Source organism: Algorimicrobium echini, assembly GCF_900115185.1.
Classification (GTDB): domain Bacteria; phylum Bacteroidota; class Bacteroidia; order Flavobacteriales; family Flavobacteriaceae; genus Algorimicrobium; species Algorimicrobium echini.
Genome location: NZ_FOVN01000007.1, coordinates 57,672 through 115,342 on the forward strand (window position 1 = coordinate 57,672; position 57,671 = coordinate 115,342).

The window sequence follows — 57,671 nt, forward strand, 5'->3', positions numbered from 1 at the left end:
CCGTTAATTTTAATGCAGATCAGAAATTGTTAAACTTCATTCAGAAGCGCATGGACAAGTTAGATTTATATTACGATAAAGTTATACAATCAGATGTTTATTTAAAAGTAGAAAACACGAGTGATAAGGCGAACAAAATTTTTGAAGCACGGGTAAATGTTCCAGGAGATAGTTTTGTTGTCAAAAAGCAATGCAAAACATTTGAAGAAGGTGTAGATACGGCTGTAGCCTCACTAGAACGTCAACTAAAGAAGCGAAAAGAAAAATTAAGATCACATTTATGATAAAATTTTTGAAAAAATGTTTTGAATAAAAAAATAATTCTATACATTTGCAGTCCGTTAGAAATAGCGGGCTTTTTTTTAGCTCGGAAAAGATGCTAAAAAGCCGATGTAGCTCAGCTGGCTAGAGCAGCTGATTTGTAATCAGCAGGTCGTGGGTTCGAGTCCCTCCATCGGCTCAAAAAAAAGTTTTTTTTGAAATATTGAATTAAAGTGATTGGGGAGATACTCAAGCGGCCAACGAGGGCAGACTGTAAATCTGCTGACTACGTCTTCGCAGGTTCGAATCCTGCTCTCCCCACGAAATTTTTAAATAGTAGTTGTTAGAAATTTATTTTGTAAAACTGTGTTTTAAAAGTTTATGTAAGGAGTCATTCTTACGGACCGCCAACAAAGTTGGCAATCCAACAAAACATGAAAATTTGAAATATTGAAAACCATTAACTGGTAAAGCAGTTATAAAATGCGAGAGTAGCTCAGTTGGTAGAGCGTCAGCCTTCCAAGCTGAATGTCGCCGGTTCGAACCCGGTCTCTCGCTCTAAATGAGTTGCAAGTTTAAAGTGTCGTTTTTCAAATGTTTTGGAATTAATTGACGATGCTAGAGACTGCAAGTTTTGAGTTCTTTTAGCTAGGATTTTAATCTGAAACTTTAAACCTAAAACTTTAAACCTGAAAAAACGCCGGTGTAGCTCAGGGGTAGAGCGTTTCCTTGGTAAGGAAGAGGCCACGGGTTCAATTCCCGTCATTGGCTCTTTAAAAAAATTGAATAATTAAGTACTAATATAAATAAGATTAAAATAAATTAAACATGGCAAAGGCAACTTTCGATCGTTCAAAACCACACCTTAACATAGGTACTATTGGACACGTAGATCACGGTAAAACAACTTTAACTGCTGCTATTACTAAAGTATTAGCTGATGCAGGTTTTTCAGAAGCAAGATCATTTGATCAAATTGATAACGCTCCAGAAGAGAAAGAAAGAGGTATTACAATTAACACTTCACACGTAGAATACGCGACGCAAAATCGTCACTATGCACACGTTGACTGTCCAGGTCACGCGGATTACGTAAAAAACATGGTAACAGGTGCTGCTCAAATGGATGGCGCTATATTAGTTGTTGCTGCAACAGATGGTCCTATGCCACAAACACGTGAGCACATTTTATTAGGTCGTCAGGTAGGTATTCCTCGTATTGTTGTATTCATGAATAAAGTGGATATGGTTGATGATGAAGAATTAATTGAGTTAGTTGACATGGAAGTTAGAGATTTGCTTTCTTTCTATGAGTACGATGGTGATAATGGACCTGTTATTGCTGGTTCTGCATTAGGTGCTTTAAATGGTGAGCAAAAATGGGTTGATACAGTTCTTGAATTAATGGAAGCTGTTGATAACTGGATCGAAGAGCCTACTCGTGATATGGATAAGCCTTTCTTAATGCCTATTGAAGATGTATTCTCAATTACTGGTCGTGGTACTGTTGCTACTGGTCGTATTGAAACAGGTGTTGCTAATACAGGTGACCCAGTTGAAATCATTGGTATGGGTGCTGGAAAAATAAACTCTACAATTACTGGTATTGAAATGTTCCGTCAAATTCTTGATAGAGGTGAAGCTGGTGATAATGCAGGTATCTTATTAAGAGGTATTGAGAAAACTCAAATCTCTAGAGGTATGGTAATCTGTAAGCCAGGTTCTGTAACACCACATGCTAAATTTAAAGCTGAGGTTTATATCTTGAAAAAAGAAGAAGGTGGTCGTCATACACCATTCCACAATAACTACCGTCCACAATTTTACGTTCGTACAACGGATGTAACTGGTAACATTGCTTTACCTGAAGGTGTTGAGATGGTTATGCCTGGAGATAACTTAACAATCCACGTTGAGTTAATTCAACCAATTGCAATGAATGTTGGTCTACGTTTCGCTATTCGTGAAGGAGGTAGAACAGTTGGTGCAGGTCAGGTAACTGAAATTTTAGATTAATTATTATTATCTAATAAATATAGAGTTAAGGTATTTCGTTTTTTCGGAATACCTTGACTTGTATTTACGGGTTTAGCTCAGTTGGTAGAGCACTGGTCTCCAAAACCAGGTGTCGGGAGTTCGAGTCTCTCAACCCGTGCAATTTATGAAGTATGCATTTTATGATTGCTTCTTAAAAATTAAAAACATATTAAACAATGGCTGGAATTGCAAACTATATAAAAGAATCATTTGGAGAACTGAAAAACAATGTTACTTGGCCTACATGGGCAGAAGGACAAAAGTTAACGGTTTTAGTAGCGGTGTTCTCTATCATTTTTTCACTAGCTATTTGGGGAATTGATACAGTGTTCAGCAAAGCAATAGGATTTTACTTTCATTGGATTAACGGTTAAAATAAAATTTTATGTCTGAAGGAAATGAAAAAAAGTGGTATGTCGTTAGAGCTGTAAGTGGTCAAGAAAACAAAATTAAAGCTTACATAGAAACTGAAATTGCACGATTAGGATATGAGGATTTTGTTGAGCAGGTTTTAGTTCCAACGGAAACAGTAATCCAAATACGTAACGGTAAGAAAACAAACAAAGAAAAAGTTTATTTCCCAGGTTACATCATGATAAAAGCCAACTTAACAGGAGAAATTCCTCATATTATTAAATCGGTAACAAATGTTATTGGTTTTTTAGGAGAAACAAAAGGAGGAGATCCTGTGCCGTTAAGACAGTCTGAAGTTAACAGAATGTTAGGAAAAGTTGATGAGTTATCATTAGAAGCTGATACAAATGTGGCTATCCCGTTTAATATTGGCGAAACAGTTAAAGTTATTGATGGGCCATTTAATGGATTTGATGGAACTATCGAAAAAATTAATGAAGAAAAGCGTAAGCTTGAAGTTATGGTGAAAATTTTCGGAAGAAAAACACCATTAGAGTTAAGCTATATGCAAGTAGAAAAAGTATAATAATTGTTACAAACATAACGTGTAATCTTAAGCTTCATTCAAATAAGATTGCAACAAAACTAAATTATTAAAAATGGCAAAAGAGTTAAGTAAAGTAGTTAAACTACAAGTAAGGGGAGGTGCAGCGAATCCGTCGCCACCGGTTGGACCCGCTTTAGGTGCCGCTGGAGTTAATATCATGGAGTTCTGTAAGCAGTTTAATGCTAGAACACAAGATAGACCTGGTAAAGTTTTACCAGTGGTTATTATGGTATACAAAGACAAATCATTTGACTTTGTTATCAAAACACCTCCTGCAGCTGTACAATTATTAGAAGCGGCCAAACTTAAAAAGGGTTCAGGAGAACCACACATTAAAAAAGTAGCAAAAGTTTCTTGGGATCAGGTTAGAACCATAGCTGAAGATAAAATGCAAGATTTAAATGCATTTACAATTGAAGCTGCCATGACAATGGTTGCAGGTACTGCTAGATCAATGGGTATAACTGTTAAAGGTGGTACTGCCCCTAATTAATCTAAAAAAATTGTAAAATGGCAAGATTAACAAAGAAACAAAAAGAAGCTGTAGCAAAAATCGAAAAAGGAAGAGTTTACTCTATCGATGAAGCTTCAGCGTTAATAAAAGAAATAACCAATACCAAGTTTGATGCATCTGTTGATTTGGCTATCCGTTTAGGAGTAGACCCAAGAAAAGCAAATCAAATGGTAAGAGGGGTTGTAACCCTTCCACATGGTACTGGTAAAGACGTAAAAGTTTTAGCATTAGTAACACCAGATAAAGAGGCAGAAGCTAAAGAAGCTGGTGCAGACTATGTAGGTTTAGATGAGTACCTTGATAAAATTAAAGGTGGTTGGACAAACGTAGATGTTATTGTAACAATGCCTAGTGTTATGGGTAAATTAGGTCCTCTAGGACGTGTATTAGGTCCTCGTGGTTTAATGCCTAACCCTAAAACAGGTACAGTAACAATGGACATTGGTAAAGCTGTTAGCGATGTGAAATCTGGTAAAATTGACTTTAAAGTTGATAAAACAGGAATTGTACACGCATCAATTGGAAAAGCATCTTTCAGTGCTGATAAAATTGCAGGCAATGCAAACGAATTATTACAAACAATAATGAAACTTAAGCCAACTGCTGCTAAAGGAGTTTATGTGAAAAGCATCTATATGTCTAGTACCATGAGCCCAAGTTTAGCTGTAGAAACTAAAATTGGTTAAGTAGTTTAAAACTTTTATTATGACTAGAGAAGAAAAATCACAAGTAATCGAAGAATTAACTGCGCAATTAGCCAATAATACTATTATTTATTTAGCAGATATTTCCGGATTAAATGCAGGATCGACATCAGATTTACGTCGTGCTTGTTTTAAGGCAAATATAAAATTGGCCGTAGTTAAAAATACCTTGCTTGAAAAAGCAATGGAGGCATCAGATAAAGATTTTGGTAACCTTCCTTCAACATTAAAAGGAAATACCTCTATCATGTACTCTGAAGTTGGTAATGCACCTGCCAAAGTAATTCAAAACTTCCGTAAAAAATCATCTATGCCTCTTTTAAAAGGCGCATTTATTGAGGAAGCTATTTACATTGGTGACGAAAACCTAGACGCTTTAGTAAACATTAAATCTAAAGAAGAAGTTATTGGTGATATTATTGGCTTATTACAATCTCCAGCTAAAAATGTTATTTCAGCACTTAAATCAAGTGGTGGTAAATTAGCAGGAATTATGAAAACACTATCTGAAAAAGAAGGATAGTATTAAATAGTACGCACTTAATTACAATTATATTATTATTAAAAATTTATTAAAACGATAGAAAAATGGCAGATTTAAAAGATTTCGCAGAACAATTAGTAAACTTAACAGTAAAAGAAGTTAACGAATTAGCAACTATATTAAAAGATGAGTATGGTATCGAGCCTGCAGCTGCTGCTGTAGCTATGGCTGGTCCTGCTGCTGGTGGTGGAGACGCTGCTGAAGAGCAAACTGAATTTGATGTAATCCTTAAAGCGGCTGGTGGTTCTAAATTAGCAGTTGTAAAATTAGTTAAAGAATTAACTGGTTTAGGATTAAAAGAAGCTAAAGAATTAGTTGATGGTGCTCCAAGCCCTATCAAAGAAGGTGTTTCTAAAGATGAAGCAGAAGCTCTTAAAACTCAATTAGAGGAAGCAGGAGCAGAGGTTGAGCTTAAGTAATTTAAGCACTCAAAAACATTACGGTTTAGGTCTGAAGTGAACACTTTTAGGCCTAGACCATTTTGCGTATATAATCGTTACATACGCTATTTTATTTTTTTTAATCAAAATTCCGCCCATTGATGTTAGCAAAACAAGCTGAAAGATTAAATTTCTCGTCTATTATTAATAGAACAGAATATCCTGACTTTATGGATATTCAGATAAAATCCTTCCAGGATTTTTTCCAGCTAGAAACTAAATCTGAAGAAAGAGGAGACGAAGGTTTATACAACACCTTTTTGGAAAACTTCCCAATTACAGACACACGTAATCAATTTGTTTTAGAATTTTTAGATTACTTTATTGATCCACCACGTTATACTATAGAAGAATGTATAGAACGCGGACTTACATACAGCGTACCGCTTAAGGCTAGACTTAAATTGTACTGTACAGACCCTGAACATGAGGATTTCGAGACCATTGTTCAAGATGTGTATTTAGGAACAATTCCTTACATGACACCTTCTGGTACTTTTTGTATCAATGGTGCAGAGCGTGTAGTTGTATCACAGTTACACAGGTCACCAGGTGTATTCTTTGGTCAATCATTCCATGCCAATGGAACAAAATTATATTCGGCCAGAGTTATTCCGTTTAAAGGGTCATGGATTGAATTCGCAACAGACATCAATCAAGTGATGTATGCGTATATCGATCGTAAGAAAAAATTACCTGTAACTACGTTATTCAGAGCCATTGGTTTTGAACGTGATAAAGATATTTTAGAAATTTTTGACCTTGCAGAAGAGATTAAGGTTTCTAAAGCTGGACTTAAAAAAGTATTAGGTCGTAAGCTTGCAGCACGTGTGCTTAACACATGGCATGAGGATTTTGTTGATGAAGATACTGGTGAAGTAGTATCAATTGAACGTAACGAGATAGTATTAGATCGTGATACCGTTCTAGATAAAGATAATATTGAAGAAATTCTTGAAACAAGTGTAAAAACAATTCTATTACACAAAGAAAGTGCTCAACAAGGAGATTACGCAATTATTCACAATACCTTACAAAAAGATCCAACAAACTCTGAAAAAGAGGCTGTTGAACATATATACCGTCAATTACGTAATGCTGAACCGCCAGATGAGGAAACAGCTCGAGGTATAATTGATAAATTATTCTTTTCAGATCAACGTTACTCTTTAGGAGAAGTAGGTCGTTATAGAATGAACAAAAAATTAGGTCTTGATATTGGAATGGATAAGCAAGTGCTTACTAAAGAAGATATCATTACTATCATTAAATATTTAATAGAGCTTATCAACTCTAAAGCGGAGATTGATGATATTGACCACTTATCTAATCGTCGTGTACGTACAGTAGGTGAGCAATTATCTCAACAATTTGGTGTTGGTTTAGCACGTATGGCACGTACTATCCGTGAGCGTATGAATGTGCGTGATAACGAAGTATTTACGCCTATCGATTTAATTAATGCCAAGACTTTATCGTCGGTTATTAATTCTTTCTTTGGCACCAACCAGTTATCGCAATTTATGGATCAAACCAATCCTCTTGCCGAAATTACGCACAAGCGTCGTCTATCAGCATTAGGACCAGGAGGTTTATCAAGAGAGCGTGCAGGTTTTGAGGTTCGTGACGTTCACTACACACACTATGGACGTTTATGTCCAATTGAAACACCTGAAGGACCAAACATTGGTTTAATTTCTTCACTTTCTGTATTTGCTAAAGTGAATTCTATGGGATTCATTGAAACACCATACCGTAAAGTAACAGATGGAGTTGTAGATATTAAGAGCACACCTACATATTTAAGTGCTGAAGAAGAAGAAGAAAAGTTAATTGCACAAGCAACTGTTAAGGTTGACGACAATGGTAAAATTTTACATGATAAGGTTATTGCTCGTATGGAAGGTGACTTCCCAGTTATTGAACCTACCAAAGTAGATTATACAGATGTTGCACCAAACCAAATTGCATCTATTTCGGCTTCACTTATTCCATTCTTGGAGCATGATGATGCTAACCGTGCATTAATGGGATCTAACATGATGCGTCAGGCCGTACCATTATTACGTCCGCAAGCACCAATTGTTGGAACAGGATTAGAAAGACAAGTAGCATCGGATTCTCGTGTTTTAATAAACGCAGAAGGAAGCGGTGTTGTAGAATATGTTGATGCTAACGAAATTACTATCAAATACGATAGAACAGAAGACGAAGCCAAAGTAAGCTTTGATAGTGAGACAAAAACATATCCACTTGTTAAGTTCAGAAAAACAAACCAAGGAACATCTATTAATTTAAAACCAATTGTTCAAAAAGGTGATAAAATTAAGAAAGGTCAAGTTCTTTGTGAAGGTTATGCCACGCAAAAAGGAGAATTAGCTTTAGGACGAAATATGAAAGTAGCCTTTATGCCTTGGAAAGGGTATAACTTTGAGGATGCAATTGTAATTTCTGAAGAAGTGGTTAGAAATGATGTATTTACATCCATTCATATTGATGAATATTCATTAGAAGTTCGTGATACTAAATTAGGTAACGAAGAATTGACTAATGATATTCCTAACGTTTCAGAAGAAGCGACTAAAGATTTGGATGAACATGGTATGATTCGTGTTGGAGCAGAAGTAAAACCTGGTGATATTCTTATTGGTAAAATTACACCAAAAGGAGAATCCGATCCAACACCTGAAGAAAAATTACTACGTGCTATTTTTGGAGATAAAGCAGGTGATGTTAAAGATGCATCATTAAAAGCATCTCCTTCATTAAATGGTGTTGTAATTGATAAAAAATTATTTGCTCGTGCGGTTAAAGATAAGCGCAAGAGAGCTCAAGATAAAGAAGATATTGCTGCATTAGAAGCATTATATTTTAAAAAGTTTGACGATTTACAAGATATTTTAGTTGAAAAACTTTTTAACATTGTAAGCGGTAAAACAGCTCAAGGTGTTTATAATGATTTAGGTGAAGAAGTTTTACCAAAAGGTAAAAAATATACACTTAAAATGTTAAATGCTGTAGATGATTACACGCACCTTACATCTGGGTCTTGGACAACAGATGATTACACTAATAAATTAGTAGCTGATTTAATCCATAACTACAAAATTAAAGAAAACGACTTGCAAGGTTCTTTGCGTCGTGAGAAGTTTACAATTTCTGTAGGTGATGAATTACCAGCTGGTATTATCAAACTTGCTAAAGTTTACATTGCTAAAAAACGTAAACTTAAAGTAGGTGATAAAATGGCAGGTCGTCATGGTAATAAAGGTATTGTTGCGCGTATTGTTCGTCAAGAAGATATGCCATTCCTTGAAGACGGAACACCTGTTGATATTGTTTTAAATCCACTTGGTGTACCATCTCGTATGAACATCGGTCAGATTTATGAAACAGTTCTTGGTTGGGCTGGTCAAAAATTAAACCGTACATATGCAACACCTATTTTTGATGGTGCAACCCTAGATCAAATTAATGAATTTACAGATGAAGCTGGAATTCCAAGATTTGGACATACCTATTTATACGATGGTGGAACAGGAAACCGATTTGATCAACCAGCAACCGTAGGTGTTATCTACATGCTGAAACTAGGTCATATGGTTGACGATAAAATGCACGCACGTTCTATTGGACCGTACTCATTAATTACGCAACAACCACTTGGTGGTAAAGCACAATTTGGTGGTCAGCGTTTTGGAGAAATGGAAGTTTGGGCACTAGAAGCTTATGGTGCGTCTGCAACATTAAGAGAAATATTGACAGTTAAATCTGATGATGTCATTGGACGCGCTAAAACATACGAAAGTATTGTTAAAGGAGAGCCAATGCCTGAACCTGGTTTACCAGAATCATTCAACGTACTTATGCATGAATTGAAAGGTTTAGGACTAGACATTAGATTAGAAGAGTAAAAAAATAGTTGTTAGTCAAACAGTATTCAGTTTTTTAAAACTGGATACTGACGACTAAAAACTGAAGACTTAAAAAACATGGCAAGAAAACAAGATAAGAATACAGTACAGAGGTTTAACAAAATCTCCATTGGTTTAGCATCACCAGAGTCTATTTTAGCAGAATCTCGCGGTGAAGTTCTAAAGCCAGAAACTATCAATTATCGAACTCATAAACCAGAACGTGATGGTTTATTCTGTGAGCGTATTTTTGGTCCTGTAAAGGATTACGAATGTGCCTGTGGAAAATATAAGCGTATTAGATACAAAGGTATCGTATGTGACCGTTGTGGTGTAGAAGTAACAGAAAAGAAAGTACGTCGTGATCGTGTTGGACACATTAATTTAGTAGTTCCAGTAGCGCACATTTGGTACTTCCGTTCGTTACCAAATAAAATAGGTTATTTACTTGGTTTACCATCTAAAAAATTAGATATGATTATTTACTACGAACGCTACGTAGTAATTCAACCAGGTATTGCAAAAAATGCAGAAGGAGAACCTGTTCAGAAAATGGACTTCCTTACTGAAGAAGAATACTTAAACATATTAGAAACCCTACCAAAAGAAAATCAATATTTGGACGATACAGATCCAAATAAATTCCTGGCTAAAATGGGTGCTGAATGTTTAATTGAACTTTTATCGCGTATCAATTTAGATGAATTATCATTTGAATTACGTCATAAAGCAAATACAGAAACATCTAAACAACGTAAAACAGAAGCTTTAAAGCGTTTACAAGTTGTTGAAGCTTTACGTGAATCTAACGAAAACCGTGAGAATAAGGCTGAATGGATGATTATGAAGGTTATTCCAATCATTCCACCAGAATTACGTCCATTAGTACCTTTAGATGGTGGTCGTTTTGCAACATCAGATTTAAATGATTTATACCGTCGTGTTATTATCCGTAATAACCGTTTAAAGCGTTTAGTTGAAATCAAAGCGCCAGAAGTTATTTTGCGTAACGAAAAACGTATGCTACAGGAATCTGTAGATTCATTATTCGATAATACTCGTAAATCTTCTGCTGTTAAAACAGATTCTAACAGACCATTAAAATCATTATCCGATTCATTAAAAGGTAAGCAAGGACGTTTCCGTCAAAACTTACTTGGTAAGCGTGTTGATTATTCTGCACGTTCGGTAATTGTTGTTGGACCAGAATTAAAATTATTTGAATGTGGATTGCCTAAAAATATGGCAGCAGAATTATACAAGCCTTTTGTAATTCGTAAATTAATTGAAAGAGGTATTGTTAAAACTGTAAAATCTGCGAAGAAAATTATAGATAAAAGAGAGCCAGTGGTTTGGGATATCTTGGAAAATGTTCTTAAAGGACACCCAGTATTACTAAACCGTGCGCCAACGCTTCACCGATTGGGTATTCAAGCTTTTCAACCAAAATTAATTGAAGGAAAAGCCATTCAATTGCATCCATTAGTTACTACAGCATTTAATGCCGATTTTGATGGTGACCAAATGGCTGTGCACTTACCGTTAGGCCCTGAAGCCATTTTAGAATCGCAAATGTTAATGCTAGCATCGCATAATATTTTAAATCCAGCTAATGGTTCGCCAGTAGCAGTACCTTCACAAGATATGGTACTTGGTTTATATTATATGACTAAAGAGCGTAAATCAACAGACGAAGTTAAAATTAAAGGTGAAGGCTTAACGTTTTATTCTCCAGAAGAAGTGGTGATTGCTTATAACGAAGGTCGTGTAGACTTAAATGCTGCTATTCGCGTGAGAACTTATGCTTTTAATGAAGCAGAAGAGTTAACATTACAAGTCATTAATACCACAGTAGGTCGTGTATTATTTAACGATAAAGTACCTCATGCAGCTGGTTACATTAATGAAGTATTAACTAAAAAATCACTACGAAATATTATTGGTGATATTTTAAAAGTAACAAGTGTACCAGAAACAGCTGCTTTCCTTGACGAAATTAAAACTTTAGGTTATAAATTTGCTTTCCAAGGTGGATTATCATTTAGTTTAGGTGATATTATCATTCCACCAGAAAAACAATCTATGATTGATGGTGCAAATGTTAAAGTTGATGGTATTATGGCCAACTATAATATGGGTCTTATTACCAATAACGAACGTTATAACCAAGTTATTGATATCTGGACATCTACGAATGCTGAATTGACTGAGTTGTCTATGAAGCGTATTCGTGAAGACCAACAAGGTTTCAACTCGGTATATATGATGCTTGATTCTGGAGCTCGTGGATCTAAAGAACAGATTCGTCAGCTTACAGGTATGCGTGGATTAATGGCGAAACCAAAGAAATCGACTGCAGGAGGTGGAGAAATTATTGAAAATCCAATTCTTTCTAACTTTAAAGAAGGTCTATCCATTTTAGAATACTTTATCTCTACTCACGGTGCACGTAAAGGTCTTGCCGATACGGCTCTTAAAACTGCCGATGCAGGTTACTTAACACGTCGTTTGGTAGATGTATCTCAAGATGTTATTGTTAATAGCGTTGATTGTGGTACGTTACGTGGAGTAGAAGTTACTCCATTAAAGAAAAATGATGAAGTTGTTGAAACCTTATCAGAACGTATTTTAGGTCGTATTTCATTAAATGATGTTTACAACCCATTAACAGATGAGTTATTGGTTGGTGCAAACGAGATGATTGATGAAGTTATTGCTAAAACAATCGAAAATTCTCCAGTTGATGCCGTTGAAGTTCGTTCAGCATTAACCTGTGAAGCCAAACAAGGTATCTGTGCTAAATGTTACGGTCGTAATTTAGCAACAGGTAAAATGGTTCAACGTGGTGAAGCTGTTGGTGTAGTAGCTGCGCAATCTATTGGAGAACCAGGAACACAGTTAACACTACGTACCTTCCACGTGGGTGGTATTGCAGGTAACATTTCAGAAGAAAACAAACTAATTGTTAAATTCGATGGTATAGCAGAGATTGACGAGCTTAAAACTATTAAGGGTGAAGACTCGGATGGTAACGAAGCTAATATGGTTATTTCTCGTACTTCTGAATTAAAATTAATAGATAAGAAAACAGGTATTACTCTAAGTACTAATAATATTCCTTACGGTTCCACTATTTTCGTTAAAAATGGTGACGTTCTGAAGAAAGGAGATGTTGTTTGTTCATGGGATCCTTATAACGGTGTTATTATTTCAGAATTTGCTGGTAAAGTACGTTATGAAAACATTGAGCAAGGTGTAACCTATCAAGTAGAAATTGATGAACAAACAGGTTTCCAAGAAAAAGTAATTTCTGAATCTAGAAATAAGAAGCTTATTCCTACGCTTCATATTGAAGACGCAAAAGGAAATGCTATGCGTTCTTATAACTTACCAGTTGGTGCGCACTTAATGATTGATGAAGGTGAAAAAATTAAAGTTGGTAAGATTTTAGTTAAAATCCCTCGTAAATCTGCTAAATCTGGTGATATCACAGGTGGTTTACCTCGTGTTACAGAATTATTCGAAGCACGTAACCCATCCAACCCAGCTGTAGTTAGTGCTATAGATGGTGTGGTGTCATTTGGTAAAATTAAGCGTGGTAACCGTGAAATTATTGTAGAATCGAAACTAGGTGAAGTTAAGAAGTACTTGGTTAAATTATCAAACCAGATTCTTGTTCAAGAAAATGATTTTGTTAAAGCAGGTATGCCGTTATCAGACGGTTCTGTAACACCTAATGATATTTTAAATATTAAAGGCCCTTCAGCAGTTCAACAATATTTAGTAAACGAAGTACAAGAAGTATATCGTTTGCAAGGTGTGAAAATTAATGATAAACACTTTGAGGTGGTTGTAAGACAAATGATGCGTAAAGTTAGAATCATGGATTCTGGTGATACGACATTCTTAGAAAACCAATTGGTTCATAAAGCTGACTTTATTGAGGAAAATGATGAAATTTTCGGAATGAAAGTAGTAGAAGATCCAGGTGATTCTGTAAATATTAAAGCAGGTCAAATAATATCTCCACGAGAGTTACGTGATGAAAATTCTCTGTTACGTCGTGAAGATAAGAAGCTTGTTGAAGCACGTGATGCACAACCAGCTACAGCTACGCCAATTTTACAGGGTATTACAAGAGCATCATTACAAACTAAATCGTTTATTTCTGCAGCGTCGTTCCAAGAAACAACTAAAGTTTTAAACGAAGCAGCCGTAAATGGTAAAGTAGATACACTTGAAGGTCTTAAGGAGAATGTTATTGTAGGTCATAGAATTCCAGCTGGTACTGGTATGAGATCTTATGAAAACATAATTGTAGGATCCAAGGAAGAGTTTGATGAAATGATGCAAGCTAAACAAGAAGTTAATTATAACTAATTAATAAACTGAAAATAGCGTGAAGAAATTCACGCTATTTTTTTATTACATACTATTATGAGTGATAATCCAAATCAAAAAAAACAGGGACAAATAAATATTGAAATTGATGAGAAAGTAGCCGAAGGAACTTATTCAAACCTAGCTATTATTAATCATTCTGTTTCAGAATTTGTGGTGGATTTTGTTAGTGTTATGCCTGGCACACCAAAGAGTAAAGTAAAATCCCGTATTATATTAACACCACAGCATGCCAAACGCCTGTTAAAGGCTTTGGGCGAAAATGTTTCGCGATTTGAAAATGCACATGGTGAAATCAAAGATTACGAGCAACCGCCAATTCCATTAAATTTTGGGCCTACAGGTCAGGCTTAAAACTTAAATTATAATTTAAAAAGATGATTAGGAGATAGCGGTTCTCGACATATTTTATAAGAGCAACCGCCAATTCCATTAAATTTTGGGCCTACAGGTCAGGCTTAAAACTTAAATTATAATTTAAAGATGATTAGGAGATAGCGGTTCTCGACATATTTTATAAGAGTAACCGCCAATTCCATTATACTTTAAGCGGGTCTTAAGCAATATTAAAAACAAAAAAAGCCTTATTAATTAAGGTTTTTTTGTTTTTAATAATCTTGCCAATTAACATGCTTCTTTTTTATTTAAACAAAATTGTAAGGCTCCAGAAGGACACCTTTTAACTTGAGTAATAATATTTTCATTGGAATCTGCCTCTAAATCTATCCAAGGAATAACAGATTGCCTAAATACATGAGAGAGTTCTAAAGCACAGCGCTCAGCGTTTGTGCAGATTGATGGATTGTAGGTTACAGTAATATCTTTATTACTAAAAACATGGTGTTTTGCTTTCATAGTAATCACAATTTGGGTTATGATGTCACTAAATGATTTTAGAACGTGTTTTAAAAAATAATATTATATCGATTAAAAGTATTAAAAATTCGATTAAAAGCAAATATTTTATCTACTTTTCGATAATCGGGCATTTTTTTAATCAAATTCAGATGTGTAATGGAATTTAATATTAGGATATTTCTGTTGCGTCATCTGAAGTGAGAACGGTGAGTCTGCTAAAAACACCAATTGATTTTGCTTGTCTTTCGCTAGAAAGCGTTGTTTAACACGTAAGAATTCTTTGTATTCTTCACTTTTTTTATCCTTAGCCTCAACCCAACAAGCTTTATGTACGTTCAAATTTTCATAGGTACATTTAGCGCCATACTCATGTTCTAATCTATATTGGATAACTTCATACTGTAAGGCACCAACTGTCCCAATTACTTTACGACCATTGAGTTCTAAAGTGAACAACTGCGCGACACCTTCATCCATGAGCTGATCGATTCCTTTGTACAATTGCTTGGATTTTAAAGGGTCGGCATTATTAATATATCTAAAGTGTTCTGGACTAAAACTAGGAACACCTTTGTAATTTATCTGTTCACCTTCGGTTAAAGTATCACCAATTTTAAAATTTCCAGTATCATGTAAACCCACAATATCGCCAGGATAAGATACATCTACAATTTCTTTCTTTTCAGCAAAGAAAGCATTTGGGCTTGAAAATTTTAATTTTTTATTGTTTCTTACATGTAAATATGGCTTATTACGTTCAAATTTTCCAGAAACAATTTTAATAAAAGCTAGACGGTCACGATGATTGGGATCCATGTTGGCGTGAATTTTAAAGACAAAACCAGTAAAATTCTTTTCATCGGGTTTTACCAAACGTTCTTCACTTTGTTTTGATCTAGGTTTTGGAGCTATATCCACAAAACAATCCAGTAATTCACGTACTCCAAAATTATTTAAAGCAGAACCAAAAAATACAGGCTGTTGCTGTCCACTTAAATAACTATCTCTATCAAAAGCTGGATAAATCCCTTCCACTAATTCTACTTCTTCACGAAGTGTATTAGCCGCTTTTTTGCCTATTAACTCATCAATTTCGGACGATTGTAAATCAGAAATTTCTATTGTTTCTTCAATATCTTTTCGGCTATCACCACTAAATAGGTTGATATTCTTTTCCCATAAATTATAAATACCTTTAAAATCATAACCCATTCCTATAGGGAAACTCAAAGGAACCACGCTCAATCCTAATTTCTGCTCAACTTCATCTAATAAATCAAAAGCATCTTTACCTTCGCGATCCATTTTATTAATGAAAACAATCATCGGAATGTTTCGCATCCGGCAAACTTCCACTAATTTTTCAGTTTGTTCCTCCACACCTTTAGCCACATCAATAACAACAATTACGCTATCAACTGCCGTTAGAGTTCTAAATGTATCTTCTGCAAAATCCTTGTGTCCAGGCGTATCTAGAATATTAATTTTAATACCGTCATATTCAAAAGCTAAAACCGATGTTGCTACGGAAATACCACGTTGGCGTTCAATCTCCATAAAGTCACTAGTAGCACCTTTTTTTATTTTGTTACTCTTTACGGCACCTGCCTCCTGAATAGCACCACCAAATAGTAGTAATTTTTCAGTTAGGGTTGTTTTTCCGGCATCTGGGTGCGAAATAATACCAAAAGTACGACGTCTGTTTATCTCTGATGTAAAACTCATAATCTGTTTTAAAATGGGTAGCAAAGATACTATTTATAAACGCAAAATATGATACGCATTTCTGGCTTTTTAATTTTATGATAAGTTTGTCGTATTTTTAATTTTTTGATTGGTATTTTTACGGTATGATTGAAGAACAAGTAATTTTAGTAAATGAAAACGATGAGCAAATTGGGCTTATGGGCAAAATGGAAGCTCATGAAAAGGCCTTATTACATCGTGCATTCTCGGTTTTCATATTTAATGATAAAAATGAATTAATGATTCAGCAACGTGCCATGCACAAGTATCATTCGCCTGGTTTATGGACCAATACCTGCTGTAGTCATCAACGTGCTGGCGAGAGCAACATTGAAGCTGGTAAGCGTCGTCTTCAAGAAGAAATGGGGTTTGTAACCGATTTAACAGAATCAATTTCATTTATATATAAAGCACCTTTTGATAATGGTCTAACCGAGCATGAATATGATCATATTATGATAGGCCATTTTAATGAATTGCCCAACATTAATCCTGATGAAGTTGCTGCTTGGAAATGGATGAGTTTAGATGCTGTAAAAGCTGATATGAAAACACAACCTGATTTATATACGGCTTGGTTTAAAATTATTTTCGAAAAATTCTATGAACACATAAATATTACGGGATAATGAAAGTTACTGTTAGTAGAAAGGCACATTTTAATGCGGCGCATCGCTTATACCGTAAAGACTGGTCTGACGAAAAAAATGACCAAATTTTTGGCAAGTGTAATAATCCAAATTTCCATGGACATAATTATGATATGATTGTTAGCGTTACGGGTGACATTGATCCAGAAACGGGATATGTTATAGATGTGAAAATTTTAAAGGATTTAATTAAAACTGAAATCGAAGATGCTTTCGATCATAAAAACTTAAATTTAGATGTTCCAGAATTTCAAAATTTAAACCCAACCGCTGAAAATATTGTCGTCGTAATTTTTAATAAACTACGCAAACATTTGGCTAAGACTTTAGATTTAGAGGTAACGCTATATGAAACACCTCGGAATTTTGTAACCTATTCAGGCAAATAAATGAAAAGTCCGCTATATCCTATTAAATTTACACCTATTTTGAAAGATAAAATTTGGGGAGGTGAAAAATTGAAAACAATTCTCAATAAGCCCTCAACGCTAAAAAATATTGGTGAAAGTTGGGAAATTAGCGATGTGGAAGGTGATACTTCTATTGTAGCAAATGGCAGCTTAGAGGGGCAATCCTTAAAGCATATATTAAGTACCTATCAAGCTGATTTAATTGGAAATAAAAACTACAAACAATTTGCCAATACCTTTCCATTGCTCATCAAATTTATAGATGCTAAACACGATTTATCCATTCAGTTACACCCCAATAATGCATTAGCTGCCAAACGTCACAACTCTTTTGGGAAAACCGAAATGTGGTATGTTATGCAAGCCGATCCAGATTCAAATTTAATTGTTGGATTTAATCAGCCCATGAGTTCAGAAATTTATTTGAAGCATTTAGAAAATAAAACACTACCTGAAATTTTAAATTTCGATACGGTTAAAACAGGAGACACCTATTTTATTGATGTAGGCCGTGTACATGCCATAGGAGCAGGAGTTTTGTTAGCAGAAATTCAACAAACTAGTGATATTACATATCGTGTTTACGATTGGGATCGTGTGGACAACGCCGGAAAACAACGCGAACTTCATAATGATTTGGCATTGGAGGCTTTCGATTTTAATATGCCAGATAACTTTAGAGTTAATTATTTAAAAGCAGAAAACAAAACGAACACCATGGTAAGCTGTCCTTATTTCACTACTAATTACTTAAAACTTACCAAAACCATATCGAAAACAAATACTCAAGACTCGTTCCTTGTTTACATGTGTGTTTCAGGGCAGGTTACCGTTAAATCAAATGGGTTCAGTACGCATTTACAAACTGGCGAAACGGTTTTAGTCCCAGCAATTTTAAAGACTATTGAATTAGTAACAGATCATGCCATATTATTGGAGGTTTATGTGTGATTTAAAGATTAATTCTTTTGTTTTAAAGCACCTATCTAAATGTCGGGAATACAATTAAATTACCTACTTTTGTAAAAATTTTAAAACTACTATTATGGCAAATAAAAGAGACCTAAAAAAAGACATTAATTACGTGTTAGGTGATATTATAGAAGCGGTTTATGTTTGGGAATATTCAAACACTGACAAAGACACAAAAAAGAGTGAAGCAATTATTGACGAAGCAATTGCGACTTTTGATACCTTAATTGTTAAAGTTAATGATAGGAGTGTGGAAGATAAAAAAGCACACTTTAAAGCTATTAATGCAGAACTTGAAGAAAAAGGTCGTGCGTTAATTGAAAAAATTAACAAATTAGGATAAAAAAAATAGAAAAAAATAGTTGCACATGTAATTTTCAAGATTATATTTGCAGCTTCTTTTGCCGATGTAGCTCAGCTGGCTAGAGCAGCTGATTTGTAATCAGCAGGTCGTGGGTTCGAGTCCCTCCATCGGCTCTTAAACAAAAACTCCAAACTATTTCTAGTTTGGAGTTTATTATTTAGAATTTTGTTTTACGGCGTGTGTTTTATACTAATTATACTTTTTTATTTAAAGGAATAGTAATTCCAACTGCTAGAGCGCCAGTATATTGTTGAACGGCAGGTTGAAAGTAGTAAGAGAATCCAAGATCTACATTATTATTTCGTCCCAATTCCAACCCAAATGCAAAGGGAATATGATAAATAATTCCACTTTTTTCAATATTATCATAAGCAGTAACCGTTTGAAATTTCCCAATGGATGTGCCAATGCCAATTTCAACATAAGGAGCAACCCATGGAATTGGTGCTTTTACACGTACTTTTCCGCCCAATAAAAACGCTTGAGATTCTACACGCTCATTGATAGGTTTATTGTTCAAGTCTTTATCTGTTGCGTTTGTTAAAATAAATCCTGCATACGGTCTAAATTCAACCCATGAAGCAGCTTTTAATATAAGTTCACTTTGTATGAAGAAACCGCCAGACGCACTATTTTCAATAGTGTTATAAGGAGCACTAATGCCATAACCTATTTGAGCATTAATGGATTTCTCTTTTATAAATTGAGCTTCTACAAAATTTGAGGATATAATTAGAATAGATATAATCAGTATTTTTTTCATAGTGTTAAGTTGCTAATAATCGGTTTTTAGGGGTTTGTTTGGATAATAGAAAGTTATTTAAAGTTGTACTTTGTGATGTAATTGAAATCACAATACTTATTTAACTTTAGAGTCTTTATTTGTAATTAAGAGGGCTTGATAATCATTAGGGGCATTATTTATATATTCCCAATAATTTTAGTTGAAATCAATTTTACTTGTTGTAATTGAACCGAGTCAAGTTTTTAGTTATTTAATAATTGAAAAAGGCGCTAATAGTTGAAGAATTAATTCAATTATTTTTTGTGAGTTTTACGTGTATCTAGTGGTTAAGTTTGGCTTTTGCTATTTCTCTGTTTTGGTTGTAATAATGCTGACATTTTTATTACTAATTACTCTTTCGATCCTTGATATAAGCATCCAATTCCTTACCGTATTTAGAAGCTTTGATTTCTGGTGTTAAAGCATTATTAATTGTGTCTAACCATTTTGTTTGTGCATCATAAATTTCAGTTAAGGCTACATAGGGTGCTACTTCACTGTCTTTGTTTTGTATGGCAAAATTTACGGTATATAAATACTTGCTTTTTAGAAGATTTTGATACGCTTTCATATTATCGGCAACAAGTGTTGAGTCATTTTGGCTTTTAGCATCTATTTCAGCTTTAATTAACTCCAGATTTTTATCATTATAACGATCCATCATTTTTAAATAGTTTTCAAAAATGACTTGTTGCTTGGATCCTTTTATTTCTGGATTTAATTCAAAGTTTTTTAACGTTGTATTTATCTCAGTTACACCTTTATCTGCAAAAAAGGAAATTTTGCCGTAAGCATCTTTATTGGTTTTGTTTAAATGCAGAAAAAACACTTCAGGAGATTCTAATTCCGCATGAAGCTCGAAATTGGAATTACCATTTATGGTTAATGAGTCGACCGTAATTAGGGTAGAGTCCTGGATTTTCTGTAGGTAGAGTGTGCCCTTTTTTAAATCTTTTACGGTGCCTTTAACGGTTAAATCATGTTGGTCTTTTCCACATGAGACTAGTAGAAAAAGAGCGAATACTATGAATGAATATTTCATTGTTTTATTTTGAATTTTAGGGCGCAAATATCTTATAATTATTTTTTAAATACTAACCAACCGCTGCTAATCGCATTAAAATTGTGCAACCAATTGCAGCAATGGTTCCTATAGCGTAACCAAATACGGCAAGTAAGACGCCAACTGTAGCTAATGATGGGTGAAAAGCAGATGCTACAATAGGAGCTGAGGCGGCACCACCAACATTGGCTTGACTTCCAACAGCTAAAAAGAAATAAGGTGCTCTAATAATTTTAGCTACAATAATCAGTAATACGGCATGGATACTCATCCAAATTAAACCAACAGCAATTAGTCCTGGATTATCAAAAATTGATGCCAAATCTATTTTCATACCAATAGAAGCTACTAGAATATATATAAATACAGACCCATATTTACTAGCTCCAGCACCTTCGTAATTTTTAGCTTTTGTAAAAGACAGCAAAATGGCAATTAAAGTAGCAATACTAATCATCCAGAAGAATTGCGAATCTAAAAATGTAAAGGTGTTTCGTAGTGTTTTGGATTCGATACCGCCTACCACATCAGTGAAAAATGGAGCTAAAAAATTTGCACCAATATGAGCTATACTTACTGTACCAAAAGCAATGGCTACAATAATCATGATATCTGTTAAAGTGGGATTGCGAGTCACACTTTTTGAAAACGATGTGACTTTGTCTTTTAATGCTTCAATAGCTGAATTATCAGCACGTAACCATCTATCAATAGCTTTGGAGCGCCCAATACCTATTAAAATTACAGCCATCCATATGTTAGCAACTACGATATCAACAAATACCATTTTCCCATATTCAGATTGGTTGTATTGATATATTTCTAACATAGCAGTTTGGTTGGCGCCACCACCTATCCAGCTTCCTGCAAGTGTTGATAAGCCTCTCCAAACTGCATCAGGTCCAGCACCACCAACAGTTTCAGGTGATACCAAAGAAATGAGAAGAATAGCAATAGGCCCACCAATTACAATACCCAATGTTCCTGTTAAAAACATGACTAATGCCTTCCAGCCTAAATTAAAGACGGCCTTTAAATCGATGCTTAAAGTCATTAATACCAAGGCTGCTGGTAGTAAATACCGACTTGCCATATAATATAAACTGGTACTTTCTTTGGTTATTTCGCCAGCTTCGTTTATGGTTTCCCACTCTGGAGCAATTAGCCCAGTGGTAGTTAATACAGCAGGTAACATATATGCCATAAATAAACCTGGAACTATTTTGTAGAATTTAGGCCAAAAACCTGTTTTTATGGATTCCGTATAAAAAATGAATCCGAGTGTGAGCATTAAAAGTCCAAAAACAATGGTATCATTCGTAAAAAGTGGTTCTTGCATGGTTGGTTATTTTAAGCTGCAAAATACCAAAATAAACGGGTTAAAAAAAGCAACTTTAAGAGTCGCTTTTATTTGGTGTGTTTTTTTTCGATTTAGGTAACCTATTATTTTCTTTTAAGCACTGCTTTAGCATCCATTCAATTTGGCCATTGGTACTCCGAAACTCATCAGAAGCCCATTTTTCAACGGCTTTGAGCATCTCTTCATTCATTCGTAATGCAAAAGCTTTCTTTTTGGACATGCTATTTTTTTATAAATGTTTCCAGAATGCTAATGAGTGTTTCTGATAATGGATAATCTGGAGATTTATAGGATTTCTCATTGTCTTCATCCTCATTTATGTGTTTTAACACATGATTCATATTGGGAATAATTACTAATTCAGACTTTGGGTTTGCTTGATGTAAACCTTCAGCATCACTTTCAAAAACTTGCAAATCTTTATCACCATTTAAAATTAAAATCGGAATTGAGAGTTTCTTTAGTTCTTCGGAAGGATTATAACTCATCCAAGAATTAAAAAATTTTTGATTTGGTTTAACAAAAATAGCTGCTAATTCCGAATCTACGTTTTCTATACTTCCCGTTTCTCGTAATTCTTTAAAATGTGCTTCTGCTTTTCGGCCTAATGTGTCATTTTGAATTTTTAATTGTTTGGTCATGATTACATCAATAGGTTCCGCTGGTCCAGCTAACGAAACATATTTATCTACGTAATCTGTGGTAGCCAACATAGCTACCAAAGAACCTTGACTATGGCCAATAAGTGTGATGCTTGAAAATCGATTATCATCTTTAAAATTATTGATGGCTATTTTAGCATCATCAGCAAAGCGAATAAAATCTAGATCTTTCATCATGAATCGTAAATTCAACCAATTGGCTGATCGTTTATCATATCGATAAAAAGCAATGTCCCGTTGATTTAAGCTGTCGGCTAACTGTTTGATATAGTTGGCATTTGCCAAACCTAATTGGTTTCCATTTCGGTCCACGTTTCCAGAGCCATGAATAAAAATAACTAATGGTTGCTGTTTTAGTTCTTTATTATAGGTTAAAGTGCCAGGAAGAATGATGCTATCGTTTTTTAGCATGATGTCTTCCGAAGCAATTGTTTTTTGCGCTATAATTAATTGGCTAGCACAAAGAAATATTAGCAATAAGTTGATTTTTTTCATAATTATCGGTTTTTATCACGTTCAAAAACAACACTCGTATAATTTTGAGCTATGTGGATTACACGCCAACCCTCACGACCATATTGGTTAATTAGGTCTTCAAAACTTTGCATGCGGTTGCGCCAACCTAACCGTGGCACTTCAACTTTGTATTCTTTCATAGGAATTAGAATTCTTGAGATTAACTTTTTTATGATTGAACATGCTTTTTTTAATTCAAATTGGCTTTACATGTTTAAGGTTCCAGCATTAACAATTGGTGATGCATCTTTATCACCACATAAAACAACCATTAAATTACTCACCATAGCTGCCTTACGTTCATCATCTAAATGGACAATATCTTTCTTGCTTAATTCGTCTAAAGCCATTTCAACCATACTTACAGCACCTTCCACAATTTTATGTCTAGCTGCAACGATAGCTGTAGCTTGCTGGCGTTTTAGCATGGCATTTGCAATTTCTTGCGCATAGGCTAAATAACCAATTCTAGCTTCTAATACTTCAATTCCAGCAATTGATAAACGCTCGTCTATTTCTTTTTCAAGCGCGACACTAACTTCATTCAAACTGGAGCGCAAAGTGATGTCTTCATCTAAACCTTCATCTGCAAAATTATCATACGGATACATACTGGCTAATTTTCTAACGGCAGCATCGGTTTGAACACGGACAAAATTTTCATAATTATCCACATCAAAGGCAGCTTTGTACGTATTTTGAACACGCCAAACTAAAATGGTGCTAATCATGACAGGATTTCCGAGTTTATCGTTGACTTTCAGGCGTTCGCTGTCAAAATTACTCGCTCGCAATGATATTTTTTTCTTGGTATAAAATGGATTCGTCCAATAAAATCCATTCTCTTTTATGGTGCCAACGTATTTCCCAAACAATAGTAACACTCGAGAACCATTAGGTTGTACCATAATAAAGCCAGGTGCAATAAATAATGCGATAACGACAACTGCAATGTAGGCTGGGTTTTCGGTGGTAATAGCGGTGGCAATGCTTCCAAAAAATAATACAAGGAATACAAACAACATTAAGTAGCCGTTTGCAGGTGATATAATTTTCTCTTCTTTCATGATTAGTTATTTAGTATGATATTAAAATGATATTATAAAGATATATATAAAATTATTATCCTACAAATCATTTTTGGCATGACTATTGAAATATAAATAGTGTTATTGTAACTTAACTTTAATTAGAGTGTGGTTACTTTAATTAAAAGCAATAACATTTCATATTTTTGGTTGGTTAGTAAGGAAAGCACTCTTTTTAGAGTGCTTTCTTTTTTCTTATAATAGGAAATATATTATTTTATAAAGGCTGTGAGTGCAAGTATAAGTTCAGGAGCTAAAGGACGAAAGGATTCTCCATAGGATTTTGAGTTTTCAAGATTTCCACCTTCAATAATGAATAGTACATGATTCATATTAGTGATAGTCTTTAAAGTACCGACTTTGGCAGCCTCATAGAGTTGATTTGCTTCTTCTGGAGATACTTGTAAATCTTTAGTACCATTGATAATTAAAACAGGAATATTGAGAGTTTCCATAATTTCAATTGGATTGTATTGCATCCAATCAGCTATAAAATCTTGCGTGTCTAAACTAAAAATATTAGAAAGTTCTTGCGGAAATTCGGTTGTGGTTTTTCCTGTTCTTAAAACGTTAAACACACGTTCGGCATCAGGCTTTAGTCTAGGAGCTGTTTGTTCTATTTGTTCTAAAATAACCTGGTCAATACTTTTTGCAGAGCCTCCTAGCGAAACAAGACCAGTAATATGCTCGTTGGCAGCCAACATTCCTATTAAACTACCTTGACCATGACCTATAATATATATGGCGTTGTAGTTTTCTTTTTTAACAAAATAATTTACGACGTCTTTAGCATCTTTTACATAGTCATCAAAAGTAAGTCTTGCATTTACACGACCTTTTAAAATTTGTTTAACTATTCGTTTGTCATATCTGAAAGACGTGATACCGTTTTCTGCCAAGCTAAAGGCTATTTTTTTTAAATTATTGTTTTTTTGAAAATTTTGATTTCCATTTCTATCGGTAGGGCCATAATCACCAATAATAATCGCTAAAATATTTTTACTGGCATCTTTTGGCTCTAATAGCGTGCCATCAACAAAGGGAGATACTTCAATTTCAGTTTGCGTTGTGGTTGGTTCTTGAGCTACGGTTTGAAAGGTTATGGAGAATACTAAAACAGAAATGAATAATTTCATAATAATGTTATTAAAATAGTAAAAAATGATTTCATTTAAACTATAACGTAAAATTACAATTTTTAGATATGTATTTGTGAACATTTTAAACCAAATATGATTTCAGAAAAAGTGTATTTCGTCGATTAAAAGTGATATTTAGTCGGTAAATGTTAAAATTATGTGCATTTCATCGAAAATAAATGTATTTAAACGTTAGTAATAAAAACTAATTTTATATTTGACCTGTACTAAAAGACATACTTTTTAGTTCAATGGATTAATTAATTAATATTTGCATTATGTCGTTGATACTAGAGACCCTAAATCTAACAGCATAATAATAAAGCAAATAAAAACGAAACCGAGGTTGAGGGACCTCGGTTTTTTTTGTTAGACTATTTTCCGAAACGTTAAATTAATTCGTTCGCCAACATTTTTTTTGGTTTTCGGGATTTGATGAAGCCAAAACTGCTGCATTTCTCCAGCCATAATAAGTAAACTTCCAGATTCTAATAGTAGCTTATGTCTTTCTGTTTTAATAGTCCGATGTTTATAATGAAAGTATCTAGAAGCCCCTAAACTCAAAGATGCAATTATAGGATTTTTACCTAGCTCTTTTTCATTGTCCGCATGCCAACCGTTACTATCATTTCCGTGCCGATACCTATTCAGTAAAACGGTTGTAAAGTTGGTGTTTGCTTCGTTTTCAATAGCTGTTTTAATATGTAGTAATTTGTCAGTAAAGGGTTGCGGTTGCATGATAATGTTAGAGTAAGAGTAGCTTTTTGTATTGTTTGCATATAAAGCGGTAAGTCGTGGTTGTAGATGAGTTTTTCCAAAAATAGTAATGGTATCTTGTTGCCAAGTACAATTTTCTAATAGGGAAACAAATAAATCATGAGCTTTTTGTGGAGTATAAAAATGCGGAATATAAATCAATTCAGCTTGCGGTAAATTAAAAACAGTTTTTTGGGAAGAAAATAAGTCCATCGTATATTTTTTTCTAAATTAGTGGATTGATTATGAAATACAAAGTTATAATAAGTCTTGTGGTTTTGGTAGGTCTAGCTTTTGCACAAAAGCAAACACTGCCAGAGGGTTTTGTGTACGGTAATTCTGTTATCCCAGATATAGATGTGGAATTACGCTATTATTCTACTAATAATTTTGTTGGTGATACCATAACTGGATACCATACAAATATCTTAATTGTAACCAAGCCTACTGCAGATGCTTTGAAAAAAGTTCAAGATGAATTAGCTCAACAAAATTTATGCTTACGTATTTATGATGCTTATAGACCACAGCGCGCTGTAAATCATTTTATAAGTTGGGCTAAAGATTTGGAAGATACCCGACAGAAAGCATCTTTTTATCCTAATGTAAAAAAGAAACATTTATTTCGTGATGGTTATATAGCATCTCGATCGGGACATAGTCGAGGTAGTACAGTAGATTTAACCATTATTGATGCCAATACGCTAGAGCCATTAGATATGGGTAGTCCTTATGATTTTTTTGGTGAACCATCTTGGGTTGCTTATCAGAATTTGTCTGACATTCAGAAGAAAAACCGACAATTATTACAACAGGTCATGCAAAAACATGGTTTTAGAAATTATCCACAAGAGTGGTGGCATTTTACTTTACGTGGTGAGCCGTTCCCGAAAACGTATTTTGATTTTGTGATTGAGTAGATTTTGAGATTTTACAGATACCCAAAAGCCCAATACATTAATCCAAACTGCAATGGAATCCGTAGAATTAAAATCCATTTAGGAATTCCTGCTGATGCTTCCTTGCTGAAGAGCATATAGAAATGCACCAATAAAAATGCCATTAACATGGTAATAATAGCATAAATGGCAAAGGCCTTCACGTCAGGAAAACAGATAGCTATTCCTAAAATTATTTCAGCTAATCCGCTCACATAAACCAAGGTTTTATGGCATGGCAAGTAACGAGGCATAATTCGTAAATACATTACGGGTTTTACAAAATGCAGGATACCAGCAATAACATACATAGCTGCCATAAGGTATAGGTGCCAAGGGTTATTCATCGTTATAAACTTTATACGTGAAGCCTATTCCGTAATTATTCAGACCTTTTTTTAGTAGTCCAGAATCTATATTGCCCTGTTTAAATTGGATCCAATTGTTGCCGTTTATAAACACCCGTTTAATATAGGTGTTATTAGAGTTTATCTCATCTGTAAATGGTAATAGTGGTCTGAAATTAGTTGGTATTTTTACGGTTCCTTCCGGACCCTTCAATTCTTTATATTTTTTGTTAGGGAGCAGCTTTCCAGTTTTATCAGTGTAACCCAAAACTTGAAGTGATACAAAAAATCCATCATTAGGAATGGTTATGTTGTAAGAATTAAGATCTAAATTATAAACATCACCTCCTTTTTCTGTAGCACGAAATACAATGTTTTCATAGGTTAAAACCTGTCCAGGAACACCGTTGTCATTTTTATATAGTTTAACCTTAAATAATGTTGAAAAGGGTTTTTTTTCAGCATTCTTACGGTTGCGTTTTTCCCAATCTTTAGATTCCAAGGTAATGGGAAAGTGAATAGTGCTTATTTTTGTTAGTTTTGAATCAGGATTATTAAAAAAAACGGCTATTTCAGATTCTATAGTTGGTAGCCAACATGAATAGTAATCGTCATCCAAATAGGGTTTTAAGGTTTCTTCTTTAAACTTTCTTCCTTCAGCAATTAGGATGACTTCATCTAATTCACTGACTTCTTCATCTAAAAAAATACTATTTTCCATGGTATTAGTGGCTACCTTTTTACTTTTGTAGCCTAGTGCAGAAACATACAAGGTATCTATATCAGCATATAATTTTTCGGTAAAAATAAAAAGACCTTCATCATCAGCAAATAAGCCTTGACCGTCTCCAAAGGATATGGTTGCATAAGAAATGGGTGTTTTAGATTTACTATCTTTAATAGTTATTTGCGCGATTCCCAATGAGGAGAAACATAAAAAAAATAAGATAAAATAGGGCTTAAGCATGAATATTTAATGGGTGTTAAAATTTAAAGATACAATTTATAACAATAAATGACGAACCAATATTACTTACAGCCTCTTTAGGGTTAATACCAGCGTTTTTTCTTTTTTTTGGAAGCCGCGCTTTTTCTACCTTTTTTATGTTTACTTCCAGAATCTTTAGATTTGTGAGTTATAGGTTTTGCTTTTGGATCTAATGGGTATGGATGACTTTCTTCAACAGGAATTGCTATTTGAAGTAATTGTTGAATGGTTGTAACATAGTTTTTCTCGTCTGCTCCACAAAATGAATAAGCCATTCCTGAACTGCCTGCACGACCTGTTCTACCTATTCGATGTATGTAGGTTTCTGGTATGTTTGGTAAATCGAAATTAATAACAGCATCTAGTTCACTAATGTCAATTCCGCGAGCCGCAACATCTGTGGCAATAAGAATATTAATTACGCCATTTTTAAATTTTTTTAAAGCTTCTTGCCTGTCGGTTTGGGTTTTATCACCATGAATGGTTTCAACATTATAACCGTTTTTAGTGAGTGCACTTTCTAATTTATCAACACCAAATTTTGTACGTCTAAAAATGAGAATACTCCCTTTTATGTTGTTGCGAAGTAAATGCAAACACAACTCAATTTTATGACGTTTGGGGACATAATACAATACTTGTCCAATGTTCTTGGCGGCTAAAGCTGTTGTTGAAACTTCAATACGTTCAGGCCATTTTAAAATAGTATTTGCTAATTGTTCTACTTTATAGGGCATGGTTGCAGAGAAAAGGAGAATCTGTTTTTCTTTTGGACACAGGTTGTCAATATGCTTGACATCGTCAATAAAACCCATGTCTAACATTAAATCGGCTTCATCTAAAACTAATATTTCAACTGCGCTTAAATTAATAACACCTTGTTTCTCTAAATCAATTAATCGGCCAGGTGTAGCGATTAAAATATCGACCCCTTTCATTAAGACATCCACTTGTGGTTTTTCTGAAATTCCACCAAAAATTACTGTTGTCCGCAAATTAGTATGACGACCATACGCTTTAAAATTATTGCCAATTTGTAAGGCTAATTCACGAGTAGGACTAACAATAAGTGCTTTTATGGTTTTATGGCCACGAGGTGCATCTTGCTTTTCAGACAATAATTGTAGAATTGGTAAAGCAAAAGCAGCCGTTTTTCCAGTTCCTGTTTGTGCAGACGTTATCACATCTTTTTTTGCTAAAACCTGCGGTATCGTTTGTAATTGTACAGCAGTTGGCTGTGTATATCCTTGTTCTTCAATAGCTTTTAAAAGCGGATTAATCAATTTTAAATCTTTAAACGACATCTGTTGCATATTTGAAGCAAAGATACATGAAAAGTTTGGTGTGGATTTAGATAATGTCTGTCTTTAGTTAATAAATGTCGTAATAGTTCCTGTTGTTGATAGGGGACGTACCGTGATTTGCTAGTGCGTAAGTTTATTATAAATGTAAAAATGATAACCAATACTCTTAAAATTCTAATTAAAGGGCAATAGTTTTATTCATCACTTCCTTAATTTACAAAGTGGCGTACATTTTTTGCTTAAAAAAAGGATTACATCATTGGGAATTTGTTAATTATCCAAATCATCGCGGATTATTTTGTATTTTTCCCGACGCTGTTTTTTTTGGTTTTTGGATTTATTTTTCGCATTTTCTTTTTTCTTATCTGTTTCAAACCACATATGATTTTCCGATAGTCCTGTACCTTGTTTAATCATGATACCATTGTAGGGACAGTTGTCATAACCGCAATTGTGTTTTGAATAGTCCCCAAAGTTTCGATGCTTAATTTTTTTATCCGATAGTATTTTTTCTTGATTTTCTCTAATCTCTTTCCAAGCCTGACGTTCGTCAGCAACGGTTAAATTCATACCCAAAGTAGTCAGTTCAAAGTATGTTTTTGGGTCCTTTAACTGATAAAAATTAAACGTTTTTTTGAAAATAGTATGTGCAAAATCTCTAACCTCCATACGTGTTTCCAAATCTAAATTCTCGTTTTCACAAATGGAACGATACAGTCCTAGCGTATTGAAATCTTTATATTGTTTATAATTTTCAATGATTAGAAAATACTCACTTTTATCTAATTGATTAAATTTCTTACCAATAGTCATTTTAATATTTTGAAGAAAGATTGCTTGCTAACAATATTTTTTGGTTCGGTATTAAAAATAGTGATTTTTATAGCTTTCACCATATTATTTTTAATTACAATTTAAAACAACGAGTTAATGGTTTTACGAAAAAGCTATTTTTTTTGTTCTTTTTCTTTGCATATAACTAAAAAAGAAACCAAAATGGATGATAATGATAGTATTCATTAAAAATATTGACGTTCTTTGTAAAACATTTTAGGCACAGTACGTGTAAAAGTGAAAGGTGTTTATAAATTCAACTATTTAAATAAATAAGTATGGCTTTTTTTAATAAAATTAAATGGGTTCTAGGCATTTTAATGGTTTTTGTATTGATTATTACCACGAATTTAATTGATAGAAATAACTTTCTCCGGGTTAAGGATTCGGTTACAACAATCTATGAAGACCGATTAATTGCTAACGATTTGATTTTTGAGATTTTAAGCCCAGTTCATGAGAAAGAAGTTGCCATAGCCTTATCAGACTCTTCTTTTTTTTCTAATAAAAATGCTGTTATAAATAGTAATATTCAGGGATTTATTAAACAATTTGAACAAACCAAACTGACGCGAGAAGAACAAGCCGTTTTTAGTGATTTAAAACGTAATATTTCAGATCTAAAGGTGGCAGAAACTGCTTATGTAGATTCTGGTTTTTCCAATAAAAATGAGGTTTTAAGTCAGATTTCAGCGGTAAATAAAAACTTGTATGAGTTGTCTAAAATTCAATTAAATGAAGGAAGTAGACAGATTTCCATTAGTAATAGAGCTATTGAGACGGTTGAATTATACACGCAAATTGAAATTTATTTCTTGATATTTTTAGCTATTGTAGTTCAAATAATTGTTATGTATAATCCTAAAAAGAAAGGTGTAGACGAATCTGAATAGTTGCGAATATTTGTTTGAATTTGGCCGAATTAATTTTATAGTAGTTAACCCTGTAAATTAGGCTTCACGCAAAATTTTTTTCATTTGGCGTCCCTTTGCTAATTCGTCAATTAATTTATCTAAAAACCGTACTTGTTTTGTTATTGGATTTTGAATGTCTTCAATTCTATAACCACAAATAACACCAGTTATAAGCTCTGCATTTGGGTTTAATGTGGCGTTTTGAAAAAATGTTTCAAACGTAACTTTTTTAGCAATAAGCTCTTCTAATTTATCTTTATTATATCCAGTAAGCCATTCAATTACTTCATATAGCTCTTCAAGTGTTCTTCCTTTTTTTTCAATCTTTGTCGTGTAGTGTGGAAATACAGAAGCAAATGTCATTTTAGCTATTCTTTGGTTGTGTTCTGGTGTTGTTTTCATTAAAATTTCTAGATAACTGTTTTCAAATTATTAAAATCATTCCATTTTAGCCTTTTGTTAAAGCTAATTAATATGTAGCAATATTAAGTATTAAATGGTGGATAAATAAATAAAAAGTAATTGCCAACAGACACTTATAATACCTTCAAATTTTTATTAAATAAAAAACCACTACAATAAGGTAGTGGTTTATATTTTTGAGTTCATTACTAATGAATCCTATAAGTTAAACTGCAAAATTAATCCAAATGTATTCATGTTTTTTAACTTCTGTTCGTCTGAAATAACTTGGTTGTTTCGTGTTTCTAATTGGGTGAAATCTGACTGACCTGTGTAATTGATACCAACACCAAAATGTGGTTCGATTTGGTAAACAAAGCCAAGGCCTAATTGAAATCCAAAATTCCAACCATCATAGACATCTTTTATTTTTGCTGTATTGAATGTATATTCATCTTTAAAAACGTTTTGTGCATATGGTCCTAAATGACCAATTATGCTAAACTTATCAGCAACTTCTTTGTTAAAGGTTAATAATAATGGAATTCTAACTAACATACGGTCGTGGTAAAAATTACCAACTGTATTAAAGCCGTTTCCACTTAATTGATTAAAGCCAACACCAGTTGCAATCCCAAATTTTGAATGGATGCGGTAGTTTAACAATAAATCGCCCGTATTACTATTCATGTTATAATTGGGTGCATTGTCATTATCCATAATACCATAACCAATGCCACCAAAAGCTATAATGTTAAACTTGGAGGTTTTTGTTTCCATGTTGTCTTGGGCTTGTGCACCAATTGCTGCAAAAAGCGCTAGCGCTAACAGCATTACATTTAATTTTTTCATAATTTTTCTTTTTTTAATTTTCATTGAAGATACTTAATTTATAAAAATGCACAGGTATTATTCTCTGCAATTAATTTATAATACTATTGAAAAAACTTATTAGAGTAGTTTTTTTGGGTGGCAGAGTCATTTTAAATAATCCCAAGCAGGAACGGCATTTTTTTTAATTTGAAATACGGCATATAAAACAACGATGCCAAGTAAACCTAATAATGATTGTTTAACGCTAATTCCAATATTTAAATTAATTATTAAAGCAATCATGCTTGTTGTTTGAAGTCCCCAAAAACCAATTTTTATTCCATTGAAGTAAACAAACAGCAAAAATAACATTGGCAACACCTAAAAATGCTAAAGCTATGAATGTGGAGCTTGAAAAGTTTCCGAATAGGAATTGCTAGCTAGAAAATTTAAAAGGGCTGTAAATGCATTAACTACTATCATAAAAATGAGCCAAACAGTTATGCAGCCATATTGTTACTTTGGGCAATCTGTGTTTTCGTTAGTGTTTTTCGCCTTCAATTTTTTTGGTGTTGTATTCAAAGTTTGAATACCATGTTATTTCACATACGTCAAATCCGTCAAAATATTCAAAAGGTGTTAAATTGAAAGCTTTTAAGGTAATTAAAAAACGTTCTAAACCACCAAAAGGATAGTTTCCAGTTGAAAACTCAACAATAGCAAACTGCTCATTGGTCTTTTTCAAATTATGCATATCTACTTCAAAGCCGTATTCTAAATAATTAAATACTGATAAGACATCATGAGTTCCAAATGCTTCTATTTTGTTATTATCGAACTCTACGTATTTTTCTAGATATTCTTTAGCATAATCAGGAATGAATTTGTTGTATCTATGGTGTTCAGGACTTGTGTCTAAAAACGCATTGAGTTCTTCTAAAGCTATGTCCACTTCTTCTTCTGTCATATCATCCCATTCATAATCAGGGCCTTCATCTTCTTTAAAGCCTGGCTGTCTTATGGCAATCAAATGGTTATATAGTATCTGAAAATCGGTAAATGTGCTGTCGTTTTTGATAGTAAATTTTATATATACCATGTCATTATTGGGTGTTTATATTTATAAACTCACTGATTTTAATAAACAGGCTAAAGGCTGTTTTTGATACTGTGTAGTAATTATGATTGTTTAAAGATGGTATTATTCAACCAAAATAAAAGCGGCCCATTTTTCAGGCTGATCCTGATATAAATTTTTCATGTGCAATTGTGTGTTTCTAAATGATTGTCTTACATCTTTTAGAGACAAACTTTCTTGATAAAAATAGGTCATAAATTCCTTTGTTTCTTCATCTGGTATTTCCCAAAGGCTCATAAGAAGTAAGTCAACACCAGCCATTTTAAAAGCACGTTGTAAGCCAAATACACCTTCAGCGCCATCAATGTCTCCTAATCCAGTTTCGCAAGCACTCAATACAACCAAATCTGTTTCCCGTAAATCCATATAGGCAATTTCTAGTGACGTTAAAACACCATCGGTTTGTTCTTCTTGGCCAGACTGATAAATACTATTGATACCTTCATTGCCATCCGCTAATAACAAACCTGTTCGTTTTAAAGGGTTTGTGGCTGTTTTAAAATTACGGCCAAAAGCTCCTTCTGGATTTTTGTTATAATCAAAATAAAATCCATGTGTTGCCAAATGTAGGACGGATGGTGATTTTCCTGTTAAATTTCTAAAATTTGTTTCACTGGCATTTTTCTCAGTAATTATTGTAGCGTTAGGAATAATACTTTTTATGGAAACGGCTTCTTGTTTGGTTCCAGGCAAATAACCAAATGAGTTTTTTAAATTCAACGTGTATTGGGTGTCATAATTTATACCACCATAAATGGTTGAATTTTGAAAAACGGGTTCCACTTTTGTGGTACTTAAAAGGGAAGAAGCGTTTGATAATTGATGAAGTTTAAATTTTTCTAATAATAATTTGCCATCTTCATCTTGAAGGGTTGCCATAGGGATTTTGTTTAAAACACCCGACAATGAAAAGTTTATTTCTAGGCTGTTTTCTACATAAGGTAGTAAGGGTTTCCAAAGCAAACTGTATAACTCTTTGCCTACTGAAGCATTATTAATGTTAGAGCCTTCAGACCCTCGTGTATTATAACTTAAGTTTTTAAGATTGCCCTGTTGTAAAATGGAATTAATTGACTCTTCAGTTGCAATAAAAACTATTTGTGGTTGAGACCATTTGTTTGAATAAATATAGGCCAAATAACTGTATTTGTTTTCAGTATCTTTAATTCTTGAATAATCAATGAATATGCTATTAACGCCTAATTTAAAATCATCATGGTTAATGGGTGTTATTAGTTTCTCGCTATGATTTTCAAAATAACTGGATATTAGTTCAGCATACGATTCATTGAGTTGTTTTTCATGCCCTTGTATTTCTTTTAAACTTTCCTCATCACCTTTTTTGTTTAATACGTCCATTAAGTAGAGTTGAAGGTAAGCTAATTCCGTATATACTTCTATCCTTTTTGTAACATAGTCATTTTCTAGATTTCGAAGCTGGTTGAGGATATTTCCTGAAATATTTAAAGTTAGATTTTTTGTAAGCAGAGACGCTTCTATTGCTTTTTTTGATAGGTCGTTATTTGCGTTTTTAAGTAAATAATTTACGAACTGTATTTCACTAAAAAAGTCCAAAACCGTCTGATTTATTTTAAATTCTTGAGCTGTGCTACTTTTTATTACGGCTTCACTTTCTAATTTATTAATATGAAAATCATAAGTTTCTAAATAATACGGAACAGCATCAGAAGCCCTTTCTGCTTGTACCAGCAATGTGCCATATTTGCTCCGGATTGTATTGTAATTGGTTGAAGCAGTGAGGTTGAGCTCTTTATATATTGCCATGGCTGAAGCTATCAGTTCTAAATCCTGCTCATTTTTATCTGGACCTTCTGTAAGTTCGGTCATTAAATAAAGCATACTGGCATAATCTTCGGTTTTGGTTTGCCCAAGGTTTTCCAATTGTTGTTTGTGGCTATAAAAGGCGTCGAGTCCTTTGGAATTCCCTTCTAGTGCCCATATTGCGAGGGCTCTTACTATCATTAAGTTAGCGTAATAGGTATAATTCGTATTATTTTTTTTAAAATGAGAAATGGCTTTATTACAATAGTCTAGTATTCTTTTATTGGTTTCTTCCTGATCCCGATTGGTTCTGGAATTCTCAAAAACAGCCATGGAGCGATAAAATTCTCCAACATTGTAATCCGAATTTTTTAAAGCGAGCTCTAACTTGGTTCTGTGTTTATCTATGATTTGAGTGGCAACATAATTTTCGGAATTATACAAATATAAACCTGCTAACTCAAAAATGGCAGTTATAAAATCACTTTCATAGAGGTTTTTAAGCTCGTAATATTCAATTTCAAGATTTAGTATTCGGGTGTGTTCTATGTTGTCATTCCTATTACTAGCAATCTGTTTATAGTCTCTTAAAGCTTTTAGGTAATTCGTGTTGTAGACTTTATTGGCATTAAAAAGCAATATTTCGTTTTTATAAAATGCTAAAATATCATCGGGCTTGTTCTGTAATTGTAAACTATTAATATAATTAGTCTTTACAGCAGGATAAGCTGTAAACTCTTTGTCTAAATTAGTGAGTATCATTTGCATGGCCAAATTGTAATAGGCATAAGCATATTCATTGTTTTTTTGCATTTCATGAGCAAAACCTATTTCATTAAGTATATAAACATATTCATTACTTTTTGCACCAAAATTAGTTTTATAATAGTCGTCTAAATTTAAGCCATAATATGTAGCCAAGTCATATTCTTTAGTATCTCGATAGTAATGGAATAGCTTGTCACGTATATCAAAACCATAGAGGTCTTCTAGTGAAGAATCTGTTTCCATTATTGTGTAAGCTCTAATTAAATAGGTAAGGGCTTCTTTAGGTTCATTTTCTTCAAAGCGTGTATTTGCTTCGTTAAGATTACAAATAAGATGAATATTCTTATACTCCTCATAACCTGTGTTTTTATGTGGTTTCCAATATTGAAAAAAGTATTGACCATTTTGGTTTTGGTTTGTCATAAAACTATTTAGCGCTAACTCTTTTGCGAATGGCACAATGGATATATCAGTTTTGTCTGTCTTCTCAAAAAAACCATCTAGTTTATAATAATACGTGTTTGCTAGATTTTTATTACCTGACATATAAGCTACTAAATCTACTAATGAGTCAGATACATAGGTGCTAAAGGGATGAGCGTTTCCAAAAATAGTTTGGGTTCTATTTTGAACCTCTGCTAAATAATTACTTGTGTAATTTTGAAGTTGAAGGGGTTTGGCATTAGAAATAAGTCGGTCTAATGAGTACATGTATGCTGGATGACTCCATAAATGAACTGCTGAAAAATCCTTTGCTTTTAGATAATAGATTTTAGCACTGTCTGTTTGTTGTGCTTTTAAAGCATTGTCACCTTTAATTAGTAAAGACAACCACTGTTCGTAGTTACTATTAGTATTTTGTGAATACGTGTATGCAAACGAAATACTAAAAAGAACGTATAAGTAAACTTGTTTCATGTAGCTGTGTTAAAAGCTTAAATAGAATTAATTTCAATAACTAACCGTAGCTAAAATAGTACAAAATTTTAAAACACTTGTAATCAGAACATAAATCGCCAAAAGCAACTGCTATGAGCTTGATTAGGTCTAAAATTTAATAACCTAAATAGTTAGTTCTGCAATGTATTTCAATTTCTATACCACGTTTGAATATTCCAAAATGTCGCCTGGCTGGCAATCTAAAGCTTCACAAACGGCTTCTAGTGTACTAAACCGAATGGCTTTAACTTTTCCTGTTTTGAGTTTAGAAAGATTGGCTAATGAAATATTTACAGTTTCCGATAATTCGTTAAGTGACATTTTTCGGGTTGCCATCATAACATCTAAATTTACAATTATTGCCATAGTTTATACCGTTTCTTCTAGTTCGTCTTGATATGCCACTCCTTTGGTAAAAATGATGGCTATGACATAAATAACGGCTGCCATTAAAATATAAGCCTGACTATCTGCCCAAAACTGGTTAAGTTTATCAATGTCATACCCATGATGTTGTAAATTTTTAGCCGTCTGTCTTGCTATATAGCTTATTAGTCCAATAGAAAACGTGTAGTAACTAATTTTGGTAATCTGTTTTGCCACCAATTGGTTAAAAGGTTTTTCCAAATCTATTTTGGTAACCATCAGAATAACCAAATAAAATAAGATAGCTTTAAGCAGGGCTATAAACAAGATAAAACTATACATGCCATAAAATGCCCAAATGTTGCTAGATTGCAAATCTGTTAAATCTAATTTTTGATACAGATTCTCAACAAATTCTGGTTTAAAAATACTGAAAATAAAATTGAAAAGTAATGCGCCTGCTTCAATGCAAAGGCCAACAAAAATAATCCAAGCTACAATTTTGAGGCCTGTAAAAACGAAGGTATTGGTTTGTGACATAATCGTTATATTTAAAATTATGCAACAAATATAGATAAATATTTATTTATAAACGATAAATATATTGCTTTTAATGATAAAATATTTATTTTGAGATTGTACTAACGGTTTTGTGTGTAAGAAATTTCAAGTACAAAAAACCACCTCGGTTAAGAAGTGGTTTGGCCGTTTCGGGAATTAGGTGTTTTTTTTATTGAACTTGCTTTTGTTGTGTGCTTTGTTGTGTGTCGTAATTTAATTTATACCAAACATAATTCTATCATCCACAAGGTTAGATAAAATCTCATATTTAATAGGAATTTTGATTTCCCCTTTCTGATTTATGAAACCATATAATCCCTCTTTTTGGACTAGAGCCATTCCTTCTTTAAAGTTGTTGGCACTATCAAAAATTGGTTTTATAATTGTTTCTCCTTTTTTATTTATATAACCATATTTTCCATTCAATTTGAAAATTGACAAATTATCTGAAAAATATTCTTGTCCATTCCAACCACCTTCATGTTCAAACGAGCAAAGAATCTTGTTTTTTTTATTGATATAATGATAAAGACCATCTTTTTTGACTCTAGCTATACCGTTTATGAAAGGAAGAGCTTCATCATAGTCGAAAGGGATTATTTCTTTAGAGTGGTTTACATAACCAAATTTATTATTTAGTCTAACAGCTATTGGGTCATTCTCATTTACAACATGAGTAATTTTTTGATAAATTAATGGAACAATAATTTCACCTTGACTATTTATGACTCCGTATTTTCCATCTTTTTTAACAATCCAATTTTCTGAATAATTTTGTCCATAAATAATATTGTAAATCGGTTCTGTAATTATAGTACCATTTATATGAATAATTCCTAATTTTCTATTGTTCCCTCGGTATACAGCTACAGAATTGAATATTCCTTTGTCTACCACATTAATTGAATCATTGAAAATGTTATTACCCATGGTATCAATAAAATTCCATTTACCGTTTACTTTAACTGAAATATATTTTTCGCTTGTTTGTCTTAAATTTTTATACTTAAAATCAGTTATTTTATTCCCATCCATGTCAATAATAGCATAATCTTTCTTATCATTTATGGCGTAGCCAATATTACCATTCCAGTAGGCTTTTTTAAATTGTGGAAAAAGCTGTAAGTTACCCTGTTTATCAATATAGCCTGATATGCTGTCTTTGACAACATTGGCAATATTGTTCATATAACTTAATCCATCGGAATATTCTGGTTCTATTATGATTTCCCCTTTTTTATTCAAAAACCCAATTTTCAAATTATCATTTTTGTTGCCCATTTCGCCGAGATAGAACGCATAGTTCATATAATAAAAAATGTCATAATCTTGCGATTGAATTTTATTACAATAGATTGTAAAAAATAATATAATAAGAAATTTTTTCATAGTTTGTTTCGTATTGTTTACAACGCATGCGGATAGTGAATGATGTGTATTATATACACCCCAAATCTAACAAATTCAAACAACTAATTAAGTACGTAGTTCTACGTAACTTAATTCCACAAAAAAACCACTTCGGTTAAGAAGTGGTTTTTTTATATTATTATTATTATTTAATTGAGCTACTTATTTAATCATCTCGTAGCTACGTTTAATAAAGTTGGTTAACTCTTCACCTTTCAATAAACCTTGTGAAAGTCGCGCTAGATCCAAACTCTGTGTAATTAAACGTTCTTGCTTTTTCTTGGTTTTGGTTTCTAAAATTTCGCCTACTAAAGCGGAATTTGTATTCACTACCAAATTATACATTTCTGGCATATTGTTAAACATATTCATACCGCCTCCACCGGTTTGCTGCATTTCTTTCATACGTCGCATAAATTCCGGTTGCGTAATCATAAATGGTGATGCGTCACTATCCATAGCTTCTAATTGTACCGAGAATTTCTCTTGAGGAATTATCTCTTTAAGCAAGTCCTCAAGCGCGCCTTTTTGGTCGTCTGATAATTTAGAAATTTTGGCATCATCGGTTTTAATTAAATTATCCACGTGATCGGCATCCACACGAGCAAAGGTTATATTCTCCTTGCTAGATTCTAGCTTCTGCATTAAATGCGATACGATTGGCGAATCTAATAACAACACCTCATAATCTTTAGCTTTAGCTGCTTCTATGTAACTGTGTTGTGCATCTTTATTTGATGCGTACAAAATAACCAACTTACCATCTTTATCAGTTTGCTTGGCTTTTATAGCGTTGAATAATTCGTCATAGGTGTAATATTTGCCATCAACCGTTGGGTACAATGCGAACGCATCTGCTTTTTCAAAGAATTTATCTTCGGAAAGCATTCCATACTCAATAACAATTTTAATATCGTCCCATTTCTTTTCAAAATCTTCGCGATTATTATTAAAAAGGGATTTTAATTTATCAGCCACTTTACGCGTGATATAAGAAGCTATTTTCTTAACAGCACCATCGGCTTGTAAGTAACTACGTGATACGTTTAATGGAATGTCTGGTGAATCAATAACACCACGTAACATGGTTAAAAATTCTGGAACAATGCCTTCTACATTATCGGTAACGTACACCTGATTTTGGTACAGTTGAATTTTATCCTTTTGAATGTTGAGGTCGTTGGTCATTTTTGGGAAATACAAGATTCCCGTTAAGTTAAATGGATAGTCTACATTTAAATGAATATGAAATAACGGTTCCTCAAATTGCATTGGGTACAACTCGCGGTAAAAACTGTTATAGTCTGATTCTTCCAAATCGGCTGGCAATTTGGTCCATGCTGGATTTGGATTGTTTATTATATTATCAACCGTAATTTGTTTGTGTGGTTCCGTTGTTTCTTTACCATCTTTATCGGTTGTGGTTTTTGGTGTAAAATCTGGATCATTTACTTCTTTAGTTCCAAACTTAATAGGAACAGGCATAAACTTGTTATACTTTAAAAGCAATTCACGAATACGTGCTTCTTCCAAAAACTCGGTAGAATCGTCAGCGATATGCAAGATAATTTCAGTGCCACGTTCTGATTTATCTGCTGCTTCTAATGTGAATTCTGGACTACCATCGCAAGTCCAATGTGCTGCTGGTTCATCTTTGTAAGATTTGGTAATGATTTCTACCTTTTCAGCCACCATAAATGCGGAATAGAAACCCAAACCAAAATGACCGATAATTCCAGAATCTTTGGCAGAATCTTTATACTTGTCTAAAAACTCTTCTGCACCCGAAAATGCTACTTGGTTGATGTATTTTTCAACCTCTTCGGCCGTCATACCTAAACCTTGATCTATAATGTGCAATTTCTTGCCATCCTTGTCAATTTTTACTTCAATTTGTGGGTTCCCGTATTCTACAGAAGCTTCGCCAATACTGGTTAAATGTTTTAATTTTAAAGTCGCATCGGTTGCATTACTAATCAGCTCACGTAAAAAGATTTCGTGATCACTGTATAAAAACTTTTTAATGAGTGGGAAGATATTTTCTACCGATACATTAATGTTTCCTTTTGCCATAAATTTAATTTATTAAATTATTCCCACAAACGTGAGAACCTGTTAAACGTCATTATTTGTTTACGGTAGAGTCAAAAAAAGTACCAAGTGTTAAAACGTGACAAACTGACATTTAAAGTATAAAAAAATGCCATTCTTTGTGGGAATGGCATTTTGAAATATGTTATTTTCATTGATGGTGGATTCAATTATTTAGTGTTAGTTTTTTATAGATTCATCAGTTTTTTCAACGGTATTTTTATTCTTCACATACGTTTCCAACCATTCATCTTGTTCCCAAAGCATGTGCAAAATAGATTCTTTTGCTGCATAACCATGACTTTCTCTTGGCAACATAACCAAACGAACTGGTGCGCCTAACCCTTTTAAGGCGTTGAAATAACGCTCACTTTGCAAAGGATAGGTTCCTGAATTATTATCAGCTTCACCATGAATAAGCAATAAGGGTGTTTTCATGGTATCTGCATGCATAAAAGGCGACATGTTATAATATACTTCTGGCGCTTCCCAATAGTTGCGCTCTTCACTTTGAAAACCAAATGGTGTTAATGTTCTATTATAGGCGCCACTTCTAGCTATTCCTGCTGCAAATAAATTGGAATGTGCTAATAAGTTAGCGGTCATAAATGCTCCGTAACTATGGCCACCTACAGCTACACGATCTCTGTCAATATACCCCAAGGCATCCACGGCATCAATAGCGGCTTTCCCATTGGCTACCAATTGCTTTATGAAGGTGTCGTTTGGTTGCTCGTCACCTTCACCAATAATTGGGAAAGCAGCATCATCCAATACTACATAGCCTCTAGTTACCCAATAAATAGGCGAACCATAGTATGGATAAGTAAACTCATTAGAACTGGACGTGTTTTGCCCAGCGCTACTTTTATCTTTAAATTCTCTAGGGTAAGCCCATAAAATCATTGGGTACTTTTTACCTTTTTCGTAATTGGTTGGCAAGTACAACGTACCTGACAAATCCAAACCATCATCACGCTTGTAGGTAATCACTTCTTTTTTTACGTTTTGTATGCTTTTAAACGGATTTTCGAACGTGGTTAAAGGTGTTAAGCTGTTACGCTTTTTAATATTCCGAATGTAGTAATTTGGAAATTCATTTTTAGATTCTAATCGTACTAAAAATGTACCATCTTTTGCATCAATAGCTGAACTAATACTTTCTACTTGGTCAGTTAGGGTAGATTGATATAGCCGCTTAGTTTTTTGGGTTTCCAAATTTATTTCATCAATAAATGGAAATTTTCCAGCATCACTATAACCATCGCCAATTAGAAAAGCTTTATTAGAATTGACATCTAATACATATTCATTAAAGTCATTTTTAGTGTAAACAAAGCTGCCAGGATTGCTGTAAACATCTTGATAATTTCTATCGAACAAAACTGTTGGCGCTTCGTTAGTGTTGGACGGATTAAACACATAAGTTCTGGTGTTTCGTGTGTTCCACCAATAATCGTTTGCAATGGCAAGGTTGTCAGTTCCCCAAGTAATACCACTAAATCGATCTTTAGTTTTTAAAAGCGAGGTAATGGTACCATTAAAAGGCGCCTCTTGCTGAAACACTTCATCACGGAAAGGGACCTTGTTTTCTGGGTCGCCACCATCCAAAACTTCCGCCCAATATAAGGTTGCTGGCTTATCATTTCGCCAGTTAAGGTCGCGCATACCTGTACGTTCTGCCATAAAGCCTTGTGGTAAATCTTCAATCAACGGTACTTGGAGCATGGTTTTAACCAAATCGCCATTGGCTTTATAAATGGTAGTTTCAGAAGGAAATCTATAGTAAGGGACTAAATAGGAAAATGGTTTGTTAATGGTGGTAATCATCACATAGTTTCCATCAGGTGAAAAGGATATGTCGCCATACATATCAGCTGATTTCCAAAGACTCGCTGATCCGTTAAGAGATACTTTATATAGTTCGGCTTGTGCTAATTGTTCAAAATTATGCTCATCATTAGGATTCTTCAATAAATCTTGATAGGTTCGGTTTTGAGCTTTTACACCAGCTTCACTCACAGAAACGGTTGGACCCGTTGGAACTGCTTCTTTGGTGTTAATTAATGCTTTTCTATTTTTTGGAAGCATTTTCACTAAAAGCGCTTCACTGTTTTTTAGCCAAACAGCAGGATTGCCCATGTTGGCATTTAATTTAGGTTCTGTAAGTTTTTTGGCTTGTGCATTTTTGATGTCTAATAGCCATAATTCAGCTCCAATAGAAACCGTATTGGTAAAGGTCATGAATTGCTGGTTTGGCGACCATGAAAAATTAGCAAACCTGCCATTTTCTGGTAATCCCGAAACTGTTTTTGGATTGCCAGTGTTATCATTTTTAACTTTAATGTCTGTATTATAACGCGTACGGCTGCCAATATTGGTAACCGGATTAATGCGTAAACCACCCAAGCGCATTTCGGTTTCCGAGAGTTCTTCAATTGTTTTATAGGCACTTCGGTAAAGGAATACAATATTTTCACCTTTACTATCCATTCGAATGCTAGGAGCTAAAGGAGCTTCCGCTAATTCTAAAATATTTTGATGCGGTTTTTGGTAGGTGAGATTTTCTTGAGAAAAGCCTGAAATAACAAATAAAAAGAGGAACGTAGCTAGAATTGATTTCATATTAAATGGATTTAATTTTTTGGAAGCCTAAAGATACCAAAAACATTTTTGTGAGGTAGTGAACTTAACTATTAGAAAAGCTTCTTTGCTATGCATGCATAACGAATACAATTCGCTTTTGAAAACTCTTAGCTTGGAATTGGTTAAATTGCGCGCAGATTAATCATGCAATTTCCTCCAGATGCCAATCCGGATTCAGAAATTAATAACAAATAATTTTCAATGTATAATTCTAAAATAATTGGTTTAGGTCATTATGTGCCTGATAATGTGGTTACCAATGACGATTTGTCTAAATTGATGGATACAAATGATGCTTGGATTCAAGAACGAACAGGTATTAAAGAACGTCGTTGGGTTGTAAAAGGGTCAGATGATACTACAGCTACCATGGGTGTTAAAGCTGCTAAAGTGGCTATTGAACGTGCTGGAATAGATAAAGATGATATTGATTTTATCATTTTTGCAACCTTAAGTCCAGATATGTATTTTCCAGGTCCAGGCGTGCAAGTGCAACATGCATTAAATATTAAAACGGTTGGTGCTTTAGATGTTAGAAACCAATGCTCTGGATTTGTCTATGCATTATCGGTTGCTGATAATTTTATTAAAACAGGAATGTATAAAAACATTTTAGTTATTGGAAGCGAATTGCATTCTCATGGATTAGATGTAACAACACGTGGACGTGGTGTTTCCGTTATTTTTGGTGATGGTGCAGGAGCTGCTATTTTAACACGTGAAGAAGATACTAGTAAAGGAATTTTATCCACTCATTTACATTCGCAAGGCGAACATGCTGAAGAATTGGTTCTGGTGGCACCAGGTATGGGAAAACGCTGGGTGAATGATATTTTAGCTGATAACGATCCAAATGACGAAAGTTATTACCCACACATGAATGGTCAGTTTGTTTTTAAAAATGCCGTAGTACGTTTTAGTGAAGTGATTATGGAAGGTCTGGAAAAAAACAACTTACCTGTGGATGCTATCGATATGTTAATACCGCATCAAGCGAATTTGCGTATTTCGCAATTCATTCAAAAGAAATTTAGTTTGTCAGACGATCAGGTATTTAATAATATTCAGAAGTACGGAAATACCACAGCTGCTTCCATTCCTATTGCATTAACTGAAGCCTGGGAACAAGGGAAAATTAAAGAAGGTGATACTGTTGTTTTAGCCGCCTTTGGTAGTGGCTTTACTTGGGGAAGTGTCATCATTAAATGGTAACAAATTCCTTCGTAGGAAGATGTTTCTAAATAGGCTAAAGATTCAGTGTAGCCAATCTTAAAAACAATAATTTTAATTTATCTCATAAAAAAACCCGAAACATTGCTGCTTCGGGTTTTCTACTATTAACCAATTTAACTAACACTAAACTATAAATTAAATAGTTTAAAAATTACTTAAAACTTATCACTTACCTATATAGACGTAAAAAGTCTGCATTTATTTCAAACCTTAACATTTTTAACTATCATTTAACACATAAAGCAAAAACCCAAAGCTTTTACACCTTGGGTTTTCTGTATTTAATAGTCAAACACTAACACTAACCATCAACTATTACGCAGACTATTAAATATTTGTTATTATCAATATAGACGATTACATTTGGAAAACGTTACACTATATAAATGAGTTTAACGCTAAATTAACAGCTATGAGTAAAAAAACATTAGTAATAGGCGCTTCTTTAAAACCTAACCGGTATTCTAATATTGCTATAAACCGTTTGGTTAATTACCAGCATGATGTGGTAGCTTTTGGATTACGATCAGGAACGGTTTCTGGAGTATCCATTGATACAGAACTAAAACCTTATACGAATATTGAAACGGTTACCTTGTATTTAAATCCTCAGCGTCAGGTGGACTATTACGAGTATATTATCTCTTTGAACCCGAAACGTGTTATTTTTAATCCTGGAACGGAAAATCCCGAATTTTATAAATTATTGGATGCTGCAAATATTAAAAGTGAAGTAGCTTGTACGCTTGTTTTACTTTCTACGAATCAGTATTAAACCCAAATAGGTAAGGAGCCCGTTTACAATTAAAATTTCGAAACCTATTTTATAACCGTTAAACAACTCTGCTGAATACATATTTATAAAATAAGATAGTATTGGCGCTATTAATGCAATGATCCAAACATACTTGTCTTTAAGCTCGGTTTTAGTTAAAATTCCAAATGCAAATAGTCCTAATAAGGGTCCGTAGGTATAACCAGCAGCTTTAAACAATTCCCAAATTACTGATACATCTTTAAATAATGAATCAAATAGGATAATAACAGCCACTAAAACGATACTCACCAAAATGTGAACGCGTTTCCTAATACCTTTTTGTTTGTTTTCAGGTTTTTTATCGAGCTCAATTATATCTATACAAAATGAAGTTGTTAAGGATGTTAAAGCAGAATCAGCACTAGAATAAGCCGCAGCAATTAACCCTAAAATAAAAAATGCGGAGGTTAAAATACCAATTTCAGGCAACATAGCAATTGTTGGAAATAAATCATCTTTGGTTGCCGTAATCCCATTTTGTTGAGCATATTGCGTCAACATTAATCCTAATGCTAGAAATAAAATATTCACGAAAATGAGTACAATACTGAAAACAACCATGTTTTTCTGGGCATCTTTTAAATTTCGACAGGTTAGGTTTTTCTGCATCATATCCTGATCTAAACCAGTCATGGTAATGGTAATAAACATACCAGCTAAAAAGCTTTTTATAAAGAATTGTGCGTCGTTAGAGTCGTCTAAAAAGAAGACTCTACTCATGGTACTATCTTTCACATTTGTATAGATTTCAGAAATGCCATTTAAATCTAAAGCGGTTGCTAAAAATGAAATGGTAACAACTACCGAAATTAACATGAACAGTGTTTGTAAGGTATCTGTAAAAATAATCGTTTTAATACCACCTTTAAACGTGTATAACCAAATAAGCGCAATGGTAATAATTACAGTTACTGGAAAAGGCATGCCTAAATTATCAAATACTAAAAGCTGTAAAACTTTGGCAACCAAAAAGAGTCTGAAGGCAGCGCCAACAGTACGAGAAATTAAAAACGCAACCGAGCCTGTTTTGTAACTAGTATTCCCAAATCTATCTCGTAAATAGGTGTAAATGGAGGTTAAGTTCATCCGGTAATACAGTGGTAAAAGGACGTAGGCAATTACTAAATAGCCAAAAAAGTAACCAAATACCACCTGTAAATATCCAAACTGTTTGGTTTCTACAGCTCCTGGAACTGAAATAAATGTGACACCAGATAAGGATGCGCCAATCATTCCAAAAGCTACCAAATACCAAGGAGCCGATTTATTGGCCTTAAAAAAGGAGTCATTGGAATCCTCTTGTCCTGTAAAATAGGAAATTAGAATTAAAACAATGAAATAGGCTGCAATTAAAAGAATAATCTGCGTTGGACTCATATAGCTATAAAATGTTCAGCCAAAATACAAATTACCATTGTATATGCAATTCTTAAATGGAAAATCGTAAATTCGCGGCTATGGAATTTTCATCAAAACTTTTAGAGAAAGCTGTTAACGAGATGTCGCAATTACCAGGAATTGGTAAGCGAACGGCATTGCGTTTGGTTTTACACTTGTTGAATCAGCCTGAAAGCCAGACGGTTCAGTTAGCAGGTGCTTTAAAAACCATGCGTTCAGACATTAAATTTTGTAAAAGTTGTTATAATATTAGTGATGTGGAGTTGTGTGAAATTTGCGCCAATCCCAATCGGATTAGTGATGTAATTTGTGTGGTTGAAGATATTCGCGATGTCATGGCTATTGAAAATACCAGTTCTTTTAAAGGTTTATATCATGTTTTGGGTGGTAAAATTTCGCCTATGGATGGTATCGGTCCGCAGGATTTGAATATTCAATCTTTGGTAGAAAAAGTAAAGTTAGGTGATGTAAAAGAACTCATTTTCGCATTGGGTTCCACCATGGAAGGCGATACCACCAACTTTTATATCTACCGACAAATTCAAGACTATAATGTCCTAACATCTACCATTGCTAGAGGAATATCAGTAGGCAATGAGTTAGAGTATACCGATGAAATTACCCTTGGACGCAGTATTGTTAACCGCATTCCTTTTGAAGCATCCCTAAAATCGTAAGTATTTGAAACTATCTGTCATCATCTTAAATTATAATGTTCGCTATTTTTTAGAGCTTTGTTTAAAAAGCGTCGAGAAAGCAATAGAAGGTTTGGATGCCGAAATTATTGTGGTCGACAATCAGTCCTCTGACACGAGTTGCGCGATGGTGAAAGCCTTGTTTCCAAATGTTATTTTAATAGAAAACCCTTCGAATGATGGTTTTTCAAAAGGCAATAATTTAGGTGTTAAACAAGCAAAAGGCGAGTATTTATGCATTTTAAATCCGGATACCATTGTTGCAGAAGATACTTTTAAAATACTTCTAGATTTTTCAGACAAGCAAGATAATTTGGGTATTGTTGGCTGCCGACTCATGGATGGAACCGGTAAATTTCTACCCGAAAGTAAACGTAATGTGCCGAAACCAGCCGTTGCGCTTAAAAAATTATTAGGAAATCCCAATTCCTATTACGCCAATCAATTGGGTGAATATGAAACTGGTAAAGTGCCCATTTTTGTAGGTGCTTTTATGTTGCTTAAAAAAGATGTGTATTTAAAAGTTGGCGGTTTTGATGAAGACTATTTTATGTATGGTGAAGATATTGACCTATCATACAAAGTCCTAAAAGCTGGTTATACCAACTACTATAATGGAAGCACAACAATTATTCACTATAAAGGCGAAAGCACCTTGAAAGATGCTAATTACGCGAAACGGTTTTATGGCGCCATGCAAATTTTCTATAAAAAGCACTTTAAAAATAATATTTTTTTTGATAGTATGGTGTGGTTGGGAATTCGCGCAGCATATTTAATACGTTCAGAACCTGTAGTGGTAAAACCCAAACGGCAATCTTACGTGTTTTTAACTCAAGAAACATCACACATTCTAGAAACAAATTTAGAAAAGCCTGTTTCTTTAGTGAAAAAAGTAATTCATGTAGATCCATTTACGGAAGTTATTTTTGACGCCAACACCTTTTCCTATAAATCAATTTTTCAGCATATTACCGATTTAAAGGCTAACGAAGGTATTTCATTTAAAATTCTACCAAACAATTCCGATTTTATAATTGGTAGTAACAGTTCAAAAAATCGTGGTGAAATTCACCTACTAAAAAAGAATTAAATAATAAAACTGCAATGAATTTGATGATTTTTCATTAATTTTGCAGTCGAAATTAAAAAACATACGGTTTAGTTACAGATATGGCAAAATTTGAATTAAAACTCCCTAAAATGGGAGAGAGTGTAGCAGAAGCAACCATTACATCTTGGTTAAAAGAAGTGGGCGATACTATTGAAGCAGACGAAGCAGTTCTTGAAATTGCAACAGATAAAGTGGATAGTGAAGTGCCTAGTGAAGTAGATGGTGTATTAGTTGAGGTGTTATTTAACGTGGACGATGTAGTTCAAGTTGGTCAGACCATTGCTATTATAGAAACAGAAAGCGATTCAGTAGCTGTTGATTCAGCTCCAAAATCAGAGCCTACAAAAGAGTCCGCTCCTGTAGCTGAAGTGGCTAAAACAGTAACGGCTGCACAAGAAACGGCTGCACCAGTAGCATCTTCAGATGATCGGTTTTATTCACCATTGGTGAAAAATATGGCAACTAAAGAAGGCGTTTCTCAAGATGAATTAGATGCTATTCCAGGAACTGGAAAAGATGGACGTGTTACTAAAAACGACATGCGTGCGTATTTAGAAAATCGTTCGTCTGCACCAAAATCACAACCAACACAGCCAGCAGCTCCTAAACAAACAGAAAAACCAAAAGCAGCTCCAGTAGTAGCTTCAGGTGATGATGAAATTATAGAAATGTCCCGAATGGGCAAATTAATTGCGCATCACATGGTGGAATCAGTTCAAACTTCGGCACATGTTCAGAGTTTTATTGAAGCTGATGTTACCAAAATATGGAATTGGCGTAAAAAAGTGAAAGATGGCTTTATGAAGCGTGAAGGTGAAAACTTAACCTTTACACCAATCTTTATGGAAGCAATTGCCAAAGCGTTACGCGATTTTCCAATGATGAATATTTCTGTGCAAGGAGATACCATTATTAAAAAGAAGCATATTAACTTAGGTATGGCAGCAGCTTTAGGCGATGGTAACTTAATTGTACCTGTTATTAAAGATGCAGACCAGTTAAATTTAGTTGGAATGACCAAAAAGGTAAATGATTTAGCTAATAGAGCTCGATTAAACCAACTAAAACCAGACGATATCCAAGGTGGTACTTACACAGTTACAAATGTGGGAACCTTTGGCAGTATTATGGGTACACCAATTATTAATCAGCCGCAAGTAGGTATTTTAGCACTGGGTGCTATTCGTAAAGTACCTGCAGTTGTAGAAACACCTGAAGGCGATTTTATTGGCATCCGTTACAGAATGTTCTTATCGCATTCTTATGACCATCGTGTTGTAAATGGTGCGTTAGGCGGACAGTTTGTAAAGGCTGTTAAAGATTATTTAGAGGCTTGGGACTCTAATCGCGAGATTTAAAAATCCCTTTAAAAAAAGGGCTCTCAAAATATAATAAGCGAAAAGCACAATCGGAGGATTGTGCTTTTTTTGTTTTAGATTCTGTTCGTTTTAGGGTTTTGAAATTTGTATATGAGGATATTATGATTCAAAACTTAAAAATTGATTCTAATAATTATTTTTAAGTTTTTTCTAAACTAAAATCCAACCTAAAATTATTAAAAATATAATAGCCACAAACCCATTATTAAACATATGTTGCCTGTCCCAATGATCTTTAGATTTTTTTTTACCATAAAGATATTCTTTAAAACTAAATTTAGGTTTCTTAAAAATTGTTCGCCAAATTGAGCCGTAAATCCATCGAATGGTGCCTCCAATAGTATTTATTACCAAGTGAAATTATGGTATAAGCAACAATATTGTCAATCATAGATTAATGTTCTTTGTTTTTTAAAACAAACTTAATCAAAACTCCAAACCAAAGCTTTTTCTTTCGTTGCTCTAAAAATAGTATTGTGTTTTTCATTCGGTTCATCGGAATAGGTCCACGTTACATTTTCGGGTGCTGCTTCTTTAAAAATGGTTGCAAGATTTCTAGTGTGTTTGGAAATATCTTCGGCACCAGAACCTGCAAACCATATTTTTTTGGATTTATTTGGAAACTGACTCAAATGATTTTTAGCTTCTTTTACTAAATTGAAATCGTTCCACCATAATGATGGATCCATAGCAATAAAAAAATCAAACGCTTCTGGATTTAACATAAACGTTTCTATTACAAAAAGTCCTGCTAACGATTCGCCAATAATGCCTTTTTGGTTTGTTGTTCGGTATTTTTTATTTATATCTGGTATTAATTCATTGCTTATAAACGCACGAAAATTTTTGGCACCATCCGTAATTGGACAATATTCCGCATCGGCTTCTACTTCAGAAGAGCCCGTTAAATCGCGACCTCTTTCCGTGTTTTCAATCCCAACTAAAATTAATGGTGGAATCTGCTTTTCGGCAATAAGTTTGGCGAGTGTATTAGCTATGTGTGGGAAATCTTCTTGTATACCACCATCTGGCATATAAAGTACAGGAAAGGATTGTTCCGAAGTTGCATAAGTAGGTGGTGTCCAAACATTAATTACGCGTGTTTCGTGGACTGAAACGGATTCAATAGTAAAATTATCATGAGTAGGAATTGGGTCGTTGTATTGCGAACGGTTATTGCAGCTCAAGCATATTAAGAGTAGCGTAATAACGAGGTGTATTTTGTTCATTTTTAGCTCTGGAAATATTTAAAAAATTAAAGATATAAAAATTACTGAATCATGGGGTTTCTCTGACACCTCTTAAAATATCCGACTGCATGTTAACAGAATCAGAACTTGATGCCTTGTGTAATACAGAAATATCACCAGTAGATTCCAGAACAACCGCAAGCACCTGGTCAAAATTAGTCACATTTGCCTCGCGTAATTTGGCAATGAGTTGCGATTTGTGAATTCGAGCATGTTTTAAGTTGGTTTCCAGAATGTTATTTCCTTTCATTAATAATAAAGGTTTATTGGAAATCAGCGAATTTAAAGCAGGAAAACGTCTTTGTAAAAACGAAAATATAAAAGTTAATATCAATAAGCTGGTAATAGCAGTGGAGCCATGAGCAACCGTTGTACTAGATGTTAGTGTAGCCGAAATGATACTACCAATAGCAATGGTAAAAGCAAAGTCGTAAGCAGTAAATTTGGCAAAAGACCGAAGGCCAACAAGTCGTGTTAGCAGGATAACAACTATAAAAACTAAAATACTTGCTAAAAAGGTAATTAAAATTGGGTCGCTTATTTTGTAAATCCAGTCCATAATATGTTGTTTTTTATGAGCTAGAATATACAGACTTCATTATTGATAAACTAGTTAGAATAAAAAATATGTGTGCTGTATGACTAAACTTTATCTATAGTTTTAAAACGCTTTCAGTTAGCCGTCTGTTTGTTTAACATTTTGGCTTTTGTTTTACGCTTCCAGTACACAATATAAATAGTTCCTAGAAGTGTAGGGGTTAACCAAGCTATTAGATTACTTATACCAACTCCAGCAATTACAAAAGCTGTTATGGATGCAATTAAAGCACCATTCATTTTTATAAGATGAGCAATTAACCACGCATTTTTGGAATTCTGGGGATTTTTAAAAAATTTAAAATCTATACAAGTGAGTCTCAACCCGAAAACTCCAAAAAATAGGAAAAGTACACTGGTAGTATTACTTTTAAAGATTAAATAGATACCAAATACCATCATGAAAATAGAAAATAGGAGCATGATTCCTGAAATAGATTTGTCAATCCAGTTGGCTTGTGCTTTATTTTTGAAGGTCAATGCTCGGTTTCCGCTTAAAACTAAATACATGGTAAAGACACCAATTACAAAAAGAAATAGGTTTTCATGATTGGGCATCCAAGAAATTGGAACAGAAATTAGTGAGCTAGTAAACATACCAATTGAAAATAATTTACCCATTCGTTTATGGTTTTTGCTCCCTTTTTTCACAATAATACTGGCTATTCCAGTAATAAGTCCGATACCTCCAAAAAACGCGTGGATGTAAATAGCAATTTTAATAATATCTTCCATTTGAGTTGGTTTTTTATGATAATAGGTTAAAAATCGAACAAAAAAAGAAGGTGTTAAATTAAAACAGACTCAATTGTTGTTTTTTACAGATGAGTTAGTTTAATAAAGTAGTTTCGCTATTTTTTAGCGTACAATATGTTTTCTTAAGGTTTTTTCTAACTCAAACAGCTTTTTTATTAATTCTATTTACCTTTGCCCAAAATGATAGAACATGAAACTCAATCTTACCAAGCCCATTTGTTTTTTCGATTTAGAAACGACAGGAATTAGTATCACTTCAGATAGAATAGTAGAAATTGCTATTCTTAAAGTTCATCCTAATGGTAAAGAAGAATCGACACGCTGGTTAGTAAATCCAGAAATGCCTATACCTAAAGAGGTTACAGCCATTCATGGGATTTCGGATGCTGATGTTGCAGATGCACCGACATTTAAGGAGTTGGCAAAAGAAATTCATCAAATTGTTAAAGATTCCGATCTAGGTGGTTTTAATTCTAACCGATTCGATATTCCGCTTTTAGCTGAAGAAATGTTACGTGCTGATGTGGATTTCGATATGAAAAATCGGGTTTCAATTGATGTTCAAACCATTTTTCATAAAATGGAACAACGAACTTTAAGTGCTGCCTATAAATTTTATTGCAATGAAACGTTAGAAGGTGCTCATAGCGCTGAAGCGGATACTCATGCTACCTACCAAGTTTTAAAAGCGCAGTTAGCAAAATATGATGAGCTTGAAAATGACACACAGTTTTTAGCCGAATTTAGTTCGCGAAAAAAATTCGCGGATTTTGCTGGTTTTATTTCTTATAATAAACAGGGTGAAGAGTGCTTCTCCTTCGGAAAGCATAAAGGTAAATTAGTAACCGAAATTTTAGAAAAAGAACCCGGATATTTTGGGTGGTTACTCAACGCAGATTTTCCATTGTATACCAAGAAAGTATTAACAGCTATTAAGTTAAGAGCCTTTAATAATAAATTGGATTAGTCGGTTTTAATCGGTTTTGTTTAAAATTCAACAATTCAAACACACAACAATTCAAACACACAACAATTCAAACACACAACAATTCAAACATTCAACAACAAACAGTATCAATGAAACTCATTTGCATCGGTAGGAATTATACCGAACATATAAAAGAATTGGAAAACGAAAGACCAACTGATCCAGTGGTGTTTCTAAAACCAGATACAGCCATTTTATTAAAAAAGCAGCCGTTCTTTATTCCTGATTTTTCTAACGACGTGCATCATGAAGTAGAAGTTTTAGTGAAAATTAATAAAGTCGGTAAATATATTAATGAAAAATTTGCCCATAAATACTACGATGAAATAGGTTTGGGAATTGATTTTACTGCGCGTGACTTACAATCGCAACTTAAAGAAAAAGGGTTGCCATGGGAAAAAGCAAAAGCCTTTGATGGAGCAGCAGTAATAGGTAATTGGGTGTCTAAAGCCCAGTTTGATGATATAAATAATATAAATTTCTCATTAAAAAAGAATGATGAATGGGTTCAAAACGGAAATACCAGTCACATGCTCTGGAAAATTGATGCGTTAATAGAATATGTTTCTAAATATTTCACTTTAAAGATTGGAGATATTATATTTACAGGAACTCCAGCAGGTGTTGGAAGGGTAGAACCAAACGATCAATTAACAGGATACATAGAAAACGAACAGATGTTTTCAATAACAGTAAAATAAATGGAACAACATTACAAATTATTTCGAGTACGCGAATTAGCGGATAATGATGAAGAGTTTGTAGCAACGCTAGCTGCTGCTTTTTTAGAAGAAGTGCCCGAAGATTTAGAGCGACTTAAAACGGCTGTTGCTGCTAAAGATTATCACTCTACGTATCAGGCAGCTCATAAAATGAAACCAACAATAGATTTGTTTGAGCTGGGTGTATTAGCAGACTTAATTGAAGTTCAAGATTGGGGTAAATTTGAAAAAACAGATATGGATGTTTCGGTAAAACTCGCTACGGTTGTAGGAGCAGTTGAAAATGCTATTTCTGAAATAAAAGTAGATTTCAATTTATAATGCAAGCCGAAATTATTACCATTGGTGATGAAATCCTTATTGGACAAATAGTAGATACTAACTCTGCTTTTATAAGTCAGGCATTAAATAAAATTGGTGTTTCGGTCTATCAAATAACTTCTGTTCAAGATGATAAAACACACATTTTAAAATCTTTAAAGGAAGCAGAAGAAAATGCTGATATTATTATCATAACAGGAGGATTAGGGCCTACAAAAGATGATATAACCAAACGGACTATCTGCGATTATTTTCAAGATACACTCATTACAAGCGAGGCTGTTTTGGATAACATCAAACATATTTGGGAAACCTATATCAAAAAACCACTTGCACAAGTAAATATAGATCAGGCATTAGTGCCCTCAAAAGCACAAGTACTAATGAATAAGTATGGTAGTGCACCAGGTATGTGGATAGAAAAAAACGGAAAAGTGTTTGTTTCGCTTCCTGGCGTACCTTATGAGATGAAAGCGCTAATGGATAATGAGGTTGTGCCAAAACTTCGAGAAACATTTCAATTTCCTTACATAAAGCACACCACTATTTTAACATATGGTTTGGGCGAAAGTACCTTGGCTGAACGAATTGAGACTTGGGAGGATAATCTGCCTAAATATATGAAATTGGCTTATTTACCAGGATTAGGTCGAGTGAGGTTGCGTTTGTCGGCAAAAGCATTCGATAAAAAATTGGTAGAAACCGAAATGGATGTTCAAATAAAAGCATTGCTTCCACAAATTGAAGATATTTTTGTAGGTTTTGAAACTGATGAGTCTATTGAGGCTGTAATCGGCAAGCAATTAATAGCTATACATAAAACTGTTTGTACAGCTGAAAGTTGTACAGGTGGTAAAATAGCACAATTGTTTACCAAAAATGCTGGTGCTTCAAAATTCTTTAAAGGAAGTGTTGTGAGTTATGCAACCGAAGCTAAAATAGATGTTTTACAGGTTTCAGAAACGCTAATTAAAAAACATTCTGTGGTTAGTGCTCCAGTAGCTGAAGCTATGGCAAAAAAAGCACGGGAAATGTTTAAAACCGATTATGCAATTGCAACTACTGGTAATGCAGGACCAGATAAAGGCGATTCTGATGCTGAAGTAGGAACGGTATTTATTGCTATTGCAACAAAAGATGCCGTTTATTCTGAAAAATTTGAATTAGGAAATCACCGAACAAAAGTTATTATGAAAGCAGTTAATAAGGCATTTGAAATGTTACAAAAAGAAATTTTAAAAAAGTAACGATTTTACTTTGCTGATATTATAAAGATTTACTAAATTTGCAGCCTGTTTTGAAACGTCTGTTTTGAAATAGTCGAAATAACACTTTTAAAGATAGAACAATGTCAAGAGTTTGTGAACTTACAGGAAAGAAAGCGATGGTTGGAAACAACGTATCTCACGCAATGAACAAAACAAAGCGTAGATTTGATGCAAATCTTATTAAAAAACGTTTTTACCTTCCAGAAGAAGATAAGTGGGTAACCTTAAAAGTTGCTACATCAACATTAAAGACTATTAACAAAATCGGTATTACTGCTGCTTTAAAAGAGGCAAAGGCAAAAGGATTTATTAAGTAATAGTCTTCTTATAAAAATATAGTACAATGGCAAAAAAAGGTAACAGAATACAAGTAATACTAGAGTGCACAGAGCACAAAGAGTCTGGTCAACCAGGAACTTCAAGATATATTACAACAAAAAACAAAAAGAACACACCAGATAGAATGGAGATTAAGAAATTTAATCCAATTCTTAAGCGTATGACAGTTCATAAAGAAATTAAATAATTAGAGGTTTTACGGCGTAAAATTTCAAAAAGCATTTAAACATGGCAAAGAAATCAGTAGCATCATTACAAACAGGATCTAAAAGATTAACAAAAGCTATTAAGATGGTAAAGTCTCCTAAAACAGGTGCTTACATGTTTGTAGAATCTGTTATGGCTCCAGAATTTGTAAATGATTGGTTAGGAAAACAATAGTTTTACTGACATTTTAAAATATTCAAGC

General features: G+C 33.7%; 58 protein-coding genes and 6 tRNA genes (1 of these 64 only partly in view). 35 read left to right on the forward strand and 29 right to left on the reverse strand.

Features of this window, described 5'->3' with window-relative positions:
• The 16 genes from hpf to BM239_RS13725 all read left to right on the forward strand — a co-directional run.
• Positions 1-284: the 3' portion of a ribosome hibernation-promoting factor, HPF/YfiA family gene (hpf, locus tag BM239_RS13650; protein ID WP_092209594.1), read on the forward strand. Its footprint begins 19 nt before the window's first position; only the last 284 of its 303 coding nucleotides appear in the window; its start codon lies off the left edge, out of view; its stop codon occupies positions 282-284.
• Positions 285-386: 102 nt separating this feature from the next.
• Positions 387-460 (forward strand) — tRNA-Thr (locus tag BM239_RS13655).
• A 40-nt stretch (positions 461-500) separates the two neighbouring features.
• Positions 501-582, forward strand: a tRNA-Tyr gene (locus tag BM239_RS13660).
• Between the two features lie 164 nt (positions 583-746).
• Positions 747-819 (forward strand) — tRNA-Gly (locus tag BM239_RS13665).
• A gap of 141 nt (positions 820-960) precedes the next feature.
• Positions 961-1,032, forward strand: a tRNA-Thr gene (locus tag BM239_RS13670).
• A 57-nt stretch (positions 1,033-1,089) separates the two neighbouring features.
• Complete coding sequence (gene tuf, locus BM239_RS13675) at positions 1,090-2,277, forward strand: elongation factor Tu (protein WP_092209596.1); 1,188 nt, start codon at positions 1,090-1,092, stop codon at positions 2,275-2,277.
• Positions 2,278-2,343: 66 nt separating this feature from the next.
• A tRNA-Trp gene (locus tag BM239_RS13680) sits at positions 2,344-2,416 on the forward strand.
• 58 nt (positions 2,417-2,474) lie between these two features.
• Positions 2,475-2,672, forward strand: coding sequence for a preprotein translocase subunit SecE (gene secE, locus BM239_RS13685; protein WP_092209598.1), 198 nt, complete (start codon positions 2,475-2,477; stop codon positions 2,670-2,672).
• Positions 2,673-2,683: 11 nt separating this feature from the next.
• Positions 2,684-3,238, forward strand: a complete 555-nt coding sequence (gene nusG / locus BM239_RS13690; RefSeq protein WP_092209600.1) for a transcription termination/antitermination protein NusG — start codon at positions 2,684-2,686, stop codon at positions 3,236-3,238.
• 73 nt (positions 3,239-3,311) lie between these two features.
• Complete coding sequence (rplK, locus tag BM239_RS13695; RefSeq protein WP_092209602.1) at positions 3,312-3,752, forward strand: 50S ribosomal protein L11; 441 nt, start codon at positions 3,312-3,314, stop codon at positions 3,750-3,752.
• 17 nt (positions 3,753-3,769) lie between these two features.
• Positions 3,770-4,459: a 50S ribosomal protein L1 gene (rplA, locus tag BM239_RS13700; RefSeq protein WP_092209604.1), complete on the forward strand. Its 690-nt coding sequence runs from the start codon at positions 3,770-3,772 to the stop codon at positions 4,457-4,459.
• A gap of 19 nt (positions 4,460-4,478) precedes the next feature.
• Positions 4,479-5,000 carry a 50S ribosomal protein L10 gene (gene rplJ, locus BM239_RS13705; RefSeq protein ID WP_092209606.1) on the forward strand — a complete coding sequence of 174 codons (522 nt, stop codon included), beginning with the start codon at positions 4,479-4,481 and terminating at the stop codon, positions 4,998-5,000.
• A 65-nt stretch (positions 5,001-5,065) separates the two neighbouring features.
• Entirely contained in the window at positions 5,066-5,440 is a 375-nt protein-coding gene (gene rplL / locus BM239_RS13710) for a 50S ribosomal protein L7/L12 (RefSeq protein ID WP_092209608.1), read from the forward strand.
• Positions 5,441-5,562: 122 nt separating this feature from the next.
• Complete coding sequence (rpoB, locus tag BM239_RS13715) at positions 5,563-9,375, forward strand: DNA-directed RNA polymerase subunit beta (protein WP_092209610.1); 3,813 nt, start codon at positions 5,563-5,565, stop codon at positions 9,373-9,375.
• A 78-nt stretch (positions 9,376-9,453) separates the two neighbouring features.
• On the forward strand, positions 9,454-13,755 hold the full coding sequence (rpoC, locus tag BM239_RS13720) for a DNA-directed RNA polymerase subunit beta' (RefSeq protein ID WP_092209612.1): 4,302 nt from the start codon (positions 9,454-9,456) through the stop codon (positions 13,753-13,755).
• 57 nt (positions 13,756-13,812) lie between these two features.
• Positions 13,813-14,130, forward strand: a complete 318-nt coding sequence (locus BM239_RS13725) for a DUF3467 domain-containing protein (RefSeq protein ID WP_092209614.1) — start codon at positions 13,813-13,815, stop codon at positions 14,128-14,130.
• 270 nt (positions 14,131-14,400) lie between these two features.
• Here the strand turns inward: BM239_RS13725 and BM239_RS13730 are convergent, their stop codons facing one another.
• On the reverse strand, positions 14,401-14,631 hold the full coding sequence (locus BM239_RS13730) for a (4Fe-4S)-binding protein (protein ID WP_092209616.1): 231 nt from the start codon (positions 14,629-14,631) through the stop codon (positions 14,401-14,403).
• Between the two features lie 138 nt (positions 14,632-14,769).
• On the reverse strand, positions 14,770-16,359 hold the full coding sequence (locus BM239_RS13735) for a peptide chain release factor 3 (protein WP_092209618.1): 1,590 nt from the start codon (positions 16,357-16,359) through the stop codon (positions 14,770-14,772).
• A 125-nt stretch (positions 16,360-16,484) separates the two neighbouring features.
• Here BM239_RS13735 and idi point away from each other — a divergent pair, with 125 nt between their 5' ends.
• From idi to BM239_RS13760, 5 genes are all read left to right on the forward strand, one after another.
• Positions 16,485-17,009, forward strand: coding sequence for an isopentenyl-diphosphate Delta-isomerase (idi, locus tag BM239_RS13740; protein WP_092209620.1), 525 nt, complete (start codon positions 16,485-16,487; stop codon positions 17,007-17,009).
• Positions 17,009-17,419: a 6-pyruvoyl trahydropterin synthase family protein gene (locus tag BM239_RS13745; protein WP_092209622.1), complete on the forward strand. Its 411-nt coding sequence runs from the start codon at positions 17,009-17,011 to the stop codon at positions 17,417-17,419. Before idi ends, BM239_RS13745 begins: the two co-directional genes overlap by 1 nt.
• The gene (locus BM239_RS13750; RefSeq protein WP_092209624.1) at positions 17,420-18,391 is read left to right on the forward strand and encodes a type I phosphomannose isomerase catalytic subunit; all 972 of its coding nucleotides are present in this window, start codon (positions 17,420-17,422) and stop codon (positions 18,389-18,391) included.
• Positions 18,392-18,485: 94 nt separating this feature from the next.
• Positions 18,486-18,755, forward strand: a complete 270-nt coding sequence (locus tag BM239_RS13755) for a hypothetical protein (protein WP_066251171.1) — start codon at positions 18,486-18,488, stop codon at positions 18,753-18,755.
• Between the two features lie 60 nt (positions 18,756-18,815).
• Positions 18,816-18,889: transfer RNA gene (locus BM239_RS13760), tRNA-Thr, on the forward strand.
• 80 nt (positions 18,890-18,969) lie between these two features.
• Here the strand turns inward: BM239_RS13760 and BM239_RS13765 are convergent.
• The 9 genes from BM239_RS13765 to BM239_RS13800 form a co-directional block, all read right to left on the reverse strand.
• On the reverse strand, positions 18,970-19,539 hold the full coding sequence (locus tag BM239_RS13765) for a hypothetical protein (RefSeq protein WP_092209627.1): 570 nt from the start codon (positions 19,537-19,539) through the stop codon (positions 18,970-18,972).
• 367 nt (positions 19,540-19,906) lie between these two features.
• Positions 19,907-20,602 carry a DUF4369 domain-containing protein gene (locus tag BM239_RS13770; protein ID WP_092209629.1) on the reverse strand — a complete coding sequence of 232 codons (696 nt, stop codon included), beginning with the start codon at positions 20,600-20,602 and terminating at the stop codon, positions 19,907-19,909.
• Between the two features lie 52 nt (positions 20,603-20,654).
• A complete protein-coding gene (locus BM239_RS13775) occupies positions 20,655-21,962 on the reverse strand; it encodes a DUF819 family protein (protein ID WP_092209631.1) in 1,308 nt (435 codons plus the stop codon).
• Between the two features lie 55 nt (positions 21,963-22,017).
• Complete coding sequence (locus tag BM239_RS13780) at positions 22,018-22,203, reverse strand: type II toxin-antitoxin system antitoxin (RefSeq protein ID WP_092209633.1); 186 nt, start codon at positions 22,201-22,203, stop codon at positions 22,018-22,020.
• Between the two features lies 1 nt (position 22,204).
• Positions 22,205-23,140: an alpha/beta hydrolase gene (locus BM239_RS13785; RefSeq protein ID WP_092209635.1), complete on the reverse strand. Its 936-nt coding sequence runs from the start codon at positions 23,138-23,140 to the stop codon at positions 22,205-22,207.
• Positions 23,141-23,142: 2 nt separating this feature from the next.
• Positions 23,143-23,301: a DUF4177 domain-containing protein gene (locus tag BM239_RS15330; RefSeq protein WP_143094932.1), complete on the reverse strand. Its 159-nt coding sequence runs from the start codon at positions 23,299-23,301 to the stop codon at positions 23,143-23,145.
• 66 nt (positions 23,302-23,367) lie between these two features.
• Positions 23,368-24,228 (reverse strand): SPFH domain-containing protein, encoded by an 861-nt coding sequence (locus tag BM239_RS13790; protein WP_092209637.1) that lies wholly within the window; start codon positions 24,226-24,228, stop codon positions 23,368-23,370.
• Between the two features lie 233 nt (positions 24,229-24,461).
• Entirely contained in the window at positions 24,462-25,385 is a 924-nt protein-coding gene (locus BM239_RS13795) for an alpha/beta hydrolase (protein ID WP_092209786.1), read from the reverse strand.
• Between the two features lie 372 nt (positions 25,386-25,757).
• Positions 25,758-26,357 carry an alpha-ketoglutarate-dependent dioxygenase AlkB family protein gene (locus BM239_RS13800; protein ID WP_092209639.1) on the reverse strand — a complete coding sequence of 200 codons (600 nt, stop codon included), beginning with the start codon at positions 26,355-26,357 and terminating at the stop codon, positions 25,758-25,760.
• A 32-nt stretch (positions 26,358-26,389) separates the two neighbouring features.
• Here BM239_RS13800 and BM239_RS13805 point away from each other — a divergent pair, with 32 nt between their 5' ends.
• Entirely contained in the window at positions 26,390-27,064 is a 675-nt protein-coding gene (locus tag BM239_RS13805) for a M15 family metallopeptidase (RefSeq protein ID WP_092209641.1), read from the forward strand.
• A gap of 11 nt (positions 27,065-27,075) precedes the next feature.
• Here the strand turns inward: BM239_RS13805 and BM239_RS13810 are convergent, their stop codons facing one another.
• The 4 genes from BM239_RS13810 to BM239_RS13825 all read right to left on the reverse strand — a co-directional run bounded on the left by BM239_RS13810 (position 27,076) and on the right by BM239_RS13825 (position 30,534).
• Positions 27,076-27,429 (reverse strand): DoxX family protein, encoded by a 354-nt coding sequence (locus tag BM239_RS13810; protein ID WP_092209644.1) that lies wholly within the window; start codon positions 27,427-27,429, stop codon positions 27,076-27,078.
• Positions 27,422-28,396, reverse strand: a complete 975-nt coding sequence (locus tag BM239_RS13815; protein WP_177209050.1) for a carboxypeptidase-like regulatory domain-containing protein — start codon at positions 28,394-28,396, stop codon at positions 27,422-27,424. Before BM239_RS13815 ends, BM239_RS13810 begins: the two co-directional genes overlap by 8 nt.
• A gap of 83 nt (positions 28,397-28,479) precedes the next feature.
• Positions 28,480-29,721, reverse strand: coding sequence for a DEAD/DEAH box helicase (locus BM239_RS13820; RefSeq protein WP_092209646.1), 1,242 nt, complete (start codon positions 29,719-29,721; stop codon positions 28,480-28,482).
• A 270-nt stretch (positions 29,722-29,991) separates the two neighbouring features.
• Positions 29,992-30,534: a hypothetical protein gene (locus tag BM239_RS13825; RefSeq protein ID WP_092209648.1), complete on the reverse strand. Its 543-nt coding sequence runs from the start codon at positions 30,532-30,534 to the stop codon at positions 29,992-29,994.
• A gap of 299 nt (positions 30,535-30,833) precedes the next feature.
• On the opposite strand from BM239_RS13825, the gene BM239_RS13830 reads away from it, so the two are divergent.
• Positions 30,834-31,448: an MCP four helix bundle domain-containing protein gene (locus tag BM239_RS13830; protein ID WP_092209650.1), complete on the forward strand. Its 615-nt coding sequence runs from the start codon at positions 30,834-30,836 to the stop codon at positions 31,446-31,448.
• A gap of 57 nt (positions 31,449-31,505) precedes the next feature.
• Here BM239_RS13830 and BM239_RS13835 read toward each other — a convergent pair whose 3' ends face one another.
• The 10 genes from BM239_RS13835 to BM239_RS13880 all read right to left on the reverse strand — a co-directional run bounded on the left by BM239_RS13835 (position 31,506) and on the right by BM239_RS13880 (position 44,364).
• Positions 31,506-31,871 carry a DUF2200 domain-containing protein gene (locus BM239_RS13835; protein ID WP_092209652.1) on the reverse strand — a complete coding sequence of 122 codons (366 nt, stop codon included), beginning with the start codon at positions 31,869-31,871 and terminating at the stop codon, positions 31,506-31,508.
• 219 nt (positions 31,872-32,090) lie between these two features.
• Positions 32,091-32,723 carry an outer membrane beta-barrel protein gene (locus BM239_RS13840; protein WP_177209051.1) on the reverse strand — a complete coding sequence of 211 codons (633 nt, stop codon included), beginning with the start codon at positions 32,721-32,723 and terminating at the stop codon, positions 32,091-32,093.
• A 126-nt stretch (positions 32,724-32,849) separates the two neighbouring features.
• Positions 32,850-32,987 (reverse strand): hypothetical protein, encoded by a 138-nt coding sequence (locus BM239_RS15455; RefSeq protein WP_177209052.1) that lies wholly within the window; start codon positions 32,985-32,987, stop codon positions 32,850-32,852.
• A 238-nt stretch (positions 32,988-33,225) separates the two neighbouring features.
• Positions 33,226-33,783, reverse strand: a complete 558-nt coding sequence (locus BM239_RS13850; RefSeq protein ID WP_092209658.1) for a hypothetical protein — start codon at positions 33,781-33,783, stop codon at positions 33,226-33,228.
• A 102-nt stretch (positions 33,784-33,885) separates the two neighbouring features.
• The gene (locus BM239_RS13855) at positions 33,886-37,290 is read right to left on the reverse strand and encodes a CHAT domain-containing protein (RefSeq protein ID WP_092209659.1); all 3,405 of its coding nucleotides are present in this window, start codon (positions 37,288-37,290) and stop codon (positions 33,886-33,888) included.
• A 177-nt stretch (positions 37,291-37,467) separates the two neighbouring features.
• Complete coding sequence (locus BM239_RS13860; protein WP_092209661.1) at positions 37,468-37,677, reverse strand: helix-turn-helix domain-containing protein; 210 nt, start codon at positions 37,675-37,677, stop codon at positions 37,468-37,470.
• A 3-nt stretch (positions 37,678-37,680) separates the two neighbouring features.
• The gene (locus BM239_RS13865; RefSeq protein ID WP_092209663.1) at positions 37,681-38,217 is read right to left on the reverse strand and encodes a DUF2975 domain-containing protein; all 537 of its coding nucleotides are present in this window, start codon (positions 38,215-38,217) and stop codon (positions 37,681-37,683) included.
• Between the two features lie 234 nt (positions 38,218-38,451).
• Positions 38,452-39,627: a WG repeat-containing protein gene (locus BM239_RS13870; RefSeq protein ID WP_092209665.1), complete on the reverse strand. Its 1,176-nt coding sequence runs from the start codon at positions 39,625-39,627 to the stop codon at positions 38,452-38,454.
• A gap of 183 nt (positions 39,628-39,810) precedes the next feature.
• Positions 39,811-41,721, reverse strand: coding sequence for a molecular chaperone HtpG (htpG, locus tag BM239_RS13875; RefSeq protein ID WP_092209667.1), 1,911 nt, complete (start codon positions 41,719-41,721; stop codon positions 39,811-39,813).
• 198 nt (positions 41,722-41,919) lie between these two features.
• Positions 41,920-44,364 (reverse strand): S9 family peptidase, encoded by a 2,445-nt coding sequence (locus tag BM239_RS13880; protein ID WP_092209670.1) that lies wholly within the window; start codon positions 44,362-44,364, stop codon positions 41,920-41,922.
• A gap of 222 nt (positions 44,365-44,586) precedes the next feature.
• Between BM239_RS13880 and BM239_RS13885 the strand changes: the two genes are divergently transcribed.
• Both BM239_RS13885 and BM239_RS13890 read left to right on the forward strand, forming a co-directional pair.
• Positions 44,587-45,597 (forward strand): 3-oxoacyl-ACP synthase III family protein, encoded by a 1,011-nt coding sequence (locus BM239_RS13885; RefSeq protein ID WP_092209672.1) that lies wholly within the window; start codon positions 44,587-44,589, stop codon positions 45,595-45,597.
• 433 nt (positions 45,598-46,030) lie between these two features.
• Complete coding sequence (locus tag BM239_RS13890; RefSeq protein ID WP_092209674.1) at positions 46,031-46,393, forward strand: CoA-binding protein; 363 nt, start codon at positions 46,031-46,033, stop codon at positions 46,391-46,393.
• Here BM239_RS13890 and BM239_RS13895 read toward each other — a convergent pair.
• Entirely contained in the window at positions 46,370-47,812 is a 1,443-nt protein-coding gene (locus BM239_RS13895) for a sodium:solute symporter (protein ID WP_092209676.1), read from the reverse strand. The two genes, BM239_RS13890 and BM239_RS13895, sit on opposite strands and share 24 nt — an antisense overlap.
• An 80-nt stretch (positions 47,813-47,892) precedes the next feature.
• Here BM239_RS13895 and recR point away from each other — a divergent pair, with 80 nt between their 5' ends.
• The 3 genes from recR to BM239_RS13910 all read left to right on the forward strand — a co-directional run bounded on the left by recR (position 47,893) and on the right by BM239_RS13910 (position 51,000).
• Positions 47,893-48,510: a recombination mediator RecR gene (gene recR / locus BM239_RS13900; protein WP_092209790.1), complete on the forward strand. Its 618-nt coding sequence runs from the start codon at positions 47,893-47,895 to the stop codon at positions 48,508-48,510.
• Positions 48,511-48,514: 4 nt separating this feature from the next.
• Positions 48,515-49,621 carry a glycosyltransferase family 2 protein gene (locus tag BM239_RS13905; protein ID WP_092209678.1) on the forward strand — a complete coding sequence of 369 codons (1,107 nt, stop codon included), beginning with the start codon at positions 48,515-48,517 and terminating at the stop codon, positions 49,619-49,621.
• 80 nt (positions 49,622-49,701) lie between these two features.
• Positions 49,702-51,000 carry a dihydrolipoamide acetyltransferase family protein gene (locus BM239_RS13910; protein WP_092209680.1) on the forward strand — a complete coding sequence of 433 codons (1,299 nt, stop codon included), beginning with the start codon at positions 49,702-49,704 and terminating at the stop codon, positions 50,998-51,000.
• 443 nt (positions 51,001-51,443) lie between these two features.
• Here the strand turns inward: BM239_RS13910 and BM239_RS13920 are convergent, their stop codons facing one another.
• The 3 genes from BM239_RS13920 to BM239_RS13930 all read right to left on the reverse strand — a co-directional run bounded on the left by BM239_RS13920 (position 51,444) and on the right by BM239_RS13930 (position 53,603).
• Positions 51,444-52,250 (reverse strand): alpha/beta hydrolase, encoded by an 807-nt coding sequence (locus tag BM239_RS13920; protein WP_092209684.1) that lies wholly within the window; start codon positions 52,248-52,250, stop codon positions 51,444-51,446.
• Between the two features lie 49 nt (positions 52,251-52,299).
• Positions 52,300-52,830 (reverse strand): DUF421 domain-containing protein, encoded by a 531-nt coding sequence (locus tag BM239_RS13925; protein ID WP_092209686.1) that lies wholly within the window; start codon positions 52,828-52,830, stop codon positions 52,300-52,302.
• A 113-nt stretch (positions 52,831-52,943) separates the two neighbouring features.
• Complete coding sequence (locus BM239_RS13930) at positions 52,944-53,603, reverse strand: hypothetical protein (RefSeq protein ID WP_092209688.1); 660 nt, start codon at positions 53,601-53,603, stop codon at positions 52,944-52,946.
• A 211-nt stretch (positions 53,604-53,814) separates the two neighbouring features.
• Between BM239_RS13930 and BM239_RS13935 the strand changes: the two genes are divergently transcribed.
• The 7 genes from BM239_RS13935 (at position 53,815) to BM239_RS13965 (ending at position 57,643) form a co-directional block, all read left to right on the forward strand.
• Positions 53,815-54,591 carry a 3'-5' exonuclease gene (locus tag BM239_RS13935; protein WP_092209690.1) on the forward strand — a complete coding sequence of 259 codons (777 nt, stop codon included), beginning with the start codon at positions 53,815-53,817 and terminating at the stop codon, positions 54,589-54,591.
• 110 nt (positions 54,592-54,701) lie between these two features.
• A complete protein-coding gene (locus BM239_RS13940; RefSeq protein ID WP_092209692.1) occupies positions 54,702-55,313 on the forward strand; it encodes a fumarylacetoacetate hydrolase family protein in 612 nt (203 codons plus the stop codon).
• Positions 55,314-55,655 carry an Hpt domain-containing protein gene (locus BM239_RS13945; RefSeq protein ID WP_092209694.1) on the forward strand — a complete coding sequence of 114 codons (342 nt, stop codon included), beginning with the start codon at positions 55,314-55,316 and terminating at the stop codon, positions 55,653-55,655.
• A complete protein-coding gene (locus tag BM239_RS13950; RefSeq protein ID WP_092209696.1) occupies positions 55,655-56,902 on the forward strand; it encodes a competence/damage-inducible protein A in 1,248 nt (415 codons plus the stop codon). The genes BM239_RS13945 and BM239_RS13950 overlap by 1 nt, the downstream gene beginning before the upstream one ends.
• A 101-nt stretch (positions 56,903-57,003) precedes the next feature.
• Entirely contained in the window at positions 57,004-57,240 is a 237-nt protein-coding gene (rpmB, locus tag BM239_RS13955; RefSeq protein WP_066250092.1) for a 50S ribosomal protein L28, read from the forward strand.
• Between the two features lie 26 nt (positions 57,241-57,266).
• The gene (rpmG, locus tag BM239_RS13960) at positions 57,267-57,449 is read left to right on the forward strand and encodes a 50S ribosomal protein L33 (protein ID WP_007648529.1); all 183 of its coding nucleotides are present in this window, start codon (positions 57,267-57,269) and stop codon (positions 57,447-57,449) included.
• 41 nt (positions 57,450-57,490) lie between these two features.
• A complete protein-coding gene (locus tag BM239_RS13965; RefSeq protein ID WP_092209698.1) occupies positions 57,491-57,643 on the forward strand; it encodes a DUF4295 domain-containing protein in 153 nt (50 codons plus the stop codon).
• Positions 57,644-57,671: the final 28 nt, after the last annotated feature.

Excerpts from the sequence above, each read along its gene's own strand:
- BM239_RS13790 (WP_092209637.1), bottom strand. The coding sequence starts at position 24,228 with ATGAAAGAAGAGAAAATTATATCACCTGCAAACGGCTACTTAATGTTG.
- rplJ (WP_092209606.1), top strand. The coding sequence starts at position 4,479 with ATGACTAGAGAAGAAAAATCACAAGTAATCGAAGAATTAACTGCGCAA.
- BM239_RS13785 (WP_092209635.1), bottom strand. The coding sequence starts at position 23,140 with ATGAAAAAAATCAACTTATTGCTAATATTTCTTTGTGCTAGCCAATTA.
- BM239_RS13885 (WP_092209672.1), top strand. The coding sequence starts at position 44,587 with ATGTATAATTCTAAAATAATTGGTTTAGGTCATTATGTGCCTGATAAT.
- BM239_RS13725 (WP_092209614.1), top strand. The coding sequence starts at position 13,813 with ATGAGTGATAATCCAAATCAAAAAAAACAGGGACAAATAAATATTGAA.
- tuf (WP_092209596.1), top strand. The coding sequence starts at position 1,090 with ATGGCAAAGGCAACTTTCGATCGTTCAAAACCACACCTTAACATAGGT.
- secE (WP_092209598.1), top strand. The coding sequence starts at position 2,475 with ATGGCTGGAATTGCAAACTATATAAAAGAATCATTTGGAGAACTGAAA.
- BM239_RS13810 (WP_092209644.1), bottom strand. The coding sequence starts at position 27,429 with ATGAATAACCCTTGGCACCTATACCTTATGGCAGCTATGTATGTTATT.
- BM239_RS13765 (WP_092209627.1), bottom strand. The coding sequence starts at position 19,539 with ATGAAAAAAATACTGATTATATCTATTCTAATTATATCCTCAAATTTT.
- BM239_RS13860 (WP_092209661.1), bottom strand. The coding sequence starts at position 37,677 with ATGGCAATAATTGTAAATTTAGATGTTATGATGGCAACCCGAAAAATG.
- BM239_RS13890 (WP_092209674.1), top strand. The coding sequence starts at position 46,031 with ATGAGTAAAAAAACATTAGTAATAGGCGCTTCTTTAAAACCTAACCGG.
- rpoB (WP_092209610.1), top strand. The coding sequence starts at position 5,563 with ATGTTAGCAAAACAAGCTGAAAGATTAAATTTCTCGTCTATTATTAAT.
- rpmG (WP_007648529.1), top strand. The coding sequence starts at position 57,267 with ATGGCAAAAAAAGGTAACAGAATACAAGTAATACTAGAGTGCACAGAG.
- idi (WP_092209620.1), top strand. The coding sequence starts at position 16,485 with ATGATTGAAGAACAAGTAATTTTAGTAAATGAAAACGATGAGCAAATT.
- BM239_RS13805 (WP_092209641.1), top strand. The coding sequence starts at position 26,390 with ATGAAATACAAAGTTATAATAAGTCTTGTGGTTTTGGTAGGTCTAGCT.
- BM239_RS13930 (WP_092209688.1), bottom strand. The coding sequence starts at position 53,603 with ATGGAAGATATTATTAAAATTGCTATTTACATCCACGCGTTTTTTGGA.
- BM239_RS13925 (WP_092209686.1), bottom strand. The coding sequence starts at position 52,830 with ATGGACTGGATTTACAAAATAAGCGACCCAATTTTAATTACCTTTTTA.
- BM239_RS13870 (WP_092209665.1), bottom strand. The coding sequence starts at position 39,627 with ATGAAAAAATTTCTTATTATATTATTTTTTACAATCTATTGTAATAAA.
- htpG (WP_092209667.1), bottom strand. The coding sequence starts at position 41,721 with ATGGCAAAAGGAAACATTAATGTATCGGTAGAAAATATCTTCCCACTC.
- BM239_RS13825 (WP_092209648.1), bottom strand. The coding sequence starts at position 30,534 with ATGACTATTGGTAAGAAATTTAATCAATTAGATAAAAGTGAGTATTTT.
- BM239_RS13770 (WP_092209629.1), bottom strand. The coding sequence starts at position 20,602 with ATGAAATATTCATTCATAGTATTCGCTCTTTTTCTACTAGTCTCATGT.
- BM239_RS13855 (WP_092209659.1), bottom strand. The coding sequence starts at position 37,290 with ATGAAACAAGTTTACTTATACGTTCTTTTTAGTATTTCGTTTGCATAC.
- rplK (WP_092209602.1), top strand. The coding sequence starts at position 3,312 with ATGGCAAAAGAGTTAAGTAAAGTAGTTAAACTACAAGTAAGGGGAGGT.
- BM239_RS13840 (WP_177209051.1), bottom strand. The coding sequence starts at position 32,723 with ATGAAAAAATTAAATGTAATGCTGTTAGCGCTAGCGCTTTTTGCAGCA.
- BM239_RS13865 (WP_092209663.1), bottom strand. The coding sequence starts at position 38,217 with ATGTCACAAACCAATACCTTCGTTTTTACAGGCCTCAAAATTGTAGCT.
- BM239_RS13775 (WP_092209631.1), bottom strand. The coding sequence starts at position 21,962 with ATGCAAGAACCACTTTTTACGAATGATACCATTGTTTTTGGACTTTTA.
- recR (WP_092209790.1), top strand. The coding sequence starts at position 47,893 with ATGGAATTTTCATCAAAACTTTTAGAGAAAGCTGTTAACGAGATGTCG.
- BM239_RS13735 (WP_092209618.1), bottom strand. The coding sequence starts at position 16,359 with ATGAGTTTTACATCAGAGATAAACAGACGTCGTACTTTTGGTATTATT.
- BM239_RS13820 (WP_092209646.1), bottom strand. The coding sequence starts at position 29,721 with ATGTCGTTTAAAGATTTAAAATTGATTAATCCGCTTTTAAAAGCTATT.
- BM239_RS13910 (WP_092209680.1), top strand. The coding sequence starts at position 49,702 with ATGGCAAAATTTGAATTAAAACTCCCTAAAATGGGAGAGAGTGTAGCA.
- BM239_RS13755 (WP_066251171.1), top strand. The coding sequence starts at position 18,486 with ATGGCAAATAAAAGAGACCTAAAAAAAGACATTAATTACGTGTTAGGT.
- BM239_RS15455 (WP_177209052.1), bottom strand. The coding sequence starts at position 32,987 with ATGATTGCTTTAATAATTAATTTAAATATTGGAATTAGCGTTAAACAA.
- BM239_RS13800 (WP_092209639.1), bottom strand. The coding sequence starts at position 26,357 with ATGGACTTATTTTCTTCCCAAAAAACTGTTTTTAATTTACCGCAAGCT.
- BM239_RS15330 (WP_143094932.1), bottom strand. The coding sequence starts at position 23,301 with ATGAAAGAATACAAAGTTGAAGTGCCACGGTTAGGTTGGCGCAACCGC.
- rpoC (WP_092209612.1), top strand. The coding sequence starts at position 9,454 with ATGGCAAGAAAACAAGATAAGAATACAGTACAGAGGTTTAACAAAATC.
- BM239_RS13850 (WP_092209658.1), bottom strand. The coding sequence starts at position 33,783 with ATGGTATATATAAAATTTACTATCAAAAACGACAGCACATTTACCGAT.
- BM239_RS13830 (WP_092209650.1), top strand. The coding sequence starts at position 30,834 with ATGGCTTTTTTTAATAAAATTAAATGGGTTCTAGGCATTTTAATGGTT.
- BM239_RS13940 (WP_092209692.1), top strand. The coding sequence starts at position 54,702 with ATGAAACTCATTTGCATCGGTAGGAATTATACCGAACATATAAAAGAA.
- nusG (WP_092209600.1), top strand. The coding sequence starts at position 2,684 with ATGTCTGAAGGAAATGAAAAAAAGTGGTATGTCGTTAGAGCTGTAAGT.
- rplL (WP_092209608.1), top strand. The coding sequence starts at position 5,066 with ATGGCAGATTTAAAAGATTTCGCAGAACAATTAGTAAACTTAACAGTA.
- BM239_RS13795 (WP_092209786.1), bottom strand. The coding sequence starts at position 25,385 with ATGAAATTATTCATTTCTGTTTTAGTATTCTCCATAACCTTTCAAACC.
- rplA (WP_092209604.1), top strand. The coding sequence starts at position 3,770 with ATGGCAAGATTAACAAAGAAACAAAAAGAAGCTGTAGCAAAAATCGAA.
- BM239_RS13835 (WP_092209652.1), bottom strand. The coding sequence starts at position 31,871 with ATGAAAACAACACCAGAACACAACCAAAGAATAGCTAAAATGACATTT.
- BM239_RS13745 (WP_092209622.1), top strand. The coding sequence starts at position 17,009 with ATGAAAGTTACTGTTAGTAGAAAGGCACATTTTAATGCGGCGCATCGC.
- BM239_RS13780 (WP_092209633.1), bottom strand. The coding sequence starts at position 22,203 with ATGTCCAAAAAGAAAGCTTTTGCATTACGAATGAATGAAGAGATGCTC.
- BM239_RS13815 (WP_177209050.1), bottom strand. The coding sequence starts at position 28,396 with ATGCTTAAGCCCTATTTTATCTTATTTTTTTTATGTTTCTCCTCATTG.
- BM239_RS13935 (WP_092209690.1), top strand. The coding sequence starts at position 53,815 with ATGAAACTCAATCTTACCAAGCCCATTTGTTTTTTCGATTTAGAAACG.
- BM239_RS13920 (WP_092209684.1), bottom strand. The coding sequence starts at position 52,250 with ATGAACAAAATACACCTCGTTATTACGCTACTCTTAATATGCTTGAGC.
- BM239_RS13945 (WP_092209694.1), top strand. The coding sequence starts at position 55,314 with ATGGAACAACATTACAAATTATTTCGAGTACGCGAATTAGCGGATAAT.
- rpmB (WP_066250092.1), top strand. The coding sequence starts at position 57,004 with ATGTCAAGAGTTTGTGAACTTACAGGAAAGAAAGCGATGGTTGGAAAC.
- BM239_RS13880 (WP_092209670.1), bottom strand. The coding sequence starts at position 44,364 with ATGAAATCAATTCTAGCTACGTTCCTCTTTTTATTTGTTATTTCAGGC.
- BM239_RS13730 (WP_092209616.1), bottom strand. The coding sequence starts at position 14,631 with ATGAAAGCAAAACACCATGTTTTTAGTAATAAAGATATTACTGTAACC.
- BM239_RS13950 (WP_092209696.1), top strand. The coding sequence starts at position 55,655 with ATGCAAGCCGAAATTATTACCATTGGTGATGAAATCCTTATTGGACAA.
- BM239_RS13965 (WP_092209698.1), top strand. The coding sequence starts at position 57,491 with ATGGCAAAGAAATCAGTAGCATCATTACAAACAGGATCTAAAAGATTA.
- BM239_RS13750 (WP_092209624.1), top strand. The coding sequence starts at position 17,420 with ATGAAAAGTCCGCTATATCCTATTAAATTTACACCTATTTTGAAAGAT.
- BM239_RS13895 (WP_092209676.1), bottom strand. The coding sequence starts at position 47,812 with ATGAGTCCAACGCAGATTATTCTTTTAATTGCAGCCTATTTCATTGTT.